The organism is Rhodococcus sp. MS16 (assembly GCF_013277795.1).
Classification (GTDB): Bacteria; Actinomycetota; Actinomycetes; order Mycobacteriales; family Mycobacteriaceae; genus Rhodococcus_F; species Rhodococcus_F globerula.
This window is the reverse complement of the sequence record NZ_VBTM01000014.1, coordinates 1-57056: the sequence shown is the minus strand read 5'-3', so window position 1 is coordinate 57056 and position 57056 is coordinate 1. Positions and strand designations below refer to the sequence as shown.

Genomic DNA, 57056 nt, shown 5'->3' with positions numbered 1-57056 from the left:
GCTCCCAGTGCTATCAGGATTGCGCGTGGAATTGTGCGCCGAGGATCCCGGACTTCCTCCCCCAGAGTCGCGATGCGGGCGTACCCGGCAAAGGCGAAGAACAGTAACCCCGCCGATTGCAGAACCCCGTACCAGGAGCCGAAGACAACGTCAGGCATCGCACGATGAGCACCCGGCCCCCACAGCGATACACACAAACCCACGCCGATTGCCGTCACGGACATCGCGACGATCACTCGCGCCATCTGCGCGGTCCTGGTGACACCGCGATAGTTCACCGCGACCAGCAGCACCACTAGCGCCACGGCGACGGGCTTCCGATACGGTTCGGGTACAACGTAAGTCGCGAAGGTCAACGCCATCGCCCCGCAGCTCGCGATCTTCCCGATCACAAACGACCACCCCGCAATGAACCCCCACCACGGCCCGAGTTGCTCACGTCCGTAGACGTACGTCCCGCCTGAGGTCGGATAACGCGCGGCCAGTTGCGCCGACGACGTGGCGTTGCAGTACGCCACGAATGCCGCGATCGCCAGACCGAACATCAATCCCGTGCCGGCCGCTGCCGCTGCCGGCACGAACACCACGAACACTCCGGCACCGATCATCGCGGCAAGGCCGATCACCACGGCGTCGAACGTCCCCAGGGTGCGGTCCATCGGTATAGCTTCGTTCACAGAGCCTTTGAACCACACCGAAGTGAACGGATGGTGCCATGTTCGACCTCACCTCGATCCGCCGCGACACCCCTGGGTGCCTCGACAAGGCGTTCCTCGACAGCGCCGGATCCTCGCTACCGCCCGAACCGGTATTGACGGCGATGATCGAGCATCTGCGTCTGGAAGCCGACGTCGGCGGCTATGTCGCCGCAGATCGCCGCAGCGATGCCCTGGCTGCGGTTCCACACTCACTGGCCCGGGTGATCGGCGCCCAGCCTTCGGATATCGCCTTGACCGACAGCGCAACCCGCGCCTGGAACGACTTTTTTGCAGCCGTGCCCTCGAGCCCGGGCGACCGCGTCCTGATCTGCGGTGTCGAGTACGCCAGCAACGCCATCGCCGCGCTGGGGCGGGCGCGGTCGACCGGCGCGAAGGTCGAGGTGATTCCGAGCGATTCCGACGGCCGGATCGACCTCGACGCACTCGAAGCGATGCTCGACGACCGTGTCCGCGTCATCTCGGTTGTCCACGCCCCCACGAACAGCGGCCTGGTCAACCCGGTCCGTGAGGTTGTCGAACTGGCCGCGCGACACGGCGCACTGGTTCTTCTCGACGCGTGCCAATCGGTCGGCCAACTGCCCATCGACGTGGCTGCCCTCGGCGTCGACGCGTTGAGCGCCACGGGCCGCAAGTGGCTTCGGGGCCCACGGGGAACGGGGTTTCTCTACGTCCGTCCCGGACTGGCGACCGCGCTCGAACCTGCCGCGATGGACCTGCACGGAGCGGACTGGACCCACCCCGATTCCTATGTGCCCGCGCCGGATGCCACACGATTCGAACTGTGGGAAACCAGTGTCGCGGCTCGCCTCGGACTCGGCGCCGCGGCGGACTACCTCTTGGCGCTGGGGACGGAAACCGTTGCGCAGCAGATCGAATCGAGGGCGAACTATCTTCGGGCGGGCCTGGGCGCGCTGTCCGGTGTCACAGTCCAGGATCGTGGACCCATCCTCAGCGGCATCGTCTCGTTCACCTTGGACGCGGTTCCGGCCGCCGAAGTCCGCAGTCGACTTGCGATGCAGAGCATCACTGTGACGGTGAGCAGCCGCGGATCGACACTCCTCGACATGACAGCGCGCGGGCTCGACGCCGTCGTCAGAGCGTCCCCGCACTGTTTTGTCGACGAGAATGATCTGGACAGTTTTCTCGGCGCGGTACGGGATTTGAGCGTCTCCCGATGACCGGGATCACAGCGGGCAGGAGACGAGCGGAGCTGCAAATCTTGACTCTCACCTGATCAGTTCATTTTTTGCGAGAGGACGCCGCCCATGGCCGACGCCACAATTTCCCCGATTTCCGTTTCCGACATCTCTAGCTGGGACTTCGAAGCCGACGTGGTTGTCGCCGGCTACGGAATCGCCGGAGTCACCGCGGCAATCGAGGCTGCCCGCGCGGGCGCCGACGTGCTCGTGCTCGAGCGAACCGGCGGTTGGGGCGGTGCCGCGTCACTGGCCGGCGGCTTCATCTACCTGGGCGGCGGCACTGCGCTGCAGAAGGCATGCGGATTCGACGACACCGTCGACAACATGAAGACATTCATGAAAGCCGCACTCGGCCCGGGAACCGACGACGCCAAGATCGATGCCTACTGCGAAGGCAGCGTCGATCACTACAACTGGCTCGTCGACGCCGGCGTTCCGTTCAAGGAGTCGTTCTGGGGTCAGCCCGGCTGGGAACCGCCCTTCGACGACGGCCTCATGTACTCCGGCGGTGAGAACGCCGCGCCGTTCAACACGCTGGTCGATCCCGCGCCCCGTGGACACGTTCCGCAGATGTCCGAGAAGAAGACCGGCGAGCAGGGCGGCGGCTACATGCTGATGAAGCCGCTCGTCGAGACGGCCGAAAAGCTCGGCGTCCGAGCAGAATACGATTTGCGCGTCCAGACGCTGGTGGTCGACGGTCCCCGCGTGGTCGGCGTTGTCGCCAAGCGTTACGGCAAGGATGTCGCGATCCGCGCCAACAAGGGTGTTGTGCTGGCGATGGGCAGCTTTGCCTACAACAACGAGATGGTGCGCTCCAACGCGCCGCGTATCTTCGGCCATCCGGCCGCTTCCATCGAGGCGCACGACGGTCGCGCGATCCAGATCGGCCAGGCACTCGGCGCCGACACCGCGCATATGGACGCCACCGAGGTTGCGTTCTTCTGCGACCCGCAGTTGATGGTGCGCGGCATTCTCGTCAACGGCCGTGGTCAGCGATACATCCCCGAGGACACCTACCCGGGCCGCATCGGCCAGGCAACGCTGTTCCAGCAGGACAATCAGGCTTTCCTCATCATCGACGAAGCCGCATACGAGGAAGGCATCGCCGCCGAATCTTCCAGTGCGCAGTTGCGAGCGCAGCCGACCTGGGTAGCGGAAACGGTCGAGGAACTCGAAGCCGAAATGGGGCTTCCCGTCGGCTCGCTGCAATCCACTGTCGATCTCTACAACCGTCACGCCGAGTCGAACTCCGACCCGGTGCTTGGCAAGAAGCCCGAGTGGGTCAAGCCGATCGTCGGCCCGTTCGCCGCGATCGACCTGCGCGGTCGCACCGGCGGCTTCACACTCGGCGGGTTGAAGACAACCGTCGATTCCGAAGTTCTGCACGTCTCCGGCGAGCCGATCCCCGGACTGTTCGCTGCGGGCCGCTGCACGTCCGGTGTCTGCGCGGGCGGCTACGCCAGCGGAACCAGCCTCGGCGACGGCAGCTTCTTCGGGCGTCGCGCCGGAATCAGCGCGGCCCGCTCCTGATGCAGCAGTGAACTGAACACAGTGGGAACTACCGGAACTCGTGCGGCGATTCGCGGCGACGCGCGAGTTCCGGTACTGTATGGAACGTTGTCTCGGCGAGGGTGAATCGCAGCTGCTCCACTAACTGCAGGTTTTCCGTGATCGACGCGGCTACGGCTCAGCTCGAGCGTTTCGCTCCTGGCCGTGTGCGCGCCTGTCCTCGTCGCCGACAGAACCACACGTCAGTAAACCGAGCACGAACCCCGTGAGTTGTAGGAGCCGTTTCATCATGTCTGAAGAGAACAACCTCGTCGCTGTCGTCCGCACCGAATTCGGCAAGGGCGCAGCTCGCCGCGCACGCCGCGACGGCCTGGTCCCCACGGTTCTGTACGGCCACGGTGAAGACCCCAAGCACCTCAACGTCGTCGCTCGCGACTTCGCTTCCATCCTCCGCGCACACGGCACCAACGCCGTGCTGACGCTCGACATCGACGGCACGGAGCAGGTTGCACTGACCAAGTCGGTCGTCGTGCACCCCATCCGCAACTACATCGAGCACGCTGACCTCCTCGTCATCAAGAAGGGCGAGAAGGTCACGATCGACGTTCCCGTCGTCGTCACCGGTGACGCAGCTGCAGGCACCATGGTCGCGCAGGATGCCGCCACCATCTCCCTCGAAGCTGACGCGCTGCACATCCCCGAGCAGATCGAGGTTTCGGTCGAGGGCCTCGAAGCCGGCACCCAGATCCTGGCAAGCCAGCTCGAACTCCCCAAGGGCTCGACCCTGCAGGCAGATGCAGACGTGCTGATCGTCAACGTCACCGCAGCAGCTACCGAAGCTTCGGAAGAAGCAGCAGCGGCAGCGGCAGCAACCGAAGAGGCCTGATCCTCGCGTTCTCCTCGAGAACACAGCTTGTGCGCGGCGCGTCATTCCGAGTTTCGGAGTGACGCGCCGTTTGCGCGTCCACTCCCCTGTCGGTAAAGGAAATCTCCGATGAGCACAGATACAGCCCTGGTGATCGGACTCGGTAACCCCGGCCCGCAGTACGAAAAGACCCGGCACAACATCGGGTTCATGGTTGCCGGCACCCTGGCGGGCCGGATGGGCGGAAAGTTCAACGCGCACAAGAAGAGTGGGGCCGAGATCGTCGAAGGGCGCTTGGCCGGCCGACGCGTGATCCTCGGCAAGCCGCGCTCGTACATGAACCTCTCCGGTGGTGCCGTGGCCGGCCTGGCCCGGTTCTTCTCGGTTGACCCGTCGAACATCATCGTCGTTCACGACGAGCTGGATCTCGACTTCGGAACCATCCGCCTCAAGCTGGGCGGCGGCGAGGGCGGCCACAACGGCTTGCGCTCCATCTCGAGTTCACTCTCCACCAAGGACTACCTGCGTACGCGCGTCGGCATCGGCCGCCCGCCCGGCCGGATGGACCCGGCCGACTACGTACTCAAGCCGTTCTCCGCAGCCGAGCGCAAAGAACTCGATCTGGTCTGCGAAGAAGCCGCAGACGCAGTGGAGTTACTCCTCGAACTTGGACTCGAAGCAGCGCAGAATCGCCTGCACTGACCTTCACTTTCCGATCAGGGCGGCGGAGTTGGACCGTCGCAGTTTTCCCGACGACGTTTTCGGGATACTGCCGGGCCCCAGAACCGCGACGGCGCGTGGCCGCAGACCCACTTCGGAGAACACCGCCCGGATCACATCGTGCTCGATACGGGAAACTTCCTCGGGGTCCTCGAACGCGTTGGTCTCGACGGCAACTGCAAAGCTCTCTCGCTTCCGTCCGGCGTCGAGCCGAACAGCCACCGCATTTCCGGGTCGCACCCCGACCACCGTCGCGGCTGCCCGCTCGATATCGGTGGGATACACATTGCGGCCGCCCATGATGATGACGTCCTTGACCCTCCCACACACCACGACGAGGCCCTCTTCGGTGAGGTAGCCGACGTCGCCGGTGTTGAACCAGCCGTCGGCGCCATGCGCGGATCGGCGACCTTCGGTGGTGATGTACCCGTGTGTGACGGCCTTGCCTCGAACCTCGATGATTCCGACGCCTCGAGCCGGCAGCACCTCCCCATCTCCGTCGACGACGCGGCCCTCCAAGTCCGGAACAAGTCTCCCCAGAGTCGCGAGAGCCCGCGCGTTGGGCCGGTTCGAAGGAACCGCCCGCGACATCGCATCGAGAAAATCGGGATCCACGTAGTCGACGATCGCCCCTTGACCCGGGTCTGGGATGGACACCGCCAGAGTTGTCTCGGCCATGCCGTAGGCCGGTGCGAGCGCCGTCGGGTTCAATCCGAACCGTGCCCCGGCCTTGGTGAGGGCGTCCAAGGTGTCGGGGTCGACGGGTTCTGCCCCGTTCCACATGTAGCGGACCGTGGAGAGATCCACAGCGCCGTCCTCCGCTTGCGCCAGCCGTCGAGCAAGAAGCGAGTACGCGAAATTCGGTGCGGCCGTGACCGTTCCACCGTACTTTCCCATCAGTTCCGCCCACAGGATCGGGCTGCGGAGAAAGTCCAACGGCGTGATGCTGACGACCTCGGCCCCCAATTGCATGGGAACACTGAGGAATCCGACCATTCCCATGTCGTGGAAGAGCGGGAGCCAACTCACCATGACGTCCTCGTCGATCGAGAACTTGATGCGATTGACCATCGCGTACGCGTTGACGTGAAAGTTCTCGTGCGTGATCTGCACAGCTTTCGGCGAACCGGTCGAGCCTGACGTCAACTGCTGCAGAGCGATATCCGATTCCGCGGTGTCGACCGGATCGATCGCCCGACCCGTTCGCAGTTCGTCGATCGTGACCACCGTGATGCCGCTGGCTTCGAGGAGTGGTTTTGCCGCGTCGAACGGGCTCCCGACAATGACCGCCCGCGCGGAGATCATGTCGATCACCTTCTGGGTGTCCTGCGCCCACACCGCCAGATCGGTTCGCGGTGTCGGCTGGTGCAGCATGGTCACGGAAGCGCCGCGCATCCAACTCGCTTGACAGGCCGGCGCGATGTCCACCGGCTGACCGGCCAGGATTCCGACCGCGACCCCGTGATCGATCCCGGCGTCGGCCAATCCACCCGCCATCCGGCGCGCTTGCCGATGAATGTCGCTCCAGGTCTGTCGCAACGGGCTATCCGGTTCGCCCGTCACCATGCCGTGATCGCTGACAGCGGCACTCTTGTACATCTCGTCGGTGAATTTGCTCAATGCTGCTCCTCAGAACGCCTGAATACAGTGCCGAACCCGTCATGTGATCCAGCGCACACCTATCTGGATAATCAGACAAACTTCGCCGAGTGTTACCGCAAATTCGTGGGCGAGTATCCTTTCTCTGTTGTGCGTCCGCACCCGTGCTTCATCGCGCTACGCCCACTACTCCCACTGCGAGAGGTTCTTCGTTGACTACCCCGTCCGACTCGACTGTCCCCACCGACTCGACTGTCCAGTCCGACACCGGTGCCACATCCGCTCCGGTCAGCACGAAGGGCCTCGCGGCCGAAGCTGCACGTCGTCGCACCTTTGCCGTCATCTCACACCCCGACGCCGGTAAGTCGACGCTCACCGAAGCGTTGGCCCTGCACGCAAAAAAGATCTCCGAAGCCGGCGCGGTCCACGGCAAGGCCGGACGCAAGTCGACGGTCTCGGACTGGATGGAAATGGAGAAAGCCCGCGGGATCTCCGTCAGTTCCACCGCGCTGCAGTTCAACTACCACTCGTCCGAGACCCCCGACGATCAGATCAACGTCATCAATCTCGTCGACACCCCCGGTCACTCCGACTTCTCCGAGGACACGTACCGCGTCCTGACTGCCGTCGACGCGGCTGTCATGCTCATCGACGCCGCCAAGGGCCTCGAACCGCAGACGCTCAAGCTGTTCCAGGTGTGTCGTCACCGCGGCATCCCCGTCATCACGGTCATCAACAAGTGGGACCGTCCCGGCCAGACCCCGCTCGAATTGCTGGACGAGATCAGTGAGCGCATCGGCCTCACACCTACTCCCCTGTACTGGCCCGTCGGCATCGCCGGAGACTTCCGCGGCCTGCTGCGACGCGGCGAGGACGGCGAAGCTCGCGAATACGTCCGGTTCACCCGCACCGCCGGTGGCGCAAAAATCGCTCCCGAAGAAATCATGGACGCCGACGCCGCCCTCGCCAAGGAAGGCTCCGAGTGGGAAACCGCGGCTGAGGAGAGTGAACTGCTCTCGGCTACCGGCCAGGACCACGATCAGGAAATGTTCCTTGCCGGGCAGACGTCCCCGGTGATCTTCGCGTCCGCCATGCTCAACTTCGGTGTCCGCCAGATCCTCGACACCCTGGTCGAGTTGGCGCCGCCGCCGCGTGCCCGCGACGACATCAACGGCAAGCCGCGCGAGGTCACCGATCCGTTCAGTGCAGTGATCTTCAAGGTTCAGGCCGGCATGGACACCGCGCACCGTGACCGCTTGGCGTTCATGCGCATCGTCTCGGGCGTCTTCGAACGCGGCATGGTCGTCACTCACGCGCAAACCGGCAAGCCCTTCACGACCAAGTACGCGCAGACGGTATTCGGCCGTGAACGTTCCACCGTCGAATCCGCGTTCCCCGGCGACGTCGTCGGCCTGGTCAACGCCACCGCACTCGCACCCGGCCACACGCTGTACACCGAAAAGAAGACCGAGTTCCCGCCGATCCCGTCCTTCGCGCCGGAACACTTCTCGATCCTGCGTGCCGAGAGCGCCGGAAAGTACAAGCAGTTCCGCCGTGCCGTCGACCAACTCGATTCCGAGGGCGTCGTGCAGATTCTCCGCAACGACATCCGTGGCGACGCGTCTCCCGTCATGGCGGCTGTCGGCCCCATGCAGTTCGAGGTCGTCGCTGCTCGGATGAAGGCGGAATTCAACGTCGAAGCCAAGATGGAACCGCTCGGCTACGCACTGGCACGACGCACCGACGCCGCATCCGAGGTCGAGCTGAACCGTCAGCGCGGCGTAGAGGTCTTCACGCGCTCGGACGGTGTCCTGCTCGCCTTGGTCAGCGACAAGTGGCGCCTGCAGTACATCCAGAAGGAACTCCCCGACCTGACGCTCGAACCACTCGTCGCCGCTGCAGACTGATGAGCCTGATCGAGGCGCTGTTCGACGCCGAACTTCACATCGGCAGCGCCACGATCTTGTGGCGGGAGATCATCGGGAACACCTTCGGCATCGGCTCGGCAATTGCCGGGGCCCGGCGTTCAGTATGGGCATGGCCTGTCGGTATCGCCGGAAATGCCTTGCTGTTCACCGTGTTCATGGGTGCGCTGTTCCATACGCCGCAGGAACTCAATCTCTACGGCCAAGCCGGCCGCCAGTTGCTGTTCATCACCGTCAGCATCTACGGGTGGATGCAGTGGCGGCGCGGTGCACGCAGTTCCGGCGACGCCGTCTTGCCGCACTGGGCGAGCGCACGCGAACGTCTGGCCATGGTCGCTGTCATGGCAAGTGGCACAGTGATTTTCGCCTGGGTCTTCACGGTCCTCGGCTCGTACGGCGCGTGGGCAGAAGCCTGGATCTTCACCGGGTCGATCCTCGCCACCTACGGCATGGCCCGCGGCTGGACCGAGTTCTGGCTCATCTGGATCGGCGTCGACGCGGTGGGCGTTCCCTTACTCTTCCGCGCCGGCTACTACCCGTCGGCGATCCTCTATCTCGTTTACGCCTTCTTTGTCGTGTGGGGATTCCTGGCGTGGCTGAAGATTCAACGGCGCACTCCGGTACACGCGTAGCGATCACTGCGGTACCCGCGTAGTGATCACTGCCGAAGGCGCGTTAGGCGAAACCGACTCCTGGTATGTTTACTAAAACTGTGCAAACCTATGGTCTGTTTACGGGCCTGTCCGACTACGGGCACCAGGAGCACACAGCATCAGGAGCGCACGATGGAAGACACGACTTCGCATGGAGCAAGTAACCCCACCGGGTCGACAAACGGGGCCACCAACGGTTCCGCACATCGACCCGCAAATGGATCACATGGTGGGCTCACAAACGGCTCCGCCAGTTCCACAGCAACAGCCAACCCTGCGCCAAGCAAGCCGACCGACGCCTTCAGCTTTGCACTTCCGACTGACAGCACTGCACTTCCGACTCACGACACTGCACTCCCCACCTACAGCACCGCAGCACACAGCAGCGGAGAGGACCCGTCCATGCCTGCCGCAACACCCACACCTTCCCGTGAATCGTCGCGCAACCTCGAGACTCGTAGCCGCACCGTTGTCCGACGCGACGCCATGGGCGTAGCCGCAGTTCGTGTTGCCGGACGCCTCACCCACACCGAACTTCTTGCCAACCAGGCATCGCCGTCCAGTGCGCATTCGTCGGATCCGACGATTGATCTGGACGAGCTACTGACCATGCTCGGCAGCTACCTGCTCTCGTCGGGGTTCGAGCATCCCGAGATTCACGCAAAGCTCGGCGGGCAGTCCATCGTCGTCAACCTCGTGTCGCCGGAGATCAGCGCGACGTAGCACGACCGGTCAGGGCCACAGGACCTCACGGAGATAATCGCCGTTTTCGGTGCGGCGATACTGCCACCGCTGGTGCCGACGGCCTTGGTCCGCTTGCCAGAACTCGACCGTTTCGGGAACCAGGCACCATGCACGCCAGTTCTCGCAGACATAGCCTGGATCTTTGTCGATGCGCGCCACGGCTTCTTCGACAACTCGGTTGTACTCGTCCGGGTCGGTCAGTACCTGACTTGTCCGGCTCGCTGCCGCCACGGCTCTCGCTGTGACGGAGCGCTCGACAAAGTCAGCGTCCCTGACCGGCCCGGTTTCGGTTTCCACTGATCCCCTGATTCGGATCTGACGCCCTTGCTCGCGCCAGTAGAACGCCAATGACGCATGCGGATTCGCTTGCAGCTCAATCCCCTTCATGGAAACCGAGCTGCCGGAAAACCAAAATCCAGCGTCCGTCACATCTTTGAGGATCAAGTAGCGGGTATCGGGGACACCGCTTTCGTCGACGGTGGACAGCGCGCACACGTGTGGTTCGCGAACACCGGCGGCTACGGCTTCACGCAGCCAGTTCACGAACAGGTCGTTCGGACGGTCGGGAAAGGTCGACGGTGCCTGCGGGGGTGTCCCGGTCAGCGCGGGCAGTCCTCGAATCCAGGACCGGATATCTTCGCCCGTCACCCTGCGGACACAGCCGGAATCGAGTTACCGTACGAGTTCGGCTGCAACATGGCCCACTTGTTCGACGTCAGCCGAAAGCTCGGCATGTCCGAGAGCGACATCACCGACTCCCAGGTCCGCTCGTAACTGGTATGCGAGATCCTCCACTTACCGTCGCTGCACAGGGCATACCTGTCGTGATAAAAAGCCGAACCGCGCATCAGCATGCCGTCCTCCGGCACCACGACGGTATCGGCGAGGCACCACACCCCGGTGGCTGTGTCACCGTCGACGTCGATCTCCGGTTGGCCACACTGATGCTCGGTGATGACATGGGAGCCGAGAGTGTTCTCGAGGAAAGACACAAAAGAATCACGGGAGTCGAAACTGAGTTGCTCACCGTAGATTGCGGTGGCGTCAACCGTCAGGGTGTCTGCGAATTCGACCCAGGATTTAGTATCCAACGAACGCGCATATCGGTACTTGAGCCGTTGGATGTGCACAATCGCTTCGAGATCCATGATCCTCGCCTCTCGTGGAGCAACCACCCGAATCAATCTGAACCATAACCCGCAACGGAATGAATCGGGCATTACCTTCTAAGTTAGTAGATAAGTCACCGGACCACACGCCTTTCGAGGCCGTCGAGCATGATCGTGATCTTGTCGTAAAGCCAAGCCTTCCCGCGACACGTCGGTTCGCCGCCAACTCTCTCCAAGCCGATGTATCGGATGCATTCCTACCGTCCTGGCGCGCCTGCAGCGCCAAACGCCCACACCATCAGGCGCACAATACGATCCGTACAACCTTTCCGACTGCCGCCATCCTGTTTCGATGGCGTTGATTCATTCGCGCGCTTACCACCGGGCCGCGGGTGAGACGTTGGATACCCACTTCTACGACCGATCCAACGGTCGTCGTTACAACGATCTGATCAGCGTTCGCCACCTATGGCATGACGCGATCACGAGCAGGGCGTCATTCGCGGTCTCGAGGCAATAAGGCCGGAACTAGCGGCAGCGAGTCTGGTTGTCGACTGACGGATCGATCGTGGTTGTGCGTATCTCGGGCGCCGGGGTCAGAAGCGTCCGGCAGCATCCGCCAGAATGTCGAGGAAGATCGCCGATGTGAGCGCGAATCCCTGGTTGTATCGTGCGTCCGTCGTGATCACATTGCCCGCTTGCACGACGGGTAACCGCTGCCACGTCGGCTGCGTCTTGATGACGTCAAGCGCTTCCTGGTTTCTGGCCTGCACGATGATCACGTCGGCCGGCGCCAGAACATCGAGTTGCTCGAACGACACCTCGAACGAGTTCTCGGAATTGTTGTCGTCACGGAAGAGAACATCGAGTCCGGCGTCCAGTACCACGCTGATCCGCAGATTTCGCTGGTGTACAACAAAACCCGTCGGCGTCTGGACGCCGAAGAGCAGCTTCTTCCCGCCGAGCTTGTCCTGCAACAACGGACGCAACTCGGCGAGCTTGCGCTCGTACTCGGCGATAGATGCCTCGGCGATGGCAACGCGATCGAGTTGACGCGCTTGCGCCAGCAATGCACCTCGCCAATCAACCGGATGTCCCGCAATCGGTTCGATATCGTCTCCGACCACCAAGAGCGGTGCGATGGACGCCAAGCGTTCGTTGCCGTACCAGTCGCTCGAGTATCCGATATGAGTCATCACGATCAGATCGGGATCGAGGCCGAGTACCGCCTCGAAGTTCGTCGAGAAATCGCCGGCAACGTTGACGAAGCTCGCGTCCTCGATAGCGCGTCCGGGGAATTGAAACCCGGCGCTTTCATCGGGGAACCAGAAATTGCCCGACCCCACGATCGGGTAGTCCATCATCATCGCGAACTCGAGATCGACCCGGCCGTCGAGAACCACTACACGCTTGGGGCTGCGCGGAACGTCGCCGCTGAACTCCGCCCACGTGTACGGAACAGTGTCCCCGACCGCCTCGGATTCCGCATCCGAGGTTCCGCAGGCGCTCAGTGCGAGTGCCGCTGCCGCACCTGCTGCGCCACCGAAGAATTGACGTCGCGAGATGCGGTCGACTATCTGCGCCCACTCGAAATCGGTGACCTGCGTGTCCAAAACGAGTGTCATACCTTCACTCCTTCGATGCCTCGTTGCCGCTCCCGTCCCAGCGGGATGACCAGTGGCGTATGGGAAACCGGATCGTCGATGATGCGGCACGCCATGCCGAACACCTCCTGCACCAGTTCTTCCGTGATGATCTCGGCCGGTGGGCCTTCGGCTACAACCGCGCCGTCTTTCATGGCGATGATGTGAGTTCCGTAGCGACACGCGTGATTCAGATCGTGAAGCACTGCTACCAACGTGTGACCGTCGTTCTCGTTCAGGTCTCGGCACAGCTCCAACAATTCGATCTGATGCGCGATATCGAGGAAAGTAGTCGGCTCGTCCAGCAACACCAGTGGCGTCTGCTGCGCGAGAACCATGGCAACCCACACTCGTTGACGCTGCCCGCCTGACAGTTCGTCGACGAGTCGGGCGGACAAGTCCGTTACCTTCGTGGCCTCCATAGCAGTGATGACTGCTGCCTCATCCTCGCGCGACCACTGCCGAATCAGTTTCTGATGCGGATACCGGCCGCGCGCAACAAGATCGGCGACCTTGATGCCGTCGGGTGCGATCGACGTCTGCGGTAGCAGCCCGAGCCGACGAGCAACTTCCTTGGCTGGATACGACGTGATCGCCTTGCCGTCGAGCAGGACAGTGCCGGTGCTGGGCTTGAGCAAGCGCGAGAGCGCCCGCAGAAGCGTCGATTTGCCGCAGGCATTCGGCCCGACGATGACGGTGAAGCCGCCGTCGGGGATGTCGACGTTGAGGTTCTGCGAGATGACCCGCTTGTCGTACCCGATCGTGACGTCCTCGGCGCGCAGCCGATTTGTCTTCTGCCCGCTGGTTTCGTTCACGCTCTTCCTCATTCCTACGCCGGTCACTGCTTGCGGGGATCGCATGGGCGGGGCTCACTGCTTGCGGGCCTCACGTGCGAGGAGCCAGACGAAATAGATACCGCCGATGGACACTGTCACAACTCCGACGGGCAACTGTGTCGGGGCAAATGCTCGCTGTGCGACCCAGTCACTGATCATCAGCAGCGCCCCACCCATTGCGGCAGAAGGCAAGAGCGTCACACCCGCACTGCCGGTCAGTCGCCGCACCAATTGTGGTGCGGCAAGGGAGACAAACCCGATGGGACCGGCCGCCGCCGTCACCATCGCAGTGAGCGCAACACCCAGAACCACCAACGACAGCCTCGTGGGTTCGGCTCGAACCCCGAGTGCCTTGGCCGCGTCGTCACCCATCTCGAGCATCTGCATCCGCCTGCCCAGCACCAAGATCAGCGGAACCAGCACAACCAGGACTACGACAACCGGCCACACCTGGGTCCATCCCAGTCCGTTCAACGAACCGGCTCCCCACACGGCGGCAGCCATCGCGTCGTCGAGTTCGGCCTTGAGAATCAACCAGGTGTTGACCGATCCCAGCATCGCGCTGATCGCGATTCCCACGATGATCAAACGGAAACCTTGCACACCGCGTTTGTACGCGAGCAGGTATACAACTGCCGCGGTGGCGATTCCGCCGACCAGCGCGCCCACCGCGATCTCGTAGTACGTTCCGCCTACCAGCAGAATGACAACAAGCGCGCCGGTGTATGCACCGGAATTGAAGCCGATGATGTCGGGGCTGCCCAACGGATTTCGGGTGAGCGACTGGAAGATCGCACCGCTCATACCCAACGCCGCACCGAGCATCAACGCCAACAACACCCGTGGCAGACGCCATTCCACGACAACCATGTGGATGCGCGCCGGTGCCTCACCGAACAACGCGCCAAGGACATCGGTGATCGGCACCTGATAGTCGCCACTGCCCAGGGCGATAACGCCGATCCCCAACCCGATGACAACAAGTACGACGCACACGGTGACGGTGCGGACGTCGACCCGAGCCGACCAGCCCTCCTTGGGTGAGCGCACCACCGTGGTGGGGCGCCCGAAATCGATACTCACAGGCCGCTCACCTTGCTTCGGCGCACCAGCAGGATCAGTACCGGAGCACCGATGAAGGCCGTGACGATGCCAACTTGAAGTTCACCGGGGCGCAGCACGATTCGTCCGACCACATCGGAGGCAAGGAGCAGGATCGGCGCGCATACCATCGTGTACGGAAGAATCCAGCGTTGATCCGGTCCGACGAACCAGCGGGCAACGTGTGGAACCATCAGTCCGACAAACCCGATGGGACCAGCAGCTGCAGTGGCCGCGCCGCACAACAGGGTCACGGCAACAACCCCGATCACACGGGTACGGGTGATGTTGGCACCGAGGGAACGCGCAAGGTCGTCACCGAGAGCGACGGCGTTGAGTTGCCGCGCGAGAGCCAGCGCCAGTACGAGCCCGATCAGGATGAACGGTGTCACAGCCAGCACGATGTCCAAGGATCGACCGCTGAGAGAACCTGCGTTCCACTGACGCATCTGGTCGAATGCCGTCGGGTTGAGCAAGGTGATTCCGGACGAGATGCCGCCGAGCACCGATCCGATTGCCACGCCGGCAAGGGTGAGCCGGATCGGAGTGGCGCCGCCTCGTCCGATCGAGCCCAATGTGTACACGATGACGGTCGCGATCACCGCGCCGATGAACGCGAACCAGATGTACGACCAGATGCTGGTCAGCCCGAACACCGCGACTGCAACCACCATCGCAAATCCCGCACCGGCATTGACACCCAGAATTCCAGGGTCCGCCAATGGGTTTCGAGTCATCGCCTGAATCAGTGCACCGGCTACGCCTAACGCCATGCCCACCAGCAGGCCCAGCAGTGTGCGAGGCAATCGCAGATCACGAATGATCACGTGATCGTTGGAATCGTCATAGTTGATCAACGCGTCGACGACGGTCCCGAACGGAATGGTCTTCGATCCGACAGCGATACTCACGAGCACAACACATCCGAGAACTGCCAGGCAGACAACAAGCCCCAAGGTTCGACGCGAATTCGTTTCGACAAGTCCGGCCGGTTGCTTCTGTTTCTCCGCCAGCGATTCGTCGATCAGTTCCGCAGTCTTCTCGCTCTCGTTGACTGCGATAGTCACAAGCCCGCGCTCTCGAGCGTCTTCTCGACTTCGTCACGAATTTCCTCTTCGTCACGATCGGATTGCCACGCCGCATCCAACTGCGCCCGAATCCTCTCGTCGAGCGCTTCGTATTTCGCATTCCATACTTCGGCCTTGTACGTCCAGTAGCCGATCACCTTGTACTGCTCTGCCGGCAACTTCAGTTCATGTCGGAGATACTTGCGGATGTCACGCAGCATCGTGCTTTCCCCTGCCACCCAGACGTATCCGGGGTCGGTGGGCAGATTCAGTGCACGCACCGCGTCCGGTAGTTTCGACGGCGCAATGCCATTGCCACTGCCCACTAACCAGATGAATTCGACATCCGCGGCCGACTCGATCTGCTGCTTGTGCGACTCGTCCACCACCTCGACTATCGCCTTGGCCGACATGCCCGCAGGCAACTCTTCGATCAGGCGGCCCAATGCCGGGAGTCCGGTTGCGTCGGCAACAAACACCTGCCAGGACGCACCGACCGGTGGCTCGTACAGACCGCGGGACTCGCCGATCGCCAGCGCGTCACCAATCGCGGCGTTCTGCGCCCAATCGCTGGCTATCCCACCGTCGTGAACCACGAAATCGACAGTCATACGGCTGGTTTCGGAATCGAACCGTCGCACCGTGTAAGGCTGGCACGGCGAAGCTTCCTCCCCTTCCGGGTATCGCCATCCGCGTGGCGCGTGCGGATCTTCTTCCGGCAGAACGAACTTACCCGTTGCGGGAACCGGGAAATGGAGGCGGAGATACTCGTCACCGACACCTGTTGATCGGAACGTGGTCAAGCCCTCCCCACCGAACACGATCCGGACCATTCCCGGGGTCACGTACTCCTTGAAGAGCACCTCGCCGAACACAAGACTCACGACAATCTCCAACATCGGTGAAACACGAAACGCACAACAACCGCACAAAGGTAAGGCAGACCTTAATTTATTGCAGAGCCGAGGCCACGTCGACAAATTCTCCGTCACAACGGGGTCAACTAGTATCGCAATTCGGCCAGTGCGCCCTATATGGCCTGTTCACGACAAGTTTTGGCATCGGCGTGACTTCATAACAAGCGCTGTCGATCCCTAGCGTGGACCGAGTGTCATCAACGCCGCTTCATCCGAGTAACGATACCGACGGTCCGCTGCTGCCTCAGGCGATCACGCCACGTCAGGTGATCACGCGTGCCATCGCAGCCGAAGGGCGCGGGCCGAAGCTGGCCGCCGCGTCAGTAGGCTTCACCGGGCACCAGGTGGCCGAAGCTCTGGTCCCGGTCGTGATCGGTGCGGTCATCGACCGCGCTGTGGCAACCAGCGACGCTGCGGCGCTCGGCAAGTGGATTCTGGTTCTCGGCATCCTGTTCACAGGCCTGCTGCTCAGCTGGAGAATTGCCGCTCGTATCGCAGACTCGGTCGCCGAGTACGGCGCTCACCGACTTCGGATGGACATCGCCAGACGCGGCCTCGATCCACACGGCATGAATCCGCGCAGGATGCCCGGTGAGGTCTATTCGATCGCCACCTCCGACGCCGGTTCCGTGGCCGGATTCACCCACACTCTCAGCACCAAACTCGGCGCTGCCTGCGGAGTGCTGACCGCAGCAATCTCGTTGCTGGTCATCTCAGTGCCGCTCGGACTTCTTGTCATCCTCAGCACTCCCCCGGTGCTAGCACTGATGCAGGTCGTGAGCCGCCCACTCGAACGTCGAGCCGAAACGGATCAGTGGCAGGGCGCGCGCGCCGGGGCACTCGCTGCCGACTTGCTGGCGGGTCTACGCATTCTTTCCGGCATCGGTGCCGGAGACGCTGCGGCGCAGCGCTATCGAGGTGCCAGCCGGACATCGCTTGATGCCACCTTGCGCGCCCAGCGTTACCAAGCGATGTACTCGGCAGCCAACGTCGCCATCGCGGGCGCTTACCTTGCCGTCATCGCATACGTCGGCGGCAGAATGGCAGCGTCCGGCAGTATTTCGATCGGCGAGTTCATTGCGGTGGTGGGGTTGGCGCAGTTCCTTCGCGGACCGCTGATCGACATCATCTATTTCGGCGCCGGACTGGCCCGTGCCCGAGCGTCCGCGAATCGTGTTGCGGCGCTTATCGGGACGAGCCGCGCCGTCGCCCCCGCAAGCGATCCGGTAGCACTGAATCATTCGGAGTCTCTGACACTTCGTGACGTTGTCCTGGCCGGTTCGGCGCCGGTCGATCTGGATGTCAAGCGCGGCGAGATCGTCGGTATCACCTGCGACAACACGGCCTGGGTCGATGCTTTCATGGACGTGCTGGCGCGCCGGACAGATCCCATCGAAGGATCAATTCATCTGGGTGACAACGCTATCCACGAACTGGATATCGACGAACTTCGCACACACATCCTTGCTGCGCCGCATGACTCCGCGCTTTTCATCGGCACTGTCGGTGAGAACATCCATGCCCTGGCTCCGGTCGGCCACCGAACCGACTTCGCCATCTCCGCCGCCGCCGCAGATCAAGTGATCGATGCTCTCCCGAAGGGCCTTGCCACCGCCGTCACCGAGCAGGGCAACTCACTGTCCGGCGGCCAACGTCAACGAGTTGCGCTCGCGCGCGCGTTGGCGAGCGACGTGCCGGTACTGGTACTGCACGATCCGACCACTGCCGTCGACTCCGTCACTGAAGCGCGCATTGCCCGCGGGATATCCGAGGTTCGCAGTGCTCACGCGACAATTCTTCTCACCAGCAGCCCCGCGCTGCTCGATATCTGCGATCGGGTGATCGAACTGTGAACGACCTACTCCCCACCGCAACTCCCAAACAGGCTCGTACCGAGGCACTTCGGTTGTTGCGTCCGCACCGCCTCGCCGCGAGCGGTGCGGTGGTCACCTTGACCGCAGCCACGGCAATCGGCCTTCTCACCCCGCTGATTCTGGGCGAGATGGTAGACACCGTCACGTCTGGTGGAGCCGACATCGTCTCCCGCATCGGAACATTGACCGGGGCCTTGGTTGCCGTTGCCGTTCTGTCCTCGCTGCTGGTCGGTGCCAGCGAATATCTTCTGGCCGGGGTCGGGGAACGCGTCGTAGCGGACCTTCGCGAAGAAGTAGTCGTCCGAGTGCTCGACCTCCCCCAGAGCGATGTCGAGCGCGCCGGGCGGGGCGACCTCGTCTCCCGCATCACCGGTGACGTCCGCCTGGTAACGCAAGCCGTGTCACAGGCGTTGCCGGTGTTTGCCACCGCTGCGCTCACCATTGCGTTGACTCTTGTCGGGTTGGGCGCACTCGATTGGCGATTTGCGGTTGCTGCAGTGATTGCCGCACCGATCCAGGTACGCGCCCTGCGCTGGTACCTCACACAGTCAGCCCCCGTCTACCGACAAGAACGTGAGGCGGAAGGCGCCCGCGCACAACAGCTCCTCGACTCACTGAGTAATTCCGACACCGTCGGATCCCTACGGTTGGCGAAGCCACATCTCGAGCAGATCGAATCCCGTTCACTGACCGCGGTACAGCTCAGCCTGAAGACAACACGACTACGGACCAGGTTTTTCGGTCGTCTCAACATCGCCGAGTTCATCGGGCTCTCAGCAGTTCTGATCACGGGATTCTGGCTCGTGAAGAACGGGCATGCCACCATCGGAGCCGCCACCGCAGCGGCCCTGTTCTTCCATCGGTTGTTCGACCCCGTCGGAGCCGTTCTCAGTGTCTTCGACGAACTACAAGAGGGCACAATCGCTCTGGCTCGCCTTGTCGGCGTCACCCTGGCACCGGTACCTCCGCTTCCGGCCGATCCCCGTGAACCCGTCGACAGCTCCGCGTCGCTCGAGGACGTGACCTTCTCCTACCGCCCGGGCGACGCCCCCGTGTTGCGCGATATCGACATCACCATTCCGGCCGGTACCGTCACCGCGCTCGTGGGAGCCACCGGCGCCGGAAAGTCCACGGTGGCAAAACTTCTCGCCGGCACCTACGGGCCCACCGAGGGCTCCGTGCGAATCGGCACCGTTCCCCGAGATCAACTCTCGCGGAGCACCGCTCGGAGCGCCGTTGCGTTGGTTACCCAGGAAGTGCACGTCTTTGCAGGCACGTTGGCCGAGGATCTGCGTCTGGCCGCCCCGGCAGCAACCGACGCCGACATCGCCTCCGCCCTCGATACCGTCGGCGCCTCGGACTGGGTCGGAGCACTGCCCGAAGGCATCGAGACAGTAGTCGGTGACGGCGGGCATCGCCTCACTGCGACCCAGGCGCAACAGCTTGCACTCGCACGGATCGAACTCCTGAATCCACCCCTGCTGATTCTGGACGAGGCAACGGCAGAAGCCGGCAGCGCCGGCGCCCGCATACTCGACGACGCCGCTCTCGCGCTGACCCGTGGGCGCACCTCGATCACTGTGGCCCACCGGCTCTCACAGGCTGTCGACGCCGACAACATTCTTGTCATGGATGGCGGACGCGTCGTGGAACAGGGTTCCCACGACGAGTTGGTCAACCTCGGCGGCCGGTACGCGCAACTGTGGGAGGCGTGGTCGACACCGCGGCGTTGAGAGCCTGTGGCTCTAGAATCGGACTATGGACAGGATCGACCGCGCCAGCCTGGTGATCGAGGCACCACCGACGGTCGTCTACGACGCCCTCCTCGACCGAGAGTCTCTCGAGGCTTGGTTGCCACCGGACGGTATGCGCGGGCGGATCGAGCTGTGGGATCCGCGGCCAGGTGGCGGGTTTCGAATGGTTCTCACCTATCTGGACTCCGCCGACAGCCCTGGCAAGACGTCAGCCGCGACGGATGTCGTCGATGTCGGATTCGCCGAACTTGTGCCGCCGGAACGTGTGGTGCAGCGGGCGGTGTTCGAGTCCGACGACCCGTCGTACGCGGGAACCATGACGATGACCTGGCACCTCGCTGCCGCTGTTAACGGGACCGAGGTGACCGTCACAGCCACGGATGTGCCACCCGGCATCGATCAAGCGGTACACGAGACGGGGATCGCCTCCTCGTTGGCTAACCTGGCATCGTACGTCGAAGGGCGCGGCTGATTCCGAACGGCTGTGATCCGTAGATCAGGCGCGCAGAAGCTCCTGCGGTGCATGAGAGCCACGATTCGGGTGCTTCATCATGGCGCCCGGGGTCCGGCCGGTGACCCTGCGGAAGACCGCGACAAACGCGCTCGGGGTTTCGTATCCCACGCGTCGACTGACCACGGAAACCGGAACCCCGGCTGCGAGATAGGTCAGAGCCGCTCGTACGCGCACCTGAATTCTCCACTGGGCAAAGGTCATTCCCGTTCCCTGCGTGAAGACGCGGGTCAACGTTCGGACGCTCCCGCCGGCAGTCAGTGCCCATTCGGACAGTGACCGCTGATCCGCTGGATTGGCGACCAGTGCTTGGGCGACAAACAACGCTCGCGGATCCGTCGGCATCGGAACCTCGACAGCGGCAACCTCGAGCGGTTGCAGCATGTCGAACGCCACTCGCTCGGCACGACTGCGAGCCTCGTCCGGCATGTTGCGACGATGCATGTGCAGCAGAACCTCCCGCAACAAGGCACTCACCCCGAAGAGCCCGGGCACTGTGGCGGGCGCAGCGTGCGCCTCAGGGCGGAAGTAGGTGCAGAAAAACTCGGTACCCGGACCTGCCTTGACCGAGTGCAGCACTCCGGCCGGCAACCACAGGCCCGCCGACGGCGGCACCTCCCACGTGATGCCATCGGCGACAACGGTGAGCATTCCGCCAGAGTTACCCCAGATCAGCTCATGTTCCGGGTGTCGGTGCGCCGCCCACTGACGCTGATGCGACAACTTCAATGTCACGGTGGTCATCGAATACGGATCGTCGATGACCCGAGGCCCCACGGGCACCAACATTCTCTCCGCAACAGCTGTCATGCAAACGAGTATAGGACTTTCGTTAGGCATACCTAAATAGTAATCCGAAGGTTTCTGAATGTGACCCCCTGGTTACACGTACTTATCGCAGCGCTATCGTGGCGGAACTCCCGACGTCGGGCACACACGAGAACTGGCTGAAAGAGGACACGATGGTTGACGCATCACGGATTCCCGTCATCGTCGGCGTAGGGGATCTGCGATGGAATCCGGATGACGGGCACCTCGAACCGCTCGACTTGATCTACAAAGCGACAATTGCCGCCCTCACGGACAGTGGAGAGCCCTCGTTCAGTAGCCACATCGACACGATCTACGCGATCAAGACCGTCAGTTGGGCATACGACAACCTCCCCGAGCTTCTGGCCACCAGACTTGGCGCCACCCCCGCGATCACCACCACCTCACCGATCGGTGGGCACTGGCCTGCAGCACTTCTCGATCGAATCGGCGCTGCCATTGCAGACGGCACATCCTCCGTCGCGCTGCTCGTGGGCGGTGAATCACACGCCACCACAACCGCACTGCGAAAATCGGGCGTCGCTCCCGATTCTCTCGGGTGGGCCACCGAACCCGGCGGACCTCCCGGCTTCGATCCCGCCGATCTGGGCGGCGCCGAGATGCAGCGCGCGGGATTCATCGTGCCCACCCGCGTCTACCCACTGTTCGAGAACAGTTTCAGCGCATCGATCGGCCACGACGCCCAAGCGTCCCTGGACTGGTCAGCGCAGATGTATGCCGAGTTCTCAACTATCGCCGCGAAGAACTCGGCGTCGTGGACATCGGAAGTACGTACCGCAGAAGAGATCAGCACCGTCGGGCCGGGCAACCGGATGGTGTCCGAACCCTATCCTTTGATGCTCAACGCCATGCCCTTCGTGAATCAGGCTGCTGCCGTGGTGATCTGCTCCCTGGCGAGGGCCCTCGAATTCGGCATCGACCAAGACAGGCTCGTCTATCTGTGGGGCGGAGCCGGGGCCGTTGATCCGCTGGACATATTGCACAGAAATAACTTTCACAGATCCGAAGCCTTGCAGGATACCGTGGACCGCACACTCGGCAACGCCGGAGTAAGCGCCGAAGCCCTCGATATCGTGGACGCCTACAGTTGCTTTCCGATCGTGCCGAAGCTGTTGATTCACGAACTCGGACTGCCGGGTGACACCGTCCCCAGCGTCACCGGTGGTCACTCGTTCTTCGGCGGACCGCTCAACAGTTACACCCTCCATTCCTTGACCGAGGTGACACGCCGACTCCGATCAGGCGACCAACTCGCCTTGGTTCACGGCAACGGCGGATTTCTCACTTACCAACATGCCGTACTGCTCTCCGCGTCCGCACATGAACGCGGATATGTCGGAGATCCCCAGGCCCGCACCCTCACACCCCATGCACCCGACCTGGTCACCGGCTATGTCGGAAGTGCCAAGATCATCACCGCCACAGTCGAATACAACAGAATGGGCGAACCGGAAACCGGGTTCGTCATCGCCACGACGCCGGACGGCCGACGTCTCGCCGGCCACACCGGCCCCGAGAACGCCGCCGAGTTGACTCAACTCAGCGGCACCAATCCCCCAGCGGTGGATCGTCACGTTCACATCAGCGACGAGAACGGTCGACTCACCCTGAAGTTCTAGCCGCAGTCGGGTTGCCTTCGCGTTCGCGCCACCCTAGTCGAAGAACCTCACGGAAGAGGATCGGCAACCAGCCACGCCACCATGCCTCCAACATTCCACAGTGAGTCCGGGTTGTTGAGCGCCGCCATATACGTAGCCCCAGCTTGTTCGCCCGCGATCTCGCCACTTTCGCCTGACACTGTAGGAATGCGTTTGCTTTCCGCTGCCACGGCGATGCCTGCTCTCTCGACAACTTCATCTCCCACCGCCATCGCACGGCAACCTCGACTGCTTCGCTGATCGCCACGATCAGTTCCGAGACCGGGTTATCAATCTTTCTGTCCAGTAACATCATTCGGTGGCATCATGATCGCGACGACCTCTTCAACTTTGGTCGAAATGTGTCCGAAATATCCCTTGAATCGAAAATGTGTTCGAGTATACTGAGTCAAGGGTGGGGAGGCCTTGATGACTACGGTGAGCGATTTTGTTTCGGTGGAGGATGTTGTAGCCGGTTCGGCTGCGGGTGTGCGTGGCAGGTTGTGGCGGTTGCGACCGGCCGAGGTTCGAGACGTTGCCGTGAGTGCGTCTGCGGAAATCCTTCGGCTGGAGGCGATTCGGGTTGCCGCAGTCGACGAGTTGGCGCTCAATCCGGACGAGCAGGTGCTCTGCTACCGCGGCGTGGGGCGGTGGTTGGCAGCGAACACGATGCTGCAGAACGCGGCCGGCAACAAGATCGCCGCCCTCGGCGCCGCACTGCGGGCGTTCCCGGACATCGCCGGGCAGTTCGAGGCCGGCGACCTCTCGCTCGATCATGCGGCAATCATCGTCGCGTTCTGCGAATCACCACCAAAAGGAATGCCCGACAGAGCGTTACCGTCCTGCATGAAAACCCTTCTCGCTGCCGCATCCGGGGTCGAGGCGACCACCATCAAACTGCGGTACGCGATTGCGGTTTTGGAGCGGATTTTCGAGTCGGATGACACTCCGCCTGGTGAGGACGACGATCTCAATGTCTTGCGGATTTCGCCGACGCTCAACGGGCGCGTGGCGATCAAGGGCGATTTCGATGCACTCACGGGCGAAATGTTGTTATCTGCGCTCTCGGGTCTGTCGATGCCGAAACCAGCAGCGGACGGAACCCCGGATCAGCGATCAGCTGCCAAACGCACCGCCGACGCGTTCACGGAACTGATTCGCCGGTATCTCGACAACGCCATGACCGGTGTGGACGGTGGTCAGCGTCCGCATGTGAACGTGCACATCACTGCGAAAGATCTTGCCGAGCATCGGGAATGCGCCACCATGCGCAGCGATGTCGCGGCGGATTTCGATGAGCCTGATGTCGAGGATCTTGACGTCGGGTACATGCCCTGGATGGGACCACTCAGTGTGAGCCTCACCCGGATGCTCGCCTGCGACTGCATGCTCTCCACCGTCCTGATGGACGGCAACGGCGCACCGCTGGATGCGACGCCGCACAAACGCCTCGTCACACCGGAACAACGCACGGCGCTGATCGCCCGGGACAAAGGCTGCGCCTTCCCCAACTGCGACGCCGTACCCGCTTGGTGCGACGCACACCACATCAAACCCTGGTCAGTGGGCGGTCCGACGGTGATGGACAACCTCACCCTCCTCTGCCGCAGCCACCACCGATTGATCCACAGCACCAGCGGATTCCGCGGCATCTGGGAAATCAAAATGGGCGACGACCACAAGCCTTGGTTCATCCCACCAGCTGCAATCGACCCGAAACAACGACGCCGACGCTCCACCACCCGCCAAGGCCCAGTCCACCGAGACTGAACCCGGCGCTGCCGGAACTGAATACCGTGTGAGAGCTTCGCATCACCAGCTAGCCGATGCGAAGCCCACACGCATGTGCGGGTTCAAAGATCAGCGTCCCGGATCAGTGCCTATTCACGCAAAAACCCGGCATCGCAAGAAAACTCACGACACCGGGTTCGCGGGTGAATCACCGCCGATGTGGCAGATGCCCTCTAACCGTCAAGCTCCTCGAACAACTCCATCCACTGCTCTTCAGCAGCTTCCTTGTCCGCGAGAACAGTCTTGAGTTCAGCGCCGAGGCTCTGCAACTTGTCGGGGTCAGTGGCCGCATCGGCCAGCGACGCATGCAGCTTCTTCTCCCGATCGTCCAGCTTGGCGATGGAACGCTCGAGCTTCGAAAGTTCCTTACGTGCAGCGCGATCCGCTGCCCCGTCACGAACCTGCTTACTCTTGGTCGCGCCGCTGGCGGTTGATGCCACAGACGGGTTGTCACCGTCGCCCATCGCTGCCCGTCGACGCAGGTAGTCCTCGATACCGAGGGGCAGGTTGGTGAGCTTGCCGTCACCGAAGAGCGCCCAGGTGGTGTCACAGATACGTTCGATCAGGTAACGGTCGTGCGAGATGACGACCATCGTCCCGGCCCAGCCGTCGAGCAGATCCTCGAGTTGCTGGAGCGTATCGATGTCGAGATCGTTAGTGGGCTCGTCGAGGAGCAGCACGTTGGGCTCTGCCATGAGAACTCGCGTCAACTGCAGGCGTCGACGCTCACCACCGGAGAGATCCCCCACCGGTGTCCGCTGACGTGCCGGCGTGAAGCCCAGGCGTTCCGCCAACTGACCGGCAGAAACTTCCTTGTCACCCAAGGTGATTCGCTCAGCCACATCCTTGACTGCGTCGAGCACCCGCATATCGGTGGGCAGATCATCGAGTTCCTGCTTGAGCCAACCGATATGCACGGTCTGACCCTGAATACGCCGTCCCGCAGCAGGTTCCAGCTCACCGGCGAGCGTGCGCAGCAACGTCGTCTTGCCGGATCCGTTGACTCCGACGAGGCCGACGCGCTCTCCGGGAGCAAGACGCCACGTCAGATCTTCGACCAGAACGCGGCCGTCCGGAGTCTCGAGCCGAGCGTCTTCGAGTTCGATGACCACCTTGCCGAGTCGACGCTGCGCGAATGACGCCAATGCGACGGCGTCACGAGGTGCCGGGACATCGGCGATCAACGCTTCGGCGGCCTCGATGCGGTACTTCGGCTTGGACGTTCGGGCCGGCGCACCGCGGCGCAGCCACGCCAATTCCTTGCGCGCGAGGTTGCGTCGACGCTCCTCGGAAGCGTCGGCCTGACGGGAGCGCTCGGCGCGGGCGAATACCCAGTCGTTGTAGCCACCCTCGTAGCTTTCGACGCCGCCGCCGACAACTTCCCAGGTTCGCGTGGCGACAGTGTCGAGGAACCAACGATCGTGGGTCACGACCACCAGGGCGCTACGACGCGATACGAGGTGCTCGGCCAGCCACTGCACGCCCTCGACGTCGAGGTGGTTGGTGGGCTCGTCGAGTACCAGCAGGTCCAGATCCTGAACGAGGGCCGCGGCCAGTGCGACGCGTCGACGCTCACCACCGGAAAGTCCGTCGACCTGCGCGTCCAATGCGGAACGCTCGCCGCCGGCACCGAGGTTGTCGATTCCGATTCCGGAAAGCACGGAGCGAATCCGGGCATTGCCTGCCCATTCATGCTGAGCGACACCCAGCGGACCCAGCACGATATCGCCGACAGTGGATCCGGGAGGCAGCACACCGCGCTGCGTCACGACCGCCATCCGCAGTCCACCGACGCGGCTGACCCGACCCGAATCAGGTTCCTCGACGCCCGCGAGGACTTCGAGCATGGTTGTCTTGCCGCCACCGTTGAGGCCGACGACGCCGATACGCTCGCCCTCCTCGACGCCCATCGACACCCCGTCGAGCAACGGCTTGACGCCGAACGACTTCGACACGTTTTCCAGATTGATCAAGTTAGCCATCAGTGCTGTCCCTTTGCCGCTTTGTCGAGTATTCGTGCTCCGGGAACGGGTCCGCTCGCCACGCGAACGGTGCGGCACACCCCCGCTCCCGCAAGTTCAGCGCTGACATCCACGGCAGACTGTGCGTCGCTGCAGAGGAAAGCGCAGGTCGGTCCTGACCCGGAGACGATGCCGGCCAGAGCGCCGGCGTCGACGCCTGCGCGCAGTGTCCGGCGCAGCGCCGGATTGAGAGACAACGCCGCCGCCTGCAGATCGTTTCCGAGTAGTGGCGCCAGTTGTCGCGGATCGCCGGTGGTGAGGGCGTGGATCAGATCGTCCGCGTCACCGAGTCGGTTCGGGGTGCCCTCGGCCCGCAGCTTGTCGAGTTCGCGGAAGACGACCGGTGTGCTCAGCCCGCCCTTGGCCAGCGCCAGCACCCAGTGAAAAGTGTTTCGAGTCAGCACGGGAACAAGCTGCTCGCCGCGCCCGGTTCCCAGCGCGGTGCCGCCATGCAGCGAGAACGGGACATCGCTACCCAGCTTCGCGGCAAAGCCGTCCAGTTCACGCCGCGAGAGATCCAATTTCCAGTACGCATTGAGCGCAACCAACGTCGCCGCTGCGTCCGCGCTGCCACCAGCCATACCGCCGGCGACGGGGATTCCCTTGTCGATGAGAATCTCGACGTCCGTCTCCACTCCGGCTTCGGCCGACAGCAGCTCTGCAGCCTTCCAGACAAGGTTGGTCCGGTCCGTGGGCACGGCGGCGGCGTCATCGCCGACAACACTGACGGACAAACCGTCGGCGGCCGACACCGTCACCGTGTCTGCCAGCGACAATGCCTGGAATACGGTGGTCAGATCGTGATAGCCGTCGTCGCGCAGGTCCCCGACAGCCAGATGCAGATTCACCTTGGACGGGGCCCGGACTACTACAGGGCGTGGAACGACGGAGAGCACAAGGTACAACAATAGGCGCTGCGAACACCTGGGCGAAAACCTACAACCGGCTGACGCCTCATTTGACGGCTCGGACACCTACTCCAAGCCCGACAACTGCGACACTCACGGCGGCGACAACCCCGGCCAGAACGCTGCCCGACGCGAAGTCCCCGGCAAATAGTGCACGCTCCGCATCCACGACATATCCCAGCGGGTTGATATTCACGAGTACCTTCATCCAACCCGGTGCATCGTCGAGCGGAAGCATGGTCCCCGAGAGAATCAGGAGCGGGAACATCAGCGTTTGCTGCACCACCCAGAACATCCAATCCTGCTCCCGCACAGCCAAAGCCAAAGCATAGGACAGGGCCCCGAGCCCGACGCCGAATACTCCGAGCAGAACAATCCCGACTGCCGCGCCGGCAGCATTCACGTCCAATCCGAGTGGTAAGGCCACGAGAATGATCAGAATCGCCTGCGCCGCAAGTGGAACCATCTCCTTGCATGCCCGACCGATCAACAACGACGAGCGTCGTAGCGGCGTCACCAACATTCTCTCGTGCGATCCCTGCTGCATTTCGATCAGGAGGTTCGAGCCTGTCATCGTCGTGCCGAAGATCGCGATCATCACCAGCACGCCGGGGATGAACCAATTCCACACGCCGTCGCCGGTGCCCGGGACGCCTTTGAGCAGCGGACCGAACAATGCGAGCAGAATCAGTGGCTGAATGAGACTGAAGACAACACTGACCGGGTCACGCAACATCGGGCGCAGTTCACGCCCCATCACTATCGCGCTGTCGCGAACGATGTTGCCGCGCACAGCGCGTGGGGTATCGAGTGTGAGTGTCATGGCAAAGTCCTACTTTCTCGAGTGCTCTAGGAAGCGACTGCGGCAGCGCTCTCGCGCAGGCTGCGTCCGGTCAGGGTGAGGAAGACGTCGTCGAGCGTCGGGCGGGTGATGTCGGCGGCCAGAGCGCGGGCACCCCGCGCATCCGCTTCGCGCAGAAGCACCGGGAGCGTCGAATCACCCTCGCTCGCACGGATACTCACCATGAGTCCGTCGACGGCAGTCTCCCGCACCGTGACAAGTTGCTGCGCCACCGACGCCGCAACTGCGGCAGCCTCTTCGGTCTCGAACGTCAGCGACAGATGATCGCCCGCAAGGTCCGCCTTCAGCGCGGCGGCCGTGTTGTCGGCGATCACGGTCCCCTCGTCGATGACGATGACTCGCTCCGCCATCGAATCCGCTTCTTCGAGATAGTGCGTCGTCAACACGATTGTCGTGCCCATCTCGCGCCGCAACCGGAGTATGTGATCCCACAAATTGGCCCGACTCTGCGGGTCCATGCCCGTCGTGGGCTCGTCGAGAAACAGTAGCGGTGGCCGATGTACCAGGCCGAGTGCAATATCGAGCCGTCGGCGCTGACCTCCTGACAGCGTGCTGACCTTGCGAGTTCCGAGATCCGCGAGTTCCAGATCGGTGAGAAGTTCGTCAGCCCGACCCTGTGAATCCGGCTTGGACATTCCGTAACACAGTCCCTGCGTCACCAATTCGTCGCGAACCCGCTGGTTGTGGCCGGCGCCATTGCCCTGTCCGACGTATCCGAGACGCGAACGCACCTCGCTTCGCGCATCGGACACATCAAAGCCAGCGATGCGCGCACTGCCTGAGGTCGGTTCGAGCAAAGTAGTCAGCATGCGCAACGTCGTCGACTTGCCGGCGCCGTTCGGCCCCAACAGGGCTACCAACTCCCCCTCCGCAACATCGAGCGTCACGCCTTTGACCGCTTCGACAAGGTTCTTACCCTGCGAGAAGTGCTTGGTGAGCGACTTCGTCTCGATCATCGGACTGCTGTGATTCATGATTGAGCCCCACATTTCTTCTCGATTTCCCGGATGCGGATAAACCTAGAATCAATTGAGGACCGTTACAGTCCTCAATCTCTGCGACACTGAATTTCATGAAGGAGACATCAGCTCGTCTACTGCGGTTGCTGTCGCTACTCCAGACCCGTCGAGACTGGTCCGGCGCCGAACTCGCAGACAAGCTTGCAATCACACCGCGCACCGTTCGCCGCGACGTCGACCGCCTGCGCGACCTCGGATATCCGGTGGACGCGACGGTGGGTGTCGGTGGTGGATACCGTCTCGGCGCCGGGGCCGAGATGCCTCCCCTTCAACTCGACGACGAAGAAGTACTTGCGGTGGCATTGTCATTACAGTCCGGCGCCACCGGCTCGGTGGTCGGCATCGGCGAGGCCTCGATGCGTGCTCTTGCCAAGCTCCGCCAGATCATGCCGCCCCGGCTGCGCTACCGCCTGGAATCGCTGCAGATCGATGTGGTGCCGCGTGAACCGGCCACAAGCGCAGTGGACGCGTCCATCCTGTCCGCCATCGCATCGGTGTGCCACAACCACGAGCGACTTCGGTTCGACTACGCCACACATGACGGCACGCAGAGCCGCCGCGAAGTGGAGCCGTACCGCCTCGTGCGGTCGGGCGTGCGGTGGTACCTGGTGGCGTGGGATCTCTCACGGGAAGACTGGCGGTCATTTCGCGTCGACCGAATGGAACCCAAAATTCCTACCGGACCACGTTTTTCGCCTCGAGAGCTACCTCAGGGCGGGGCAGCGGAATTCGTGTCCCGAGGAGTCGCCCGCGCCTTTTCGTCCACGCGCGCAACAGTTCTGCTCCATGCGCCCATCGAACAGATCGCGCCGATGGTCAGCAATCAGTGGGGATCAGTGGAATCCGACGGCGAAAATCGCTGCGTCATAGCACTTTCCGGAAATTCACTGCGCTCCGTCGCACAATGGCTGCGGGCCTTCGAGGTGGACTTCACAGTGCTGAATCCACCCGAGCTACGCGCGGAATGTCGAATAATCGCCGAGGAGCAGGCTGTGATCACCGCCCGCTATCGTAATGCCTGACAACACTTTTCATTCGGATACAACAAAACCCCAACCCAAAAAGAGTTGAGGTTTTGTCGAGTACGTCATGCGCCGGTTGCCCGGCTCACATGGACGTCTTAGACGACGGTAACGCCGGTGGCCTGCGGGCCCTTGTTGCCCTGACCGATCTCGAACGCAACACGCTGGTTCTCCTCGAGCGTGCGGAAGCCGCCGCTCTGGATCTCGGAGTAGTGAACGAAGACGTCAGCGCTGCCGTCTTCGGGAGCAATGAAGCCGAACCCCTTCTCGGAGTTGAACCACTTCACGATGCCCTCTGCCATGTAAATCTCCTCTAACACAGTGTCTACAGGCTGTCACTGCGACCGCCCGGGTCACTTACTACGACCGTTCTGAGACAAATCCGTGGAGGATGTCCAAACGCTCGCAACTTAACCATTTGCGAGCGTGGAAACACAAACACAAACACTTACGACCAACACAAGTAGATCATAGATCCTCGACTTTGTCTCGCTCGAGTGTCAGATCACAGTCCAGCCCATTGACAGGCATACCCCCTGGGGGTACCTTGAATCTCGAAGCGATACCTACACGGGGTATCCGTACAATAGAGCCAGTCAACCGAAGGGATCTCCCATGACCACCGCCGAATACACCGTTTCCGGAATGACCTGCGGACACTGCGTCGGATCCGTCAAGGAAGAGATCGGCAACATCGCCGGAGTGACCGCCGTCGACGTCGATCTGGCCAGCGGCCGCGTCAGCGTCACGAGTGACGCACCCGTATCCGCAACTGACATCGCCGCGGCAGTCGACGAAGCCGGCTACGCCGTCGTAGACAGCTGACGGCCATGCGCACATCGGCAACACTTGCCGCCTACGCCGGAGGCCTTGTCGTCGTATTCGGCGCCGCCTTCGGCGTGGGGGCGGCCGTCGGAAACCCTGTCGAGAGCCCGAGCCACGCGCCGGCGTCCAGCACATCGAACACGCCCGCAACCCATGAGGAAGGTCACCGATGAGTACACCCACCACCGTCGGTAGCGTCGAACTCGCCATCACGGGAATGACCTGCGCGTCGTGCGCCGCTCGAATCGAGAAGAAACTCAACAAGATCGACGGCGTCAGTGCCACGGTCAACTACGCCACGGAGAAGGCCAAGGTCTCGTACCCCGACACCGTCGGGGTAGATGAACTGCTCGCCACCGTAGAAAATGCGGGCTACTCGGCAGCGCTCCCCACGCCGCCTGCCACCACCGCCGACGCAGACGTGGAGACCCCACAGGATCGTGACCTCCGCGAACTGCGAACCCGGCTGATCGTCTCGACCCTACTCTCGGTTCCCGTCATCGCGATGGCGATGATCCCCGCACTTCAGTTCACGAACTGGCAGTGGCTCTCCCTCACACTGGCGGCCCCCGTCATCGTCTGGGCGGCTCTGCCTTTCCATCGCGCCGCCTGGATCAACCTCCGGCACGGCGCAGCCACGATGGACACCCTCATCTCCATCGGCACCATTGCCGCGTTCCTGTGGTCGCTGTACGCGCTGTTCTTCGGCACAGCCGGCGAAGCCGGGATGAAACACGCGTTTTCGCTCACCGTCGACCGAATGGACGGCACCGCCAACATTTATCTCGAGGTCGCCGCAGGTGTGATCACCTTCGTGTTGGCCGGACGCTACTTCGAGCACAAGTCCAAGCGCACCTCGGGTGCGGCGCTGCGTGCACTCATGGAACTCGGCGCAAAGGACGTTGCAGTCCTGCGAGACGGTGCCGAGGTCAGAATCCCGGCCGAAGATCTTGTCACCGGCGACGTCTTCATCGTCCGCCCAGGTGAGAAGATCGCCACCGACGGAGTCATCACCGAAGGCCGCTCCGCCGTAGACCTGAGCATGCTGACCGGCGAATCGGTGCCCGAGGAGGTAGGCGTCGGCGACAGCGTTGTCGGAGCCACCGTTAACGTAGGCGGCACCCTGTCCGTCCGGGCCACCCGAGTCGGCAGCGACACGCAACTCGCCCAAATGGCAGCACTTGTCGAAGACGCACAGAACGGTAAGGCTGACGTTCAGCGTCTCGCCGATCGCATTGCGGGCATCTTTGTTCCGATTGTCATCGCGATTGCCGTTGCCACACTGGGTTACTGGCTCGGTAGCGGCAACGGAATCGAGATGGCGTTCACCGCGGCCGTCGCCGTCCTGATCATCGCCTGCCCCTGTGCGCTCGGATTGGCAACACCCACCGCACTGTTGGTCGGCACCGGTCGAGGCGCCCAGATGGGAATCCTGATCAAGGGCCCCGAAGTGCTGGAATCGACTCGCGCAGTGGACACCATCGTCCTCGACAAGACCGGCACCGTCACCACCGGCCAGATGACTCTGCTCGACACCATCGCAGCCGACGGAACCAGTATCGATGACGTCTTGCGTTTGGCGGGCGCTCTCGAACATCGCTCCGAGCACCCGATTGCTGCGGCAATTGCCAAGGGTGCCAAGGAAACAGTGGGCGAACTTCCCGCGGTCTCCGACTTCGTGAACGTCGCCGGACGAGGCGTTCAGGGAATGGTCGACGGCCACGCTGTAGTAGCCGGCCGTGAGGCATTGCTCGACGACTGGGCTATGACGTTGCCCGAGAACCTGCGCGCTGCAAAGACCGAAGCAGAAAAGGCGGGCCGCACCGCCATCGCAGTCGGCTGGGACGGAGCGGCGCGCGGCGTCCTCGTGATAGCCGACGCCGTCAAGGACACCAGCGCCGAGGCGATAGCGCAGTTGAAGGCACTCGGCCTCGAACCGATCCTACTGACAGGCGACAACAAGACCGTCGCCCGGACCGTCGCAGACCAGGTGGGCATCAGCACCGTATTTGCAGAGGTCATGCCAGCCGACAAGGTCGACGCCGTCAAGAAACTGCAGGCGGAGGGACGCGTCGTGGCCATGGTCGGCGACGGCGTCAACGACGCGGCGGCTTTGGCTCAGGCCGATCTCGGTCTGGCGATGGGTACCGGCACCGATGTCGCAATCGAAGCCAGCGACATCACACTGGTTCGCGGTGACCTTCGCTCGGCAGCGGATGCAATCAGGTTGTCTCGCAAGACACTGAAAACAATCAAGGGCAACCTGTTCTGGGCCTTTGCATACAACACGGCAGCTATCCCCCTCGCGGCGGCGGGACTGCTGAACCCGATGCTGGCCGGTGCCGCGATGGCATTCAGCAGCGTGTTCGTGGTGAGCAACAGCCTGAGGCTGCGCCGGTTCAAGTAAGGGGCCTTCGGCCCCTGTGCGCCTTTTTGGTAGCGATGGCTATCAGAAAGGCGCACAGGGTTATTCGACTCCTGCCAAACGCACAAACGCCGCTGCGTCGAGCATCTCGCCACGCGTCTGCGGCTCGATTCCGGCAGCAAGGAGCCTGCGCTCCGCTTCAGCCGGCGAACCCGCCCAACCACTGAGTGCTGCTCGCAAGGTCTTGCGACGCTGAGCAAAAGCTGCGTCGATCGCGGCAAAAACACGCTTGCGGTGCTGCTCGTCCATCGGCCACGGCGGCTCGGCGTAACGGTCGATCCGTACCAGACCGGACTCCACCTTGGGCGCCGGCCAGAACACATTGCGTCCCACGGCGCCGGCACGGCGGACCTCACCGAAGAAATTGGCCTTGACGCTCGGGACGCCGTAGATCTTGCTTCCCGGATCAGCAGCCAGGCGATCAGCGACCTCGGCTTGCACCATCACCAGCGCGGTACGCAGGCTCGGCAGCGACGCGAACAGGTGCAGCAGCACCGGCACCGCCACGTTGTACGGAAGGTTCGCGACCAGAGCCGTCGGCTCCCCCGGGATCTGCGACGGCAACACACGCATGGCGTCGGCCTCCACCACCGTCAGACGATCTGCCAGTTCAGGAGCGCGCTCGGACACCGTCTTGGGCAGACGAGCCGCCAGATTCGGATCGATCTCCACCGCGATGACACGATCTACGACGTCCATCAAGGCCATGGTCAGTGAGCCGAGACCTGGTCCGACCTCGAGAACCACGTCGTCACGGGTGACGCCGGCGGTAGTGACGATGCGTCGCACGGTGTTGGCGTCGTGAACGAAGTTCTGCCCCAACTGCTTTGTGGGGCGCACACCGAATTCCTCGGCAAGAGCGCGCACCTCGGCCGGGCCGAGCAGCGCTGCCTGCCCGCGAGGGGTGGCGATGGGTTGGTTCGATTCGGCGTCTGACACAGGTATGAACTTAACCCAGTCCGAGACGACCCGAGCACGACGGCCATGCGCCCCAGCCCTGGGTACGCTGGGTCTGCGTGGCAATGGCGATCTGCTCCTCGCGGGTCGCGAGGTCGGCGCGGGCAGCGTACTTGAGCCCGCCCTGTCGTTCCCAGGTGTTCTGGTCGAACTGCACGCCGCCGTAGAAACCGTTGCCGGTGTTGATAGCCCAGTTGCCGGTGGCCTCACACTGAGCGAGCGCATCCCACGTGCTGCCGTTCTCGACCGGCGGCACCTCGGTGCCGGGCTTGGTACCGACGCGGACGACCTTGGGTTGCGCGGGTGTGGTGATCGTCTCGGCAACAGGCGTGCGACCGGTTTCGACACCGTTGACCAGATTGACCGCAAATGTGACGTCACGAACGCCGGGCACTCCCGGGTTCTCGACGATCGTTCGGCTCTGATTCATGGTCGGATCCTCGATGCGCTGATCCGGCGGATCGAGCGGCAAGGTCTCCACTCGGCTTTCGGTGATATTGCGCGTCACCGTGATCTCGAGGCCTTCGGTGAGCGGCGCATCTGCTGCGGGAACAACGGTGTCCGCAGCTGCGAGCGGAGTTCCGTTTGCGGTCAAGAACTCACCGACAGTGGGAGCTGCGAGCCGGACATCCGTCGTCGCATGTGCTCCGTCAGTCAGCTTTGCGACAACAGGCGTGAGGACATCGAGCGCTGCGCCGTCCAACGGAAGACGCTGCGAACGTGAAGCCGAAACATGAACATCTGCAGCAACATCGAGTTGCTTCAAGGCATCTTCGACTGTGAGAGCTGTTGTCCACACGGACTTCTGCTGACCGTCGACCGTCAAGGTGATCTCGCGGGCACGACGCAGCACGACGGTGTCGCCGTCGGACACGGACGCGTCGGATGCCGGTGCAACAGCGTCCTTGTCACCGATCGAATAGCCCGCATCTTCGAGAATGCCGTCGACGTTGCTCGCCATGGTGCTCAGGCGAATCTGCTCACCGTCGACGTCGAGAGTGATGGTCTTGTGGTTGACCACAGCCAGAATTCCACCGGCCACCAGCGTGAGAAGCAACGCGGCGATCATCGAATACAACAGCGGTGATCGCGTCGAGTTGAGCTTCGCAAGCGGTGACATAGGTTCCTGACTTCTGGTCCGGGGTCAGTGCGCGGTTAGCGCAGACCCAATTTGCTTGTGCACGAAGGCCATGCGCCCCAGCCTTGGCCGGCGCGAACCTTCTCGCCGATCGCGATCTGCTGCTCACGGGTTGCGAGGTCGGCACGCGATGCGTACTCGCCACCGCCGAATGCCTGCCAGGTGCTCTGGGTGAATTGCAATCCGCCGTAGAAACCATTGCCGGTGTTGATCGCCCAGTTGCCGGTGGCCTCACACTGCGCAATCGCATCCCAGGTCGCCGCATTGGAAATTGCCGGTACCGCAGGTTCTTTGGTGCCGACCTTCACTACCGCGGCAACAGGTTCCTTGACCACGGTCGCAGAAAGCTCAGTACGCGCTGCCTCGACACCATTGACGGTCTTGACCTCGATGGTCGCCGTGCGCTCACCGGGAACTCCCGGATTTTCGACGACGGTCGAGTCCTTCTCGAGCGACGGATCGTCGATCTTGTTCTCCGGCGCGGGAATCGGCTGGTTCTCGACACGGGTGTCGGTGCGCGACCGGGTAATTTCGACGGTGAGCCCGTCAGTGACAGGAGTCTCGGCGGGCGGAACAACGGTATCGGCCTGCTCGAGCGGAGCATTGCGTGCGGCCAGAAGATCACCGACGGTAGCGGCGGCAAGCTTGATTTCCGTAGCGGGCGCACCGCCGTCCGCAACGTTGACAACCTTGGGGCTGATCACGTCGAGTTCCGTGCGTTCGAGTGGCAAACGATGCGAGCGTGACGCCGATACGGCAAAGTCGTCGGCCACGTCGAACTGCTTCAACGCTTCGTCCACGGTCAGCGCGGTGGTCCACACCGTCTGCTGCTTGCCGTCGACGGTCAAGTCCAGCTCGCGTGCGCGTCGCAGAACGACAGTGTCTCCGTCGGTCAGAGAGGCGTCGGAGCTGGGCGCAAGTGCGTCCTTCGGATCCACCTCGTATCCGGCCTTGTCCAAAGCGCCACCGACGCTGCTCGACATGGTGGACAGCGAGATCATCTCGCCGTCGACGTCGAGCGTGATCGTCTTGTGCTGAACCACCACGAGCAGCCCACCGACAACAAGCGTCAGGAACAGCGCCGCCACCATCGAATAGAGAAGTGGTGACTTCGTGGAGTTGATCTTGGCAAAAGGCGACACAGGAAATCCCAAGGCAGACGACGTTCGATCACAATACGGTAACGGCCACACACCGCTTCGGCAACCAAACGGTCACGAATTGCGACTTTTGTCACGGAATAAACACGGCGTGTCGCAGGTCGGTAACTTTTTACCTCAGTTAACGGTGTACCGATTCAGCGCGGCGCGCAGTATGTTCTCGTCTGGTCATAAGCAGTCCGGCGATCCCGGGCGTGACATACGAAAGCTGGGCGAGAGTGCGAAGAAAAGTCGACAAACCCCGTAACCCGAGGTGGCCGATCCTGGCCATCCTTCTGGCGCTCATCGCAGCGCTGTTCGCTCCAGGCATCGCGTCGGCGCAGCCGGGCCGGACGTACATCATCGCCACCGACGTCACGTTCGCCCCGTTCGAATTCGAGGACGAAAACGGCAATCTCACCGGCATCGACATGGAACTGATCCGGGCCATCGCCGAGGATCAGGGATTCAACGTCGAGATCAAGCAATTGGGATTCGACGCCGCTCTGCAAGCAGTCCAGGCCGGCCAGGCAGACGGCGTCATCGCCGGCATGTCGATCACCGACGCCCGCAAGCAGGTCTTCGACTTCTCCGACCCGTACTTCGAGTCGGGCGTGCAGATGGCAGTGCTCGAATCGAACAACGACGTCAAGTCCTACGAGGACCTGAAGGGCAAACGCGTCGCCGTCAAGAACGGCACCGAAGGCGCCACGTTCGCCGAATCCATCAAGGATCAATACGGATTCACGACTGTCTACTTCGCCGACTCCGCCAGCATGTACGACGAGGTCCGCACGGGTAACTCCGTCGCGGTGTTCGACGACTACCCAGTGCTGGCCTACGGCATCACCCAGGGCAACGGACTCAAAACCGTGACCGAGAAGGAAGCCGGCGCAAGCTACGGCTTTGCCGTCAACAAGGGCCAGAACGCCGAACTGCTCGAGATGTTCAACGCCGGACTTGCGAACCTGCAGGACAGCGGCGAGTACGACGAGATCCTCTCGCAGTTCCTCGGCCAGGACGCCACCTCGTCCGACAACTCCATCATCGGGCTGATCAAGAGCACCTACCCACAACTGCTCAAAGGTCTGTGGCTGACCATCGTTCTGTCGGTCGTCTCGATCGCGATCGCTCTTGTCCTGGGTGCGATCTTCGGACTCTGCCGCGTATCGACAAACATCGTCGTCCGCGGAATCGGTACCGCCTACGTCGATATCTTCCGTGGCACGCCGCTTCTGGTGCAAGCGTTCTTCATCTACTTCGGCATCCCGGCCGCTCTGCACTTCCAGATGTCGGCATTCACCGCCGGTGTCATCACGCTCTCGCTCAACGCCGGCGCCTACATGGCCGAGATCGTGCGCGGCGGAATCCTGGCCGTCGACAAGGGCCAGATGGAGGCATCACGCAGCCTCGGCATCAGCTACATGAAGACAATGCGGAAAGTCATCATGCCGCAGGCAATTCGCACGATGATCCCGTCGTACATCAACCAGTTCGTCATCACCCTCAAGGACACGTCGATCCTGTCGGTCATCGGACTGGCCGAGCTCACTCAGACCGGGCGCATCATCATCGCGCGCAACTTCCAGTCCTTCAACATGTGGCTGATCATCGGCGCCATGTACTTCATCATCATCATGGCGCTCACCAAGTTCTCGAACCGCCTCGAAAAGAGGATCAACAAGTGACCGAAACAGCCGTCAACATGAGCAAGCCAGACACCGAAATCAAGATCGAAGTCAAGGGACTGAAAAAGTCGTTCGGCGACAACGAGGTCCTCAAAGGCCTCGACGTCGACATCAAGAACGGCGAAGTGGTGTGCGTCATCGGGCCGTCCGGATCGGGCAAGTCCACCTTCCTACGCTGCCTCAACCGCCTCGAGGACATCACCGCAGGCACCGTGCGCGTCGACCAGTTCGACCTGACGGACAAGAACGTCGATATCGACAAAGTGCGCCAACACATCGGCATGGTGTTCCAGCACTTCAATCTCTTCCCCCACATGACCGTCATCGAAAACGTGATGCTCGCTCCGATCCAGACGGGCCGTTCCACCAAGGAACAGGCACGTGAGATCGCGGCGAAACTGCTAGGTCAGGTTGGTCTCGCCGAGAAGGCCGACGCCAAGCCCGCGAGTCTGTCCGGCGGTCAGAAGCAGCGTGTTGCCATCGCCCGCGCACTCGCCATGAGCCCGGACATCATGCTCTTCGACGAGGCCACCAGCGCCCTCGACCCCGAAATGGTGGGCGAGGTTCTGCAGGTGTTGCGCGACCTCGCGAAGCAGGGCATGACCATGGTCGTCGTGACCCACGAAATGGGATTCGCGCGCGAGGTATCCGATCGCGTCATCTTCATGGCCGACGGCTACATCGTCGAGGAAGGGAAGCCGGAAAACCTGTTCGGCAATCCGCAGCAGAAGCGCACCCAGGATTTCCTGGGGAAGGTTCTCTAAGGGGCTCCGCCCCTGTGCGCCTTTCTGGTAGCGCCGACTACCGGAAAGGCGCACAGGGGGTGGCCAACTCGACGACCACACCGGTCTCGATCCGGTTCTGTGGACCGACGTCGAAATCACCGAACCTCCGGAACCACCGAGGACTCGCAGCGACCCGTCGATAGGTCTCACTGCCTGCGACGGGCAACCACACGCGTGGACTTCCGACTTCCTCGTACGTCGTCGTGACCACAAGGATCCCGAGGACTACACCTGCGGTCCTAACTCCTGACGCCGGCATCCCGCCGTGAACCCAACCGTCGAACCTGCCGGTGTCGGCGCGCGGAGTCAGCGTCCACGAACACTCGTCTCCGACAACCGGATATGGCCCGCAACATTCGATTTCACCCATGTCGATGTGAACGGTGAGGATCTCGACCGAGGATTCCACCGGCGTCGGCTCGGTGTAGCTGTGCGCCCTCACGCCCTCGCAGGAACAGCCAACTCAACGACGACGGCCGTCTCCATCCATCCGCGACTACCACTAACCAGCGACGGCATTCCCCGAAAGTGGCTCGGGACTTTCTCGACGCGAACGTGATCGATGCTCCCCGGCATCACCCCGTCGAACCACAGCGAGTCATGCATCGGGCGCAAAGCCCACGAAGATTCTTCGCCGACGACCGGCAGCGGCACACAGCACTCGAATTCCCACGTTTCGATGCGGACTGTGACGACGTCGTAGGGATAGATGTCGCCGGGATAGATGTCGCCGGGATAGATGTAGTCATTCATCTGAATACTCCGCGCAGTAGACGGGCCGGGACACGACGGTCCCGGGCGCGGAGTTACCTGTCAGCTCAGAATAGCGCTCAGAGCTTGTAGACCCGCTCCGCTGTCGCAGTCGACGCCGCTGCCAGGGCCTCCGGATCCTCGCCGCGGATATCGGCCAATGCGCGCACGGTGTACGGGAGGCAGTACGACTCGTTGGGGGCGCCACGGAACGGATGGGGCGTCAGGAACGGCGCATCCGTTTCGACGATCAGCTGATCCGACGGCACCAATAGCGCAGCCTCACGGAGAGCCTTCGCATTCTTGAAACTCACGGTTCCCGAAAAACTGAGCACGTACCCGGCGTCGATGCATGCCCGCGCCATCTCCGAATCCGAGGAGAAGCAGTGGAACACCACTGTCTCCGGCGCGCCTTCCTCGTTCAGCACGCGCAGCAAGTCCTGGTCGGCTTCGCGGTTGTGAATCATCAGCGTCTTGCCCAACCGCTTCGCCAGATCGATGTGCCACCGGAAACCGTCGACCTGCTCCTCGATGGTGGCGCACCCATCGAGCTTGCCGGGCCAGTAAAGGTCGAGGCCCGTCTCCCCCACGGCGACGACCCGCGGATCCGACGCCAACCGCTCGATCTCGGCGCGAGTATCGGCGTCGAGAACGTTCGCCCTGGTCGGGTGGATTGCGACGGCGGCGTACACGCGGGAATCCCAGTTCGCAGCGTCGACGGCAAAGCGGGCGGCGTCGAGGTCGTCGGCCACCGTCACGACCCGCCCGACGCCGACGGCCTCGGCTCGGTCGACTATTTCGGCCACGCTCGCAGCGTCATGCGCGCCACACGCGTCGAGGTGCGTATGGGCGTCGATCAGAGGCGACAAGGGCTCAGGGGCATCGGGGGCGGGACGGTCTTTGCTCACGCCCGATAGAGTAAGCCCACCATGACTGTGCCTGCCTCACCCTCCCAGACCCCGCGCCCGGACTCCGCTGCCCCGGAAGGCGCGGAACGATCGCCGTTCTACATCACGACAGCGATCGCGTATCCCAATGGCGCTCCGCACATCGGCCACGCGTACGAGTACATCTCCTCGGACGCGCTCGCCCGCTTCAAGCGTTTGGACGGTCATGAAGTGTTCTTCATGACCGGTACCGACGAGCATGGTCTGAAGATGCAGCAGACAGCGATCAAAGAGGGTATCGACGTTCGGGAACTCGCGGCTCGGAACTCCGACGTGTTCCAGAACCTCGACAAGGTCCTGAACATCTCGTACGACCGGTTCATCCGCACCACGGACGCTGATCACCAGGTCGCCAGCAAGGCGATCTGGGAGAAGATGGCCGCATCCGGCGACATCTACCTCGACACGTACTCGGGTTGGTACTCGGTTCGGGACGAGGCCTTCTACACCGAAGCCGAGACCACGCTTCTGGAGGACGGCACCCGCCAGTCCACCGAGACCGGCACCCCGGTGGAGTGGACCGAGGAGTCCAACTACACGTTCCGTCTCTCGGCGTACGAGGAGCGGTTACTCGCGCTGTACGAAGAGCACCCCGAGTTCATCGCCCCCACGACACGCCGAAACGAGATCGTCAGCTTCGTCAAGAGCGGCCTCAAGGACATCTCGATCTCGCGCACCACGTTCGACTGGGGCGTCAAGGTTCCGGGCGATCCGGACCACGTCATGTACGTCTGGGTAGACGCCCTCACCAACTACCTGACGGGCGTCGGATACCCGAACGCCGACTCGGAGGAGTTCAAGAAGTTCTGGCCCGCAAGCCTGCACATCATCGGCAAGGACATCACGCGGTTCCACACCGTCTACTGGCCGGCGTTCCTCATGTCCGCGGGCATCGAGCTGCCGGAGCGGGTCTTCGTTCACGGCTTCTTGTACAACAAGGGCGAGAAGATGTCGAAGTCGGTCGGCAACGTCGTCGACCCCATCGCCATGGTCGATCAGTACGGCCTCGACGCAGTCCGCTTCTTCTTGCTCCGTGAGATCTCGTACGGCCAGGACGGCAGCTACAGCCACGAAGCGATCGTGACTCGCATGAATGCTGATCTCTCGAACGAACTCGGCAATCTCGCGCAGCGCTCGCTGACGATGGTCGCGAAGAACTGCGACGCCCAGGTACCCACCCCCGGTGAGTTCACCGAGGACGACCTGGCGATGCTGGCGTCGGCGGACGCCTTGCTCGCCAAGTGCCGCAGCGAGTTCGACGTGCAGGCTCTGCACCTCGCGCTGGAAGCCATCTGGGGCGTGCTCGGCGAGACCAACCGGTACTTCTCCAAGCAAGAACCGTGGGTCCTGCGCAAGACCGATCCGGCACGTATGGCAACGGTCCTCTACGTGACGATCGAAGTGGTCCGTATCGTCGGCATTCTCGTTCAGCCGGTCATGCCCGACGCGGCGTCGCGGATCCTCGATCTGCTTGGCCAGAGCGAAGAGAGCCGTCAATTCACCGACATCGCGGTACGCATCGACGCGAACCGTAAACTGCCTGCTCCGGCACCTGTTTTCCCTCGTTTCGTCGACGAGTGACGTAGCCGTGTGACGCCTTTCGTGGGGTCCGCCGCATCTGGCCTGAGCCAGTTGTGTCGGACCCCACGTGCACACTGCGTCCATGACACCCGATAGAACATACTTTCGAGCCGCTGCCTCCTCGCAGACGCTGCCATGGAACGGAACCCGCGTGTCCTCTCACGAAGTCAGTCCTCAATCTGTCGCAGCTGCCGAGGCCTTGATCACCGAACTTGCCGGCGTCTACGAACGAGGGTGGCAACCTGCCGATCTTGTTCACCTTGCCCGTCGCAGCAAAGATCCCTCGAACGCCGATCTTGTTGCCACCGCCGTCCTACTCGACGCCGCCCGAACCAGGGCCGCCGACCGCGCACCCCTCGAATGGGTCGGGCAACTTGCGTCCATTCGTGAGCAGTTCCCCAATGCCGATCGCATCGCGTCACGAATCACTCTGGACGAGGACGTTTTTCGATCCCTCGCGGCCGGACTCCTGTTCGAAGATCCCTATTTCCTCGTCTCCCAAATTGCCGAGGTGTCGTTGCACTGGACGCGACTCGCGCCGTGGAATCTGTTGCTCGCGCCGCCGTCTACCTGGCCGCCGCAGCGCACCGACACCAGTTACGCGGGCACTGGCGCTGAAGTTGACGCCAAGGTACTCAAGCGAATTCGTGGATTACTCGCCAAAGCCGAGGCCACCAACTTCGCCGAAGAGGCCGAATCCTTCACCGAGAAGGCGCAGGAGTTGATGACGCGGTACGCCATCGATGCGGCACTTCTGCACAATCGCACCGGCATCACCGATACCGCCGTCAACGGGCGTCGCATCCACCTCGACAACCCGTACGTGAAGGAGAAAGTCCATCTCCTCACTGCAATCGGTGATTCCAACCGCGTGCGCGCCGTGTGGTTCAGCGAGGTGTCCATCGCCACGGTCATCGGCACGCCCGTCGATCTCCAGCAGGTCGACATGCTCTTCACGTCGCTACTCGTGCAGGCAACCCGCGCAATGCAATTCGCCGACACCAGCAATCGCGGCGGCTCCAGAACCACGTCGTTCCGCAAGGGCTTCCTCACCGGGTTTGCCAATCGAATCGGTCAACGTCTCCGCGACGCCGGCACCAAAGCCACCGCAGAAGCCGCCGACGCCGCGTCGATGGATGTGGCCGATCTCCTGCCGATTCTCGCTACCACGTCGGCTGCCGTCGACACCGAATTCGATCGGTTGTTCCCGCGAACCCGCAAAGCTCGCGGACGGTCCGTCGACGCCGAAGGGTGGCACGCCGGCCAAGCGGCTGCCGACGACGCCAACCTCCGGCCGGGAGCACCGGCAGTGCGCCGTTAGCCCAGCGCTAGTCCTTACGAGCAGCCAGCACCGTTTCGTACAGTTCGCGCTTCGACACACCGGGGGTGGCGACGAGGGCGCACGCGTCTTTCAGACGTGCTCCGCCCTCGACCAGGCGTTCCACTTCCTCGACCAGATCGGCCGGATCGGAGGCCACCAGAACAGCACCTTCGAGCACTACTGTGATTTCGCCGCGCACACCTTCGGCAGCCCACGCGGCGAGTTCGCCGAGAGTTCCGCGCTTCACCTCTTCGTAGGTCTTGGTCAACTCGCGGCAAACGGCAGCGCGCCGGTCCGGGCCGAGCACCTCGACGGCGTCGGCCAGGCAATCGGCCAGGCGATGCGGCGCCTCGAAGAACACACACGCGCGCTGCTCGGTGAGCAGTCCCGCGAACCAGGTCTTGCGTTGTCCACCCTTGCGCGGCGGGAAACCGTCGAAGCAGAAGCGCTCGACGGGCAGCCCTGACAGCGCGAGGGCAGTAGTCACTGCGGACGGGCCAGGCAGGCAGGTGACCTTCAAGTTCTCAGCCACACATGCAGCAACAAGGCGGTATCCGGGATCACTGACCGACGGCATACCGGCGTCGGTCACCAGGAGGACGGTTTTGCCGTCGGCAACGTCGGCGACCAGCGCGGGAAGTCGCGCAATCTCCACCTGATCGTAGAAACTGACCACCTTTCCGGTGATCGTGACATCAAGTGCCGAGGCCAGCGACTTGGTGCGTCGGGTGTCCTCGGCCGCCACGACGTCGGCGGTTGCGAGAGCGTCGCGCAGACGCGGAGACGCGTCACCGACGTCTCCCATGGGTGTTGCGGCGAGTACCAAGCGACCAGTCATACCTGACAGCCTACGATTGCCGAGTGACTGTGCAGACGGACGAGCGGCCAACGCCCGCCAGTGGCGATCGGGTAGTGCGTAGTCCAGCGCCGCTCGTACCCGCCCCGGACTTCGGCCCCACGGACCGGTTGCGTGGCTGGATCGTCACCGCCGTGATCACCACGATCGCCGCAATCACCCGGTTCACGATGCTCGCCTATCCCACGGACGCCGGCACTCCCGTATTCGACGAGAAGCACTATGCGCCGCAAGGCTGGCAGGTGCTCACAGGCGGCGGGATCGAAGACAACCCCGGTTACGGATTGGTGGTGCACCCGCCGATCGGCAAGCAGATGATCGCAATCGGTGAAGCGATCTTCGGTTACAACGGCTGGGGTTGGCGGTTCTCGTCGGCACTGGTCGGAACCTTGATGGTGCTGCTGATCATTCGGATCGTTCGACGGATGACACGTTCGACGCTCATCGGCGCGATTGCCGGCATTCTGCTGATCGTCGACGGAGTCACGTTCGTCTCGTCCCGCCTGGGCATGCTCGACATTTTTCTCGCATTCTTTGTTCTCGCCGCGCTTGGCTGCCTGATCGTCGACCGTGACCAGGTTCGGCAACGGATGGCCACCGCTTACGCCGAGGGTCGGATCGGCGATTCCGAATGGGGTCCACGGCTCGGATTCCGGTGGTGGCGATTCGGCGCCGGCATCCTGCTCGGATTGGCCTGCGGCACCAAATGGTCCGGGATGTACTTCATCTTGTTCTTCGGACTCCTCAGCGTCGCGTTCGACCTGTCCGCACGCCGCGCCTACCGTGTGCAGCGGCCATGGTTCGGCACCGCGATCCGCGACATCGGCCCCGCTCTGTACGCGTTGGTCGTCATCCCGATCGGCGTCTACCTGGCCAGCTACTGGGCCTGGTTTGCGAGCGAGACGGGCGTCGATCGCCATGCCGTCGGCAACGAGATCGGCGAGGGCGGAACGTGGAGTTTCATACCGTCGGCGCTGCGTTCCCTCTGGTACTACAGCGGCAACGTGCTCACCTTCCACTCGAGCCTGACGAACTCCGCGGGCAACCACCACCCGTGGGAATCGAAACCCTGGACGTGGCCCATGGGTCTTCGTCCGATGCTCTACTACTACGCCGACGGCGAGCAGGTGACGGGCTGTGGGGCGGCCACCTGCGTCAAGGCGATCATGCTGATCGGCACGCCGGCGATGTGGTGGCTGGCGCTGCCCATGTTGGCGTGGGCGATCTGGAAGACGTTCGTTCGGCGTGACTGGCGCTATGCCGTTGTTCTCACCGGATACGCCGCCGCCTACCTCCCCTGGTTCGCCACGATGGACCGTCAGATGTACTTCTTCTACGGCGTTGCGCTCGCACCGTTCATGGTCATGGGATTTGCGCTGACACTCGGTGACGTACTTGGCAAGGCAACGGATTCCGTCGAGCGACGCACCACGGGATTGCTCGCGGTCAGCCTGTACATCGGGCTGGTTGTCGCGAACTTCGTCTACCTGTGGCCCATCTTGACCGCGATGCCGATCACTCCGGAATCGTGGCAGAACCATCTGTGGTTGCCGAGCTGGAAATAGCTCAGGTATCGCGCCGAGCGCGAGTGCCTCGTCGGACCCGTCGGGTTTGGAGAAGCGCTCGTTTCTGTTCTCGGGCAGCGACGATGATCGGGTCGTGTGACAGATCTCGGTAGAGCGAGAAGCACAGGCCGATCATCACGACGACAAATGGCGCGGCCGCGATGATCGTCATCGTCTGCAAGCCCTCGAGCGCTTCGGAACCGCCGGTCCACAGCAATAGCGCCGCGGCGCCACCGGTCAACACACCCCAGAACACCACGACCCACCGACTCGGCTCGAGAGTTCCCCGCTGCGAGAGAGTGCCCATCACCATCGACGCGGCGTCTGCGCCCGAGACGAAGAACACCGCTACGAGCAGCATGACCAGGACGGTCGTGACGCCCGCGAGCGGGAGATTGTCGAGCATCCCGAACAACTGAGCTTCCTCGGAACCCCGGCTCGCGAGATCGATTCCGTCTCGCTCCTCACCGATCCCGGCACCGCCGAAGATCGAGAACCACAACAGACTCACCGTCGTCGGCACGACAATGACACCCACGATGAACTGACGGATAGTGCGCCCACGACTGATGCGCGCCAAGAACATTCCCACGAACGGTGTCCAGGACACCCACCAGGCCCAGTAGAAGATGGTCCAGGACGACAGCCACTCTCCTGTCTCGGGATTCGACGACGCTCCGGTCCTAGCCGACATCTGGGCGAGGTCCGACGCGTAGGCGCCGATGGTGGTGGGCAGAAGGTTGAGGATCAGTACTGTCGGGCCGAGTACGAACACGAAGAGCGCCAAGATCAACGCGAGCACCATGTTGATGTTCGACAACCACTGAATTCCCTTGGAAACGCCCGAGACTGCCGATGCGACAAAGGCCAGGGTCAACACCGCGACAATGGAAACGAGGAGGAAGACACTCACTTCTTGCATCCACCCGACCACCTGGAAACCCGAGCCGATTTGCAGGGCGCCGAGTCCCAGTGATGCGGCCGTGCCGAAGAGAGTCGCGAAGATGGCAAGAATATCGATGATCTTGCCGATCGGACCTTCAGCCCGACGCCCGAGCAGTGGGATGAAAGCCGAGCTGAAAAGCTGCTTGCGTCCACGCCGATACGATCCGTACGCAATGGCAAGGCCCACAACGGCATACATCGCCCAGGGATGAAGCCCCCAGTGGAACATGGTGGTTGCCATAGCGGTTCCGATACCGCCGTCGGTGCCAGGTGGTGGATTGACGTAGTGCGCCAATGGTTCGGCGACACCGAAGAACATCAGGCCGATTCCCATTCCGGCGCTGAACATCATCGCAATCCAACTGACGGTCCGGAACTCCGGTTTCTCACCATCCTTGCCGAGTGGAATGTCTCCGAACCGACTGACGGCGAGGTAGATGGAGAACAGCACAAAAGCCGACGCCGCGAGAACGAAGAGCCAGCCGATGTTGACGACGAGCCAGTCGAGAATGCTCCCCGTCACCGAGTTCAGATTGTCGGGGGCAACGAGGCCCCACACGAGAATTGCCAAAACCGCCACTGCCGTTACGGAAAAAACCACGTAATCGGTTCGCACACCTACTCGTGTGAACCCATTCGTCGGTCGGTCCTCGTTGGCACCGGAATTCTGCTCGGAAGGATCAGATTTCGTCACCATAGGACAATACGTTGGTCACTCGCGCGAACAAAAGCAATAGCGAAGGCGGGCCCGACACCTGCCGGACCCGCCCCGAAATACTCCTTACGCTGCGGTTTTCAACCAACCGTTGCCTTTGCCAATCAATCCGTCCACGCTGATGCGACCGGCTCCGATCGTGGCGATCAGCAGCGAGCCGACACCGAGCGCAAGTACCAGTTCGTAGCCACCCGCGTCGACAAAAATGCCGTTGCCCGAGTGGACGATGAAGAAGGCGCCCACCATGTCGAGGAACAGCAGCACACCGACAAGCGGAGTCAGCACGCCGGCAATGAGCAGGATTCCGCCGCCGAGTTCGATCGTGGCTGCAAGAATCGCCGACACCTTGGGCAGGGGCGCGCCCATCATTTCGAATGACGCCTGCGTTCCGGCGATCTTGTACGTGAAGAACTTCTGCCAACCGTGGGCGATGAAGATGATGCCAAGGCCGATGCGAGCGATGAGGAGTCCGAGGTCACGGACGATCGACGAATTCATGGTGCAAGCCTGACAGCTTTAAGTTGAAGCGTCAACTTAAGGCTGCATCACGCGCCTCTCAATGCGGCCTCGACCATAGTCAGTGTCTCGTCATCCGAATATCCGAGCGCACGCACATCTTTCACGAAAGCCGTCGCCGCCTGCTCCGCCTGCGCTCGTACCGGATCACTTCCCGACGCAATGAAGGTGCCCTGCTTCCCGCGGGTCTCGATCACCCCCTGCTCGCCGAGCACCCGATACGCTTTTGCGACGGTATTCGCCGCCAAACCCAGGTCCGTTGCCAGCGCCCGAACCGTGGGAATCTTGGCCCCCGCTATCAGCCCCCCGGTCTGTACCTGTTCGATAATCTGTTGGCGTAGTTGGTCGTACGGCGCCACGGAAGAACCCTGGTCGATCACGATACCGGTCATCACAAGGCATCAACCGCGTCGCGAACAAGATCGGAGCCGGACGTCAGAACCAACGTCTTGCCGACACTCGCGGGCGCATCGATCAACGCCTCGATCACCGCCGCTACATCAGCCCTACTGACCGATCCACGCGCAACCGGAGGCTCGGCCAGAGTTACCTCACCGATCGGATCGTCATCGGTGAGAAGCCCCGGACGAATGATCGTCCACTCCAAGCCCGTGCGAGAACGCAGATCGTCCTCGGCGGCCGTCTTGGCTTCGAGGTACGCGGCAAAAACCTCGTCGGTCCCCTCCGCAACCGGTTCGCCGGCGCCCATCGCACTGATCTGGATGAAACGACGAACACCCGCTTTTTCCGCCGCGTCGGCAAGCCGTACCGCTGCCGCCCGATCGACTGTGTCCTTACGCGCAATTCCACTCCCCGGACCGGCTCCCGCCGCAAAAACTGCAACATCGCACCCGGCCAGCACCTTCGCGAGTTCGTCGACGGTAGCCGTTTCCAGGTCGATCACTACAGGAAATGCCCCCAACGTTCGGACCGCACCCTCGTGATCCGGATTGCGGATCAGCGCAACCGGCCGATCACCATGTCCGGCCAGCAAGAATATGAGGTGCTGCGCGATCTTGCCGTGACCTCCGGCAATCGCCACTCGCCGTTCGTCGACACTTCGATGTTCCGTCATCATCCACTCCTCGTACGTCGGTACTTCAGTCCAGCGCACCGGAAGGGGCCGTTTGTTCCCACTTCCCGACCGGGCAGCTGATCACGCCAGGCACAATGACGACCATGGCCTCTGCAACGATCTTCCACAATCAACGGTGCAACACCTCACGAACTGTTCTCGCCCGGCTACGTGAACACGACATCGAACCGACCGTCGTCATGTACCTCGATACACCGCCTACCCGTTCGGAACTGGAAAAACTCCTCTCCGACGCCGGCCTCACTCCCAGCCAGGCAGTTCGTAAGCGTGAATCGCAGTACAAGGAACTCGGGCTCGCCGACGCATCCGAGTCCAAGATCCTCGACGCCATGATCGAACACCCGATTCTCATCGAACGCCCCTTTGTCGTCACTGACAAGGGCACTGTCCTCGCCCGCCCGGCAGACAAGGTCGAAGAAATCCTCTAGGCATCACAACGGATCGCGGGCGATCGGACAGGACATGCACCGGGGGCCACCCCGGCCGGATCCCAGTTCCGACCCCGCGATCCGAAGCACCTCGATACCCGACGCCTCCAGCCGCGCATTGGTCTCGACATTGCGCTCGTATGCGACCACCACACCGGGTTCAATTGCCAGAGTGTTGTTTCCGTCGTCCCACTGCTCACGTTCGGCAGTCACCGTGTCCAATCCGGTGTCGATGACCCGCAGCTTCCCGATCCCCATCGCGTCGGCGGCAGCCTCGAGGAACGGGTCAGCACCTCGTATGCTGACGCCGTCATCCTCACGCCGAATAGTGAAGGCCGACAATGTGTTCTGAATCGCCGGATACATGACTACGGCGTCGGCCTCCACCATCGTGCACACCGTATCGAGATGCATCGACGCGCGGCGCTGCTCGATCGGCACCACCAACACCGTATGCGCCAAATCGTCGTCGAACACACTGCGCGCCAATGCTTCCGCCCCCGCCGGCGACGTCCGCTCACCCACACCGACGGCAATCACGCCCGGAGCGAGTAGCAGCACATCACCACCTTCGACCGGAGCGGTATGCGATTCGTACGCCCGCCGCACCCCCCGAAACCGAGGATGATGCGCATACACCAGATCGGTGATCGACGACTCCCGCGCCCGCGCAGACAACGCCAAGGACGTAATCACCACCCGCGGCCCGATCCAGAACGACGAATCACGCGTGAACAGCAGATTGGGCAGCGGATCGATCACAAAATCCCCGCCGTGGTGCATCCGCCGCACCAGCGACGTCGACGACGCGTCGATCGGGAGTTCGTCGAAAGTCATACCGGCGGTGAGGATGGACGACAACTCCGCCGGCGGCACACTGCGTAGGTACGACGACAGATGCTGCCCCAGCGAGTGCCCGATCTTCCGTGTGTCCACCGCAGCCGAGATTCCTTGAATCCGGGCCGCACCACTGACCGTCAAGGCTTCGGCGAGCAGGTCCGCAAGCAACAGAACCTCGACACCGTGCTCACGCAGCACCGACGCGAACTGATCGTGCTCGTCCTGCGCCCGATCAACCCACGGCAAACCGTCGAAAAGCAGTTGATCGTTGTTTCGCGGGGTGAGCCGCTTCAATTCGTCGCCGGGACGATGCAAGATGACCGAACGCAACCTACCTACCTCGGAGTCGACACCGAGCGAGACGGATCCAGAACCGTTCATGGATAAACAGTATTCCCGTCGGTGCGTAATCTGATGGCCGACACCAGTGAGAGGAACCACCATGACGGCACCACAGCGACCCGAGAACGAACACCGAGGGGTCGAGTTGTTGCGTGGACGCTGGGCCGGCACCGGTAGCGGACACTTTCCGACGATCGACGATTTCGAGTACTCCGAGGAAATCGTCTTCGCTCCGACCCCCAAACCGTTCCTGACGTACAGCTCACGCACACGTGGCTTGCCCGACGGCCGCCCACTTCACATGGAATCTGGATACCTGCGCCCGGTCCCCGGCAACAAGCTCGAGTTGCTGATCACCCAGCCGACCGGTTTTGTGGAGATCCACCGCGGCAGCATCGACGCCGAGGGCACTCTTGCCTTCACACTGTTGACACTTGCGGCGTCACCGGATTCCAAGCCCGTCACCGATGTGCGACGCGTAGTGCGGGTTCACGAAGACACACTGACGTACGACATCTGGATGGCACACGATCAGACACCGCTCACTCATCATCTGCATGCCGAGCTCCAGCGCGTCGACGATTAACGCTCTTTCACGGATTGAGTAGGAACGCTTCGACGGCGTCGTGATCGCGGCGCAACAGATCCTGAGCCATATTCTTCAACAGCCTTTCGATCTGGCCGCCTAGAACCGGAATCTTCACCTCTGCCCAGCCGTCGACGTTCAGCACGGAGCGAGCGTCGCCTGCTTCGGCCAATTCCAGGTCGACCTCGATACGAATAGGCAATCCGTGCGCTCTCCCGGTCACCGATCCGACCGCCCGGCCGTCGGATAGCGGACCCCACCGATCGGCTCGCTCGACACCGAGGCGGTCCGGAACCAGCTTTGCAACCAACCCCGGCAGTGCCGACGATTCGAGCTCGTCGGTTAGCGACACCGCTATCGCTCCGCCTCCGTCTTCGATAACTGCCTTGGAATACAGGTCGCCAAGTCTGATCATCCAATACCGAGTATCTGTCAATGCCGCATGAACCTTCTCGGGCGGAAAGTTGAATTCGATACCAAATCGAAAACTCTTTGACATTTGGTGACCTTGGTCCCTATGCGAGTTGGCACTGGTTCTGAAAGGCAGCTAATTACGAGCGCGGTAACAGCTTGGCGAACTGGTCATTCGCTTTCTGCATAACAAATTCATAGGGCGGAGAGAACTTACGAGCCCACCAATAACCGAACCTGATGTCATTGGATGTATAGACCAGATATCGATTCTTCTCGATACCGGAGACAATGCACTCCGCCACTTTCTCCGGCGAAACCGCACGCTTCTCGAAGCGATGCACCAATGACTTGACTCGCGGGTCGTCCCGATCGATGCCCGCGATGTCGACGGTGCCCACCAATGGAGTCTTCACCCCACCCGGAACAACGAGGCTCACACCGATGCCGTGACGCTTCAGATCGAACCGAAGTACCTCCGAAACGCCTCGTAGCCCGAACTTGCTGGCGCTGTATGCCGCATGCCAGGGCAGAGCCAGCAGGCCGGCGGCCGACGAGACATTGACCAGATGACCGCCCTTTCCGGCGCGGATCATCGGCGGAATGAACGTCTCCATGACATGAATGGGACCCATGAGATTGACGTCCACCATTGATCGCCAGTGACGATGCTCGAGGTTCTCGATTGTTCCCCAGGCCGATATGCCTGCAATGTTCATCACGACATCCATCGATCCGAACTGCTCGGCCACTTCTGCGCCGAATTTGGAAACGGCGTCGTAATCGGAAACATCGAATGCCTCCGCCACACTGACGGTACCGCCGGCCGAGGACACCATTTCGACGGTCTCATCAAGACCGGAACCGTTGATATCCGTGAGAAACAACTCTGCCCCGCCAGCGCCCGCCGCAATCGCTGTAGCTCGACCGATACCGCTACCCGCACCCGTGATCAGGCACTTCTTTCCATCGAGCGACCTTATCGACATGGCTTTACACTCCCCCGCGGTAGCACTGTGGACATGCAGGGAAGTGTACGCACGCAGCATCTACCGGCAGGGGTTATGTCCGCTTCATTCCAAGCCGAAGTTCTCGGCCCAGCTGCGCTACAGGCGTTGCGCCATCTGATCCTGGTAGTCACGCATGGTGCGCTCGATTTCGTCTGCCGCGTCGCGGTCTCCACGCTTGCGCGCATCGAGGGCACGATCCTGGAGCGCGCGAATCGCCCGGCGTAACTCTTCGTCACTCATGATGTGTTTCATGTCACAATCTTGCGCCAACTATCAGGCCATGGCTAGTGGCGAACGTCGTTACGACGAGCCACAGACACCCCGTATCCGACAAACTTCGTGCCACATTTGAGCAAATCGGGGCAAAGGTCCCGACAATACGCACTCCAGAGGTGAACTGGAGTCGACCGAGGCCTGAACTGCGATTATTCACACAGTAAGAACCACCAAAACCGGGTTAACGTATAGCTACTGCAGGCAAAACGGGTAAACGGTTCGTTATGGTGACAATATGCAGCACTGCGGTAGGTCTCTACTGCCCACATAATTGGTCCTATTGCGATATCGAGCGGCCCGAAATTACCCGCGAACTCGACGGAAGCATCCCCCGAGTTCCCATAAATACCGAACTCAACCCTGCACCCAAAGCCCACCGAATGGACTACAGCGAGCTACCAATCGGTTATCCGCGTGATATCGTGGGATTCGCTGAACGAACAATCGCTGATAGAGAGGATTACGGGGCGGTTCACAATGGCTGACTTTGCAGAACGACTGAACAAACTGTTCGACAGTGTCCATCCTCCCGGGCGCAAGCCCCACACCAACGCCGAGGTCGCCTCCGCGTTGATCGAGGACGGCCACCAGATCTCCAAGCCGTACATCTCACAGCTCCGCTCGGGACAACGCACCAACCCGTCGGACGAGACTGTCGCTGCTTTTGCGCGCTTCTTCAAGGTGAAGCCCGACTACTTCTTCAACGACATCTACGCCGCGAAGATCGATCACGACCTCGAACTGCTCGCACAGCTCCAGGGTTACGGTCTGCGTCGATTGTCGAGCCGAGCGTTCGATCTGTCGGAAGAGTCGCAGAACCTTCTCACGACTATGGCCGAAAAGCTCCGTGCAAGCGAAGGACTACCCGAAGTCCCACCAGACGCGTCACGTTGACGCGAGGCTAGGGCTGTCCCTAGACGACACTGAGCAGGTCGATCGACACCTATCGGCCTGCTTTTGTCGTATTCGGCTGGGCTTCGAACTTTTCGTAGTCCCTAGCCAGAACCAAGACCCATCTCCTGGCGGACATACCGTCAGGAGGCGCAATCCAACGGGTATCGAGAACATCTGATTCCAGTGGATTCACAATCCACTCCGTCAATATCTCGGAATGCGTGGCGAGCGACCTCGGCGGCTCCCTTCCACCGACGTCGAACAACCCGGCACCTGCCTGGATGTACATGGCGTCCATGATCTGCGCGATCATGTCCGACGCCTTGAGCACTGTTGTAGTTGCCGCACTGTCGACATCCACAACCTCCGGGAATCGCTTCACCAGCAGACCGTGTATGCCCCCTAAACGCTTCAGGTCCAAGCGCGCTCGAACCCATGTCTCGGTCAACATCCACGTGATGCCCAGCGCGATCAGCAACCCCGCCACCGATACGAATTGCACGCCGGCGCCGGACCAGATCCCCGACTCGAGTGCGTTCGCCCCACGCACCGACTCGACCAGCATGACCACGACAACAATCAGCAGAATCATCGAACCCACGACGATGAGTCCGATTCCGCGGCCCAACGGCGCCCACGCAACGTGCCGCAGTCCGGTCGAGATAACCAACGCCAGCGCGACAACCACAAAGAGCAAAGCCGGCATCGGATAACCGACGCCCACGGAAATCGACACAAGCAAGCCGACCGTATACAACACGATTGCCACGACGCGCATCGCAGAACGCGTCATCACAGGCCACGCAGACACCGCGCCAACCGCGCTTGCTGCCGACAAGAACACCCACAACACGACAACAACCATCGCTGAAAAGTGCTGATCAGGCGCAATTCTGTCCACGATGTCCCACACCCCGGGGACAAGCACCGTAGCCATCAACGCAACACCGAATCCGGCGATAACCATGGCCGTACGCAGCGGCGTGGCAACTCGCGCCACCACGCGCCCAAGCCTTGCACCTGCTGCGATCCACACCACCAAGGCAATTGCCCAAGCGATCATCCGATCGCCTCGTCGTACCGCAGCACCGACAACGGGGTCCCACGACCGCTCATCGTCTTCAACCTCATCAACAGCATCGACGCAAAGGTCTCCGCTTCCCACTCTGCAAGGTCATCCATCGGCACCGGCTCGTTGCGGCGCAGCGATCGCTGGCTGAGCATGTACGCGATCAGATCATCGCTGGCTTCCAACGTCGCCTCCGCGATCTCCGCCCCTTCATGCCGAAACACGATGTGCCCCAACTCATGTGCAAGAGTTCGCTCGACATTGGGTAAGCCCGGTGCCAGAACGATAACGTCATGATCGTCGAACGCGCGCCGTTGACCGCACACACCCGTCGCCAACGGAGTCTGCAGATCGATCTCGATCGGCCGCTCACGCTCGAGCGCCACAGCCTCCACCACCGTCAACAAATTCACCGCCTCCGACGACGCAGCAGCATCACACACCGCGTCCACCGCAGCAAGAACTCGACGATGCGAACGCCTGTTTGTCGGCACTGTCCTACACACCTCTTCCTGATCGGGGTGCCAGGAACTCAGCCCGCGCCGCTGCCAATCGAGCCTTCTGCATCGAAGCGCCCCTGAACGTCAATGCGCCTGCACCCGCCGCAACCAACGTCATTCCCGCGAGGCCACCTACCACCGCAGCAGCATTCTGAATTGGTGGCAATCCTGAGGTGAAGACCACTGGGAAAGCTTGCGGGTCGTCACTTTGTGCCGAAGCCGAGGAATTCGGGCCATCCGTTTGCACCGCAGCAGCGATCGGTGCCGGTGCAGCCAAGATTTGAGGTGCTGCCGGTGTGGCGGCGCCGCCTACGCCGCCGGACGGCCCGGACACCGGCGACCCACTTTCGGCGGACGGGCCCTGAGGATTTTCCGGTCCGGCCGGAGCCGCCGCCACCGAAGTTTCGCTGGACTGTTCTGAACTTGTAGTTGCCTCAGCACTTGTCGACACCTCAGTCGAATTGCTCGGCTCCCCGGGTTCCGTCGAGTCTGTCGTCGTTACGACCGGATCGGTAGTCGTGGTCGTCACTTCTGGATCAGTAGTCGTCGTTACGACCGGATCGGTAGTCGTCGTTACGACCGGATCGGTAGTCGTCGTCACTTCCGGATCAGTGG

General features: G+C 62.2%; 58 protein-coding genes and 1 pseudogene (1 of these 59 running past the window's edge). 25 read left to right on the top strand and 34 right to left on the bottom strand.

Features of this window, described 5'->3' with window-relative positions:
* On the bottom strand, positions 1-659 hold the 5' portion of the coding sequence (locus FEZ60_RS25565) for an APC family permease (protein WP_172937381.1). 574 nt of this gene lie to the left of the window's left edge; 659 of the gene's 1233 nt are visible here — the first part of the coding sequence; the start codon lies at positions 657-659; the stop codon falls past the left edge of the window.
* 56 nt (positions 660-715) lie between these two features.
* Here FEZ60_RS25565 and FEZ60_RS25560 point away from each other — a divergent pair, with 56 nt between their 5' ends.
* The 4 genes from FEZ60_RS25560 (at position 716) to pth (ending at position 4994) form a co-directional block, all read left to right on the top strand.
* Positions 716-1897 (top strand): aminotransferase class V-fold PLP-dependent enzyme, encoded by a 1182-nt coding sequence (locus tag FEZ60_RS25560; protein ID WP_172937380.1) that lies wholly within the window; start codon positions 716-718, stop codon positions 1895-1897.
* Between the two features lie 87 nt (positions 1898-1984).
* A complete protein-coding gene (locus FEZ60_RS25555) occupies positions 1985-3448 on the top strand; it encodes an FAD-dependent oxidoreductase (RefSeq protein ID WP_033234286.1) in 1464 nt (487 codons plus the stop codon).
* 268 nt (positions 3449-3716) lie between these two features.
* On the top strand, positions 3717-4313 hold the full coding sequence (locus tag FEZ60_RS25550; protein ID WP_033234285.1) for a 50S ribosomal protein L25/general stress protein Ctc: 597 nt from the start codon (positions 3717-3719) through the stop codon (positions 4311-4313).
* 108 nt (positions 4314-4421) lie between these two features.
* A complete protein-coding gene (gene pth, locus FEZ60_RS25545) occupies positions 4422-4994 on the top strand; it encodes an aminoacyl-tRNA hydrolase (RefSeq protein WP_033234284.1) in 573 nt (190 codons plus the stop codon).
* A gap of 3 nt (positions 4995-4997) precedes the next feature.
* Here the strand turns inward: pth and FEZ60_RS25540 are convergent, their stop codons facing one another.
* A complete protein-coding gene (locus tag FEZ60_RS25540) occupies positions 4998-6632 on the bottom strand; it encodes a fatty acyl-AMP ligase (protein ID WP_172937379.1) in 1635 nt (544 codons plus the stop codon).
* Positions 6633-6823: 191 nt separating this feature from the next.
* Here FEZ60_RS25540 and FEZ60_RS25535 point away from each other — a divergent pair, with 191 nt between their 5' ends.
* The 3 genes from FEZ60_RS25535 to FEZ60_RS25525 all read left to right on the top strand — a co-directional run bounded on the left by FEZ60_RS25535 (position 6824) and on the right by FEZ60_RS25525 (position 9912).
* The gene (locus FEZ60_RS25535; RefSeq protein WP_033234282.1) at positions 6824-8518 is read left to right on the top strand and encodes a peptide chain release factor 3; all 1695 of its coding nucleotides are present in this window, start codon (positions 6824-6826) and stop codon (positions 8516-8518) included.
* Entirely contained in the window at positions 8518-9168 is a 651-nt protein-coding gene (pnuC, locus tag FEZ60_RS25530; RefSeq protein WP_172937378.1) for a nicotinamide riboside transporter PnuC, read from the top strand. Before FEZ60_RS25535 ends, pnuC begins: the two co-directional genes overlap by 1 nt.
* A gap of 153 nt (positions 9169-9321) precedes the next feature.
* The gene (locus FEZ60_RS25525) at positions 9322-9912 is read left to right on the top strand and encodes a hypothetical protein (RefSeq protein ID WP_141486329.1); all 591 of its coding nucleotides are present in this window, start codon (positions 9322-9324) and stop codon (positions 9910-9912) included.
* Between the two features lie 9 nt (positions 9913-9921).
* Here the strand turns inward: FEZ60_RS25525 and FEZ60_RS25520 are convergent, their stop codons facing one another.
* Both FEZ60_RS25520 and FEZ60_RS25515 read right to left on the bottom strand, forming a co-directional pair.
* Complete coding sequence (locus FEZ60_RS25520) at positions 9922-10581, bottom strand: pyridoxal 5'-phosphate synthase (RefSeq protein ID WP_141486330.1); 660 nt, start codon at positions 10579-10581, stop codon at positions 9922-9924.
* Positions 10578-11081, bottom strand: coding sequence for a nuclear transport factor 2 family protein (locus FEZ60_RS25515; protein ID WP_033234278.1), 504 nt, complete (start codon positions 11079-11081; stop codon positions 10578-10580). Before FEZ60_RS25515 ends, FEZ60_RS25520 begins: the two co-directional genes overlap by 4 nt.
* A gap of 313 nt (positions 11082-11394) precedes the next feature.
* On the opposite strand from FEZ60_RS25515, the gene FEZ60_RS25510 reads away from it, so the two are divergent.
* Complete coding sequence (locus FEZ60_RS25510) at positions 11395-11562, top strand: hypothetical protein (protein ID WP_172937377.1); 168 nt, start codon at positions 11395-11397, stop codon at positions 11560-11562.
* A gap of 76 nt (positions 11563-11638) precedes the next feature.
* Here the strand turns inward: FEZ60_RS25510 and FEZ60_RS25505 are convergent, their stop codons facing one another.
* From FEZ60_RS25505 to FEZ60_RS25485, 5 genes are read right to left on the bottom strand one after another with little or no spacing between them, the layout of a single operon-like run.
* Positions 11639-12667 (bottom strand): ABC transporter substrate-binding protein, encoded by a 1029-nt coding sequence (locus FEZ60_RS25505; protein WP_172937376.1) that lies wholly within the window; start codon positions 12665-12667, stop codon positions 11639-11641.
* Positions 12664-13512 carry an ABC transporter ATP-binding protein gene (locus tag FEZ60_RS25500; RefSeq protein ID WP_172937375.1) on the bottom strand — a complete coding sequence of 283 codons (849 nt, stop codon included), beginning with the start codon at positions 13510-13512 and terminating at the stop codon, positions 12664-12666. Before FEZ60_RS25500 ends, FEZ60_RS25505 begins: the two co-directional genes overlap by 4 nt.
* Before the next feature lie 42 nt (positions 13513-13554).
* A complete protein-coding gene (gene fepG, locus FEZ60_RS25495; RefSeq protein WP_033234276.1) occupies positions 13555-14604 on the bottom strand; it encodes an iron-enterobactin ABC transporter permease in 1050 nt (349 codons plus the stop codon).
* Positions 14601-15683, bottom strand: coding sequence for a Fe(3+)-siderophore ABC transporter permease (locus tag FEZ60_RS25490; RefSeq protein WP_045069828.1), 1083 nt, complete (start codon positions 15681-15683; stop codon positions 14601-14603). The genes fepG and FEZ60_RS25490 overlap by 4 nt, the downstream gene beginning before the upstream one ends.
* Before the next feature lie 2 nt (positions 15684-15685).
* Positions 15686-16573, bottom strand: coding sequence for a siderophore-interacting protein (locus tag FEZ60_RS25485; RefSeq protein WP_245005955.1), 888 nt, complete (start codon positions 16571-16573; stop codon positions 15686-15688).
* A 224-nt stretch (positions 16574-16797) separates the two neighbouring features.
* Here FEZ60_RS25485 and FEZ60_RS25480 point away from each other — a divergent pair, with 224 nt between their 5' ends.
* The 3 genes from FEZ60_RS25480 to FEZ60_RS25470 are packed head-to-tail and all read left to right on the top strand — an operon-like array spanning position 16798 to position 20706.
* Complete coding sequence (locus tag FEZ60_RS25480; RefSeq protein ID WP_346343411.1) at positions 16798-18459, top strand: ABC transporter ATP-binding protein; 1662 nt, start codon at positions 16798-16800, stop codon at positions 18457-18459.
* The gene (locus FEZ60_RS25475; protein ID WP_172937374.1) at positions 18456-20213 is read left to right on the top strand and encodes an ABC transporter transmembrane domain-containing protein; all 1758 of its coding nucleotides are present in this window, start codon (positions 18456-18458) and stop codon (positions 20211-20213) included. The genes FEZ60_RS25480 and FEZ60_RS25475 overlap by 4 nt, the downstream gene beginning before the upstream one ends.
* 25 nt (positions 20214-20238) lie before the next feature.
* On the top strand, positions 20239-20706 hold the full coding sequence (locus FEZ60_RS25470; protein ID WP_045069269.1) for an SRPBCC family protein: 468 nt from the start codon (positions 20239-20241) through the stop codon (positions 20704-20706).
* A 24-nt stretch (positions 20707-20730) separates the two neighbouring features.
* Here FEZ60_RS25470 and FEZ60_RS25465 read toward each other — a convergent pair whose 3' ends face one another.
* Positions 20731-21555, bottom strand: coding sequence for an AraC family transcriptional regulator (locus FEZ60_RS25465; protein ID WP_033234271.1), 825 nt, complete (start codon positions 21553-21555; stop codon positions 20731-20733).
* 152 nt (positions 21556-21707) lie between these two features.
* Here FEZ60_RS25465 and FEZ60_RS25460 point away from each other — a divergent pair, with 152 nt between their 5' ends.
* Positions 21708-23195, top strand: coding sequence for an acetyl-CoA acetyltransferase (locus tag FEZ60_RS25460; protein WP_045069267.1), 1488 nt, complete (start codon positions 21708-21710; stop codon positions 23193-23195).
* A 47-nt stretch (positions 23196-23242) separates the two neighbouring features.
* Here the strand turns inward: FEZ60_RS25460 and FEZ60_RS25455 are convergent, their stop codons facing one another.
* A complete protein-coding gene (locus FEZ60_RS25455) occupies positions 23243-23446 on the bottom strand; it encodes a hypothetical protein (RefSeq protein ID WP_051730476.1) in 204 nt (67 codons plus the stop codon).
* Between the two features lie 196 nt (positions 23447-23642).
* Between FEZ60_RS25455 and FEZ60_RS25450 the strand changes: the two genes are divergently transcribed.
* Entirely contained in the window at positions 23643-24983 is a 1341-nt protein-coding gene (locus tag FEZ60_RS25450; protein WP_172937373.1) for an HNH endonuclease signature motif containing protein, read from the top strand.
* Positions 24984-25177: 194 nt separating this feature from the next.
* Here the strand turns inward: FEZ60_RS25450 and FEZ60_RS25445 are convergent, their stop codons facing one another.
* From FEZ60_RS25445 to FEZ60_RS25430, 4 genes are read right to left on the bottom strand one after another with little or no spacing between them, the layout of a single operon-like run.
* The gene (locus tag FEZ60_RS25445) at positions 25178-26986 is read right to left on the bottom strand and encodes an ABC-F family ATP-binding cassette domain-containing protein (RefSeq protein ID WP_033234268.1); all 1809 of its coding nucleotides are present in this window, start codon (positions 26984-26986) and stop codon (positions 25178-25180) included.
* Positions 26986-27921 carry a 4-(cytidine 5'-diphospho)-2-C-methyl-D-erythritol kinase gene (locus FEZ60_RS25440; protein WP_033234267.1) on the bottom strand — a complete coding sequence of 312 codons (936 nt, stop codon included), beginning with the start codon at positions 27919-27921 and terminating at the stop codon, positions 26986-26988. The genes FEZ60_RS25445 and FEZ60_RS25440 overlap by 1 nt, the downstream gene beginning before the upstream one ends.
* Positions 27922-27979: 58 nt before the next feature.
* Positions 27980-28756, bottom strand: coding sequence for an ABC transporter permease (locus tag FEZ60_RS25435; RefSeq protein WP_045069262.1), 777 nt, complete (start codon positions 28754-28756; stop codon positions 27980-27982).
* 26 nt (positions 28757-28782) lie between these two features.
* On the bottom strand, positions 28783-29769 hold the full coding sequence (locus tag FEZ60_RS25430) for an ABC transporter ATP-binding protein (protein ID WP_233363407.1): 987 nt from the start codon (positions 29767-29769) through the stop codon (positions 28783-28785).
* Between the two features lie 98 nt (positions 29770-29867).
* Between FEZ60_RS25430 and FEZ60_RS25425 the strand changes: the two genes are divergently transcribed.
* Entirely contained in the window at positions 29868-30836 is a 969-nt protein-coding gene (locus tag FEZ60_RS25425) for a YafY family protein (RefSeq protein ID WP_045069260.1), read from the top strand.
* 98 nt (positions 30837-30934) lie between these two features.
* Here the strand turns inward: FEZ60_RS25425 and FEZ60_RS25420 are convergent, their stop codons facing one another.
* Entirely contained in the window at positions 30935-31138 is a 204-nt protein-coding gene (locus FEZ60_RS25420; RefSeq protein WP_033234264.1) for a cold-shock protein, read from the bottom strand.
* 313 nt (positions 31139-31451) lie between these two features.
* Here FEZ60_RS25420 and FEZ60_RS25415 point away from each other — a divergent pair, with 313 nt between their 5' ends.
* Genes FEZ60_RS25415 through FEZ60_RS25405 form a run of 3 tightly spaced genes read left to right on the top strand, consistent with a single transcriptional unit; the run spans position 31452 to position 34068 of the window.
* Positions 31452-31661: a heavy-metal-associated domain-containing protein gene (locus FEZ60_RS25415; protein WP_033234263.1), complete on the top strand. Its 210-nt coding sequence runs from the start codon at positions 31452-31454 to the stop codon at positions 31659-31661.
* Between the two features lie 5 nt (positions 31662-31666).
* The gene (locus FEZ60_RS25410) at positions 31667-31834 is read left to right on the top strand and encodes a hypothetical protein (protein WP_172937367.1); all 168 of its coding nucleotides are present in this window, start codon (positions 31667-31669) and stop codon (positions 31832-31834) included.
* Entirely contained in the window at positions 31831-34068 is a 2238-nt protein-coding gene (locus FEZ60_RS25405) for a heavy metal translocating P-type ATPase (RefSeq protein WP_116102121.1), read from the top strand. Before FEZ60_RS25410 ends, FEZ60_RS25405 begins: the two co-directional genes overlap by 4 nt.
* A 60-nt stretch (positions 34069-34128) precedes the next feature.
* Here the strand turns inward: FEZ60_RS25405 and rsmA are convergent, their stop codons facing one another.
* Genes rsmA through FEZ60_RS25390 form a run of 3 tightly spaced genes read right to left on the bottom strand, consistent with a single transcriptional unit; the run spans position 34129 to position 37323 of the window.
* A complete protein-coding gene (gene rsmA, locus FEZ60_RS25400) occupies positions 34129-35025 on the bottom strand; it encodes a 16S rRNA (adenine(1518)-N(6)/adenine(1519)-N(6))-dimethyltransferase RsmA (RefSeq protein WP_033234261.1) in 897 nt (298 codons plus the stop codon).
* A 10-nt stretch (positions 35026-35035) separates the two neighbouring features.
* Positions 35036-36163 (bottom strand): resuscitation-promoting factor, encoded by a 1128-nt coding sequence (locus tag FEZ60_RS25395; RefSeq protein WP_033234260.1) that lies wholly within the window; start codon positions 36161-36163, stop codon positions 35036-35038.
* Between the two features lie 35 nt (positions 36164-36198).
* A complete protein-coding gene (locus FEZ60_RS25390) occupies positions 36199-37323 on the bottom strand; it encodes a transglycosylase family protein (RefSeq protein WP_172937372.1) in 1125 nt (374 codons plus the stop codon).
* Between the two features lie 236 nt (positions 37324-37559).
* Here FEZ60_RS25390 and FEZ60_RS25385 point away from each other — a divergent pair, with 236 nt between their 5' ends.
* Together FEZ60_RS25385 and FEZ60_RS25380 are read left to right on the top strand one after the other, a co-directional pair.
* Complete coding sequence (locus FEZ60_RS25385; protein WP_051730475.1) at positions 37560-39008, top strand: amino acid ABC transporter substrate-binding protein/permease; 1449 nt, start codon at positions 37560-37562, stop codon at positions 39006-39008.
* Complete coding sequence (locus tag FEZ60_RS25380) at positions 39005-39772, top strand: amino acid ABC transporter ATP-binding protein (protein WP_080711718.1); 768 nt, start codon at positions 39005-39007, stop codon at positions 39770-39772. The genes FEZ60_RS25385 and FEZ60_RS25380 overlap by 4 nt, the downstream gene beginning before the upstream one ends.
* A gap of 37 nt (positions 39773-39809) precedes the next feature.
* On the opposite strand, the gene FEZ60_RS25375 is transcribed toward FEZ60_RS25380, so the two are convergent.
* The 3 genes from FEZ60_RS25375 to FEZ60_RS25365 form a co-directional block, all read right to left on the bottom strand.
* Positions 39810-40235 carry a DUF6578 domain-containing protein gene (locus FEZ60_RS25375; RefSeq protein ID WP_172937371.1) on the bottom strand — a complete coding sequence of 142 codons (426 nt, stop codon included), beginning with the start codon at positions 40233-40235 and terminating at the stop codon, positions 39810-39812.
* Positions 40232-40546, bottom strand: coding sequence for a hypothetical protein (locus FEZ60_RS25370; protein ID WP_202026513.1), 315 nt, complete (start codon positions 40544-40546; stop codon positions 40232-40234). The genes FEZ60_RS25375 and FEZ60_RS25370 overlap by 4 nt, the downstream gene beginning before the upstream one ends.
* A 77-nt stretch (positions 40547-40623) precedes the next feature.
* Positions 40624-41451, bottom strand: coding sequence for a TatD family hydrolase (locus tag FEZ60_RS25365; RefSeq protein ID WP_033234256.1), 828 nt, complete (start codon positions 41449-41451; stop codon positions 40624-40626).
* A gap of 21 nt (positions 41452-41472) precedes the next feature.
* Between FEZ60_RS25365 and metG the strand changes: the two genes are divergently transcribed.
* Both metG and FEZ60_RS25355 read left to right on the top strand, forming a co-directional pair.
* A complete protein-coding gene (gene metG, locus FEZ60_RS25360) occupies positions 41473-43071 on the top strand; it encodes a methionine--tRNA ligase (RefSeq protein ID WP_095888448.1) in 1599 nt (532 codons plus the stop codon).
* Positions 43072-43222: 151 nt separating this feature from the next.
* On the top strand, positions 43223-44392 hold the full coding sequence (locus tag FEZ60_RS25355; protein WP_287160186.1) for a DUF2786 domain-containing protein: 1170 nt from the start codon (positions 43223-43225) through the stop codon (positions 44390-44392).
* Between the two features lie 7 nt (positions 44393-44399).
* Here FEZ60_RS25355 and rsmI read toward each other — a convergent pair whose 3' ends face one another.
* A complete protein-coding gene (gene rsmI, locus FEZ60_RS25350) occupies positions 44400-45230 on the bottom strand; it encodes a 16S rRNA (cytidine(1402)-2'-O)-methyltransferase (protein WP_141486342.1) in 831 nt (276 codons plus the stop codon).
* 23 nt (positions 45231-45253) lie between these two features.
* On the opposite strand from rsmI, the gene FEZ60_RS25345 reads away from it, so the two are divergent.
* Positions 45254-46813: a phospholipid carrier-dependent glycosyltransferase gene (locus tag FEZ60_RS25345; protein ID WP_033234252.1), complete on the top strand. Its 1560-nt coding sequence runs from the start codon at positions 45254-45256 to the stop codon at positions 46811-46813.
* Between the two features lies 1 nt (position 46814).
* On the opposite strand, the gene FEZ60_RS25340 is transcribed toward FEZ60_RS25345, so the two are convergent.
* The 4 genes from FEZ60_RS25340 to FEZ60_RS25325 all read right to left on the bottom strand — a co-directional run bounded on the left by FEZ60_RS25340 (position 46815) and on the right by FEZ60_RS25325 (position 50064).
* The gene (locus FEZ60_RS25340) at positions 46815-48455 is read right to left on the bottom strand and encodes a BCCT family transporter (RefSeq protein WP_045069245.1); all 1641 of its coding nucleotides are present in this window, start codon (positions 48453-48455) and stop codon (positions 46815-46817) included.
* Between the two features lie 84 nt (positions 48456-48539).
* Complete coding sequence (locus FEZ60_RS25335) at positions 48540-48971, bottom strand: DoxX family protein (protein ID WP_033234250.1); 432 nt, start codon at positions 48969-48971, stop codon at positions 48540-48542.
* 47 nt (positions 48972-49018) lie between these two features.
* Positions 49019-49381: a GntR family transcriptional regulator gene (locus FEZ60_RS25330; protein ID WP_172937369.1), complete on the bottom strand. Its 363-nt coding sequence runs from the start codon at positions 49379-49381 to the stop codon at positions 49019-49021.
* A complete protein-coding gene (locus FEZ60_RS25325) occupies positions 49381-50064 on the bottom strand; it encodes an SDR family oxidoreductase (RefSeq protein ID WP_033234400.1) in 684 nt (227 codons plus the stop codon). The genes FEZ60_RS25330 and FEZ60_RS25325 overlap by 1 nt, the downstream gene beginning before the upstream one ends.
* A 95-nt stretch (positions 50065-50159) precedes the next feature.
* Here FEZ60_RS25325 and arsC point away from each other — a divergent pair, with 95 nt between their 5' ends.
* Positions 50160-50513: an arsenate reductase (glutaredoxin) gene (arsC, locus tag FEZ60_RS25320; RefSeq protein WP_033234248.1), complete on the top strand. Its 354-nt coding sequence runs from the start codon at positions 50160-50162 to the stop codon at positions 50511-50513.
* 3 nt (positions 50514-50516) lie between these two features.
* Here arsC and arcA read toward each other — a convergent pair whose 3' ends face one another.
* Complete coding sequence (gene arcA / locus FEZ60_RS25315) at positions 50517-51734, bottom strand: arginine deiminase (protein ID WP_033234247.1); 1218 nt, start codon at positions 51732-51734, stop codon at positions 50517-50519.
* Positions 51735-51795: 61 nt separating this feature from the next.
* Between arcA and FEZ60_RS25310 the strand changes: the two genes are divergently transcribed.
* Complete coding sequence (locus FEZ60_RS25310; RefSeq protein WP_045069243.1) at positions 51796-52281, top strand: FABP family protein; 486 nt, start codon at positions 51796-51798, stop codon at positions 52279-52281.
* A gap of 7 nt (positions 52282-52288) precedes the next feature.
* Here the strand turns inward: FEZ60_RS25310 and FEZ60_RS25305 are convergent, their stop codons facing one another.
* The 3 genes from FEZ60_RS25305 to FEZ60_RS25295 form a co-directional block, all read right to left on the bottom strand.
* Positions 52289-52780, bottom strand: a complete 492-nt coding sequence (locus FEZ60_RS25305; protein WP_033234246.1) for a DUF2505 domain-containing protein — start codon at positions 52778-52780, stop codon at positions 52289-52291.
* 52 nt (positions 52781-52832) lie between these two features.
* On the bottom strand, positions 52833-53681 hold the full coding sequence (locus FEZ60_RS25300; protein WP_033234245.1) for an SDR family oxidoreductase: 849 nt from the start codon (positions 53679-53681) through the stop codon (positions 52833-52835).
* 117 nt (positions 53682-53798) lie between these two features.
* Positions 53799-53954: a hypothetical protein gene (locus FEZ60_RS25295; protein ID WP_165826315.1), complete on the bottom strand. Its 156-nt coding sequence runs from the start codon at positions 53952-53954 to the stop codon at positions 53799-53801.
* A 501-nt stretch (positions 53955-54455) separates the two neighbouring features.
* Between FEZ60_RS25295 and FEZ60_RS25290 the strand changes: the two genes are divergently transcribed.
* Positions 54456-54872, top strand: coding sequence for a helix-turn-helix transcriptional regulator (locus FEZ60_RS25290; protein ID WP_033234244.1), 417 nt, complete (start codon positions 54456-54458; stop codon positions 54870-54872).
* A gap of 49 nt (positions 54873-54921) precedes the next feature.
* Here the strand turns inward: FEZ60_RS25290 and FEZ60_RS25285 are convergent, their stop codons facing one another.
* From FEZ60_RS25285 to FEZ60_RS25275, 3 genes and pseudogenes are all read right to left on the bottom strand, one after another.
* The gene (locus tag FEZ60_RS25285) at positions 54922-55935 is read right to left on the bottom strand and encodes a hypothetical protein (RefSeq protein ID WP_033234243.1); all 1014 of its coding nucleotides are present in this window, start codon (positions 55933-55935) and stop codon (positions 54922-54924) included.
* Positions 55932-56393, bottom strand: a complete 462-nt coding sequence (locus FEZ60_RS25280) for an ImmA/IrrE family metallo-endopeptidase (RefSeq protein WP_045069236.1) — start codon at positions 56391-56393, stop codon at positions 55932-55934. The genes FEZ60_RS25285 and FEZ60_RS25280 overlap by 4 nt, the downstream gene beginning before the upstream one ends.
* A gap of 46 nt (positions 56394-56439) precedes the next feature.
* A pseudogene (locus FEZ60_RS25275) lies at positions 56440-57056 on the bottom strand (hypothetical protein); the annotation flags it as partial.

Excerpts from the sequence above, each read along its gene's own strand:
- FEZ60_RS25560 (WP_172937380.1), top strand. The coding sequence starts at position 716 with ATGTTCGACCTCACCTCGATCCGCCGCGACACCCCTGGGTGCCTCGAC.
- FEZ60_RS25555 (WP_033234286.1), top strand. The coding sequence starts at position 1,985 with ATGGCCGACGCCACAATTTCCCCGATTTCCGTTTCCGACATCTCTAGC.
- FEZ60_RS25550 (WP_033234285.1), top strand. The coding sequence starts at position 3,717 with ATGTCTGAAGAGAACAACCTCGTCGCTGTCGTCCGCACCGAATTCGGC.
- pth (WP_033234284.1), top strand. The coding sequence starts at position 4,422 with ATGAGCACAGATACAGCCCTGGTGATCGGACTCGGTAACCCCGGCCCG.
- pnuC (WP_172937378.1), top strand. The coding sequence starts at position 8,518 with ATGAGCCTGATCGAGGCGCTGTTCGACGCCGAACTTCACATCGGCAGC.
- FEZ60_RS25525 (WP_141486329.1), top strand. The coding sequence starts at position 9,322 with ATGGAAGACACGACTTCGCATGGAGCAAGTAACCCCACCGGGTCGACA.
- FEZ60_RS25515 (WP_033234278.1), bottom strand. The coding sequence starts at position 11,081 with ATGGATCTCGAAGCGATTGTGCACATCCAACGGCTCAAGTACCGATAT.
- FEZ60_RS25510 (WP_172937377.1), top strand. The coding sequence starts at position 11,395 with ATGGCGTTGATTCATTCGCGCGCTTACCACCGGGCCGCGGGTGAGACG.
- FEZ60_RS25505 (WP_172937376.1), bottom strand. The coding sequence starts at position 12,667 with ATGACACTCGTTTTGGACACGCAGGTCACCGATTTCGAGTGGGCGCAG.
- FEZ60_RS25500 (WP_172937375.1), bottom strand. The coding sequence starts at position 13,512 with ATGAGGAAGAGCGTGAACGAAACCAGCGGGCAGAAGACAAATCGGCTG.
- FEZ60_RS25470 (WP_045069269.1), top strand. The coding sequence starts at position 20,239 with ATGGACAGGATCGACCGCGCCAGCCTGGTGATCGAGGCACCACCGACG.
- FEZ60_RS25465 (WP_033234271.1), bottom strand. The coding sequence starts at position 21,555 with ATGACAGCTGTTGCGGAGAGAATGTTGGTGCCCGTGGGGCCTCGGGTC.
- FEZ60_RS25460 (WP_045069267.1), top strand. The coding sequence starts at position 21,708 with ATGGTTGACGCATCACGGATTCCCGTCATCGTCGGCGTAGGGGATCTG.
- FEZ60_RS25455 (WP_051730476.1), bottom strand. The coding sequence starts at position 23,446 with ATGGCGGTGGGAGATGAAGTTGTCGAGAGAGCAGGCATCGCCGTGGCA.
- FEZ60_RS25450 (WP_172937373.1), top strand. The coding sequence starts at position 23,643 with ATGACTACGGTGAGCGATTTTGTTTCGGTGGAGGATGTTGTAGCCGGT.
- FEZ60_RS25445 (WP_033234268.1), bottom strand. The coding sequence starts at position 26,986 with ATGGCTAACTTGATCAATCTGGAAAACGTGTCGAAGTCGTTCGGCGTC.
- FEZ60_RS25435 (WP_045069262.1), bottom strand. The coding sequence starts at position 28,756 with ATGACACTCACACTCGATACCCCACGCGCTGTGCGCGGCAACATCGTT.
- FEZ60_RS25430 (WP_233363407.1), bottom strand. The coding sequence starts at position 29,769 with ATGAATCACAGCAGTCCGATGATCGAGACGAAGTCGCTCACCAAGCAC.
- FEZ60_RS25425 (WP_045069260.1), top strand. The coding sequence starts at position 29,868 with ATGAAGGAGACATCAGCTCGTCTACTGCGGTTGCTGTCGCTACTCCAG.
- FEZ60_RS25420 (WP_033234264.1), bottom strand. The coding sequence starts at position 31,138 with ATGGCAGAGGGCATCGTGAAGTGGTTCAACTCCGAGAAGGGGTTCGGC.
- FEZ60_RS25415 (WP_033234263.1), top strand. The coding sequence starts at position 31,452 with ATGACCACCGCCGAATACACCGTTTCCGGAATGACCTGCGGACACTGC.
- FEZ60_RS25410 (WP_172937367.1), top strand. The coding sequence starts at position 31,667 with ATGCGCACATCGGCAACACTTGCCGCCTACGCCGGAGGCCTTGTCGTC.
- FEZ60_RS25405 (WP_116102121.1), top strand. The coding sequence starts at position 31,831 with ATGAGTACACCCACCACCGTCGGTAGCGTCGAACTCGCCATCACGGGA.
- FEZ60_RS25395 (WP_033234260.1), bottom strand. The coding sequence starts at position 36,163 with ATGTCACCGCTTGCGAAGCTCAACTCGACGCGATCACCGCTGTTGTAT.
- FEZ60_RS25370 (WP_202026513.1), bottom strand. The coding sequence starts at position 40,546 with ATGAATGACTACATCTATCCCGGCGACATCTATCCCGGCGACATCTAT.
- metG (WP_095888448.1), top strand. The coding sequence starts at position 41,473 with ATGACTGTGCCTGCCTCACCCTCCCAGACCCCGCGCCCGGACTCCGCT.
- rsmI (WP_141486342.1), bottom strand. The coding sequence starts at position 45,230 with ATGACTGGTCGCTTGGTACTCGCCGCAACACCCATGGGAGACGTCGGT.
- FEZ60_RS25340 (WP_045069245.1), bottom strand. The coding sequence starts at position 48,455 with ATGGTGACGAAATCTGATCCTTCCGAGCAGAATTCCGGTGCCAACGAG.
- FEZ60_RS25335 (WP_033234250.1), bottom strand. The coding sequence starts at position 48,971 with ATGAATTCGTCGATCGTCCGTGACCTCGGACTCCTCATCGCTCGCATC.
- FEZ60_RS25330 (WP_172937369.1), bottom strand. The coding sequence starts at position 49,381 with ATGACCGGTATCGTGATCGACCAGGGTTCTTCCGTGGCGCCGTACGAC.
- FEZ60_RS25325 (WP_033234400.1), bottom strand. The coding sequence starts at position 50,064 with ATGACGGAACATCGAAGTGTCGACGAACGGCGAGTGGCGATTGCCGGA.
- arsC (WP_033234248.1), top strand. The coding sequence starts at position 50,160 with ATGACGACCATGGCCTCTGCAACGATCTTCCACAATCAACGGTGCAAC.
- arcA (WP_033234247.1), bottom strand. The coding sequence starts at position 51,734 with ATGAACGGTTCTGGATCCGTCTCGCTCGGTGTCGACTCCGAGGTAGGT.
- FEZ60_RS25310 (WP_045069243.1), top strand. The coding sequence starts at position 51,796 with ATGACGGCACCACAGCGACCCGAGAACGAACACCGAGGGGTCGAGTTG.
- FEZ60_RS25305 (WP_033234246.1), bottom strand. The coding sequence starts at position 52,780 with ATGTCAAAGAGTTTTCGATTTGGTATCGAATTCAACTTTCCGCCCGAG.
- FEZ60_RS25300 (WP_033234245.1), bottom strand. The coding sequence starts at position 53,681 with ATGTCGATAAGGTCGCTCGATGGAAAGAAGTGCCTGATCACGGGTGCG.
- FEZ60_RS25295 (WP_165826315.1), bottom strand. The coding sequence starts at position 53,954 with ATGAAACACATCATGAGTGACGAAGAGTTACGCCGGGCGATTCGCGCG.
- FEZ60_RS25290 (WP_033234244.1), top strand. The coding sequence starts at position 54,456 with ATGGCTGACTTTGCAGAACGACTGAACAAACTGTTCGACAGTGTCCAT.
- FEZ60_RS25285 (WP_033234243.1), bottom strand. The coding sequence starts at position 55,935 with ATGATCGCTTGGGCAATTGCCTTGGTGGTGTGGATCGCAGCAGGTGCA.